The 56,513-nt window shown below is 67.3% G+C and carries 50 protein-coding genes and 2 tRNA genes (1 of these 52 running past the window's edge); 22 read left to right on the forward strand and 30 right to left on the reverse strand.

Going from position 1 to position 56,513, the window contains the following annotated elements:
* Window positions 1-96: 96 nt before the first annotated feature.
* Window positions 97-1,770 (reverse strand): thiol reductant ABC exporter subunit CydC, encoded by a 1,674-nt coding sequence (cydC, locus tag V3B46_RS03340; protein ID WP_329891128.1) that lies wholly within the window; start codon window positions 1,768-1,770, stop codon window positions 97-99.
* A complete protein-coding gene (gene cydD, locus V3B46_RS03345; RefSeq protein WP_329891129.1) occupies window positions 1,767-3,512 on the reverse strand; it encodes a thiol reductant ABC exporter subunit CydD in 1,746 nt (581 codons plus the stop codon). Before cydD ends, cydC begins: the two co-directional genes overlap by 4 nt.
* A gap of 227 nt (window positions 3,513-3,739) precedes the next feature.
* Here cydD and V3B46_RS03350 point away from each other — a divergent pair, with 227 nt between their 5' ends.
* The 10 genes from V3B46_RS03350 to pgaD all read left to right on the forward strand — a co-directional run bounded on the left by V3B46_RS03350 (window position 3,740) and on the right by pgaD (window position 14,430).
* Window positions 3,740-5,329: a cytochrome ubiquinol oxidase subunit I gene (locus tag V3B46_RS03350; protein ID WP_049423960.1), complete on the forward strand. Its 1,590-nt coding sequence runs from the start codon at window positions 3,740-3,742 to the stop codon at window positions 5,327-5,329.
* 15 nt (window positions 5,330-5,344) lie between these two features.
* A complete protein-coding gene (cydB, locus tag V3B46_RS03355; protein WP_329891130.1) occupies window positions 5,345-6,496 on the forward strand; it encodes a cytochrome d ubiquinol oxidase subunit II in 1,152 nt (383 codons plus the stop codon).
* Between the two features lie 58 nt (window positions 6,497-6,554).
* Window positions 6,555-6,671: a cytochrome bd-I oxidase subunit CydX gene (cydX, locus tag V3B46_RS03360; protein ID WP_005410354.1), complete on the forward strand. Its 117-nt coding sequence runs from the start codon at window positions 6,555-6,557 to the stop codon at window positions 6,669-6,671.
* A gap of 55 nt (window positions 6,672-6,726) precedes the next feature.
* Window positions 6,727-6,803: transfer RNA gene (locus tag V3B46_RS03365), tRNA-Pro, on the forward strand.
* Window positions 6,804-6,943: 140 nt separating this feature from the next.
* A tRNA-Pro gene (locus V3B46_RS03370) sits at window positions 6,944-7,020 on the forward strand.
* A gap of 221 nt (window positions 7,021-7,241) precedes the next feature.
* Window positions 7,242-8,447: a CynX/NimT family MFS transporter gene (locus V3B46_RS03375; protein ID WP_329891131.1), complete on the forward strand. Its 1,206-nt coding sequence runs from the start codon at window positions 7,242-7,244 to the stop codon at window positions 8,445-8,447.
* A gap of 342 nt (window positions 8,448-8,789) precedes the next feature.
* Window positions 8,790-10,817 carry a poly-beta-1,6 N-acetyl-D-glucosamine export porin PgaA gene (gene pgaA, locus V3B46_RS03380; protein ID WP_329891132.1) on the forward strand — a complete coding sequence of 676 codons (2,028 nt, stop codon included), beginning with the start codon at window positions 8,790-8,792 and terminating at the stop codon, window positions 10,815-10,817.
* A gap of 1 nt (window position 10,818) precedes the next feature.
* The gene (gene pgaB, locus V3B46_RS03385) at window positions 10,819-12,705 is read left to right on the forward strand and encodes a poly-beta-1,6-N-acetyl-D-glucosamine N-deacetylase PgaB (RefSeq protein WP_164171373.1); all 1,887 of its coding nucleotides are present in this window, start codon (window positions 10,819-10,821) and stop codon (window positions 12,703-12,705) included.
* A 1-nt stretch (window position 12,706) separates the two neighbouring features.
* Window positions 12,707-13,963 (forward strand): poly-beta-1,6-N-acetyl-D-glucosamine synthase, encoded by a 1,257-nt coding sequence (gene pgaC / locus V3B46_RS03390; protein WP_049435080.1) that lies wholly within the window; start codon window positions 12,707-12,709, stop codon window positions 13,961-13,963.
* Window positions 13,960-14,430 carry a poly-beta-1,6-N-acetyl-D-glucosamine biosynthesis protein PgaD gene (pgaD, locus tag V3B46_RS03395; protein ID WP_154352994.1) on the forward strand — a complete coding sequence of 157 codons (471 nt, stop codon included), beginning with the start codon at window positions 13,960-13,962 and terminating at the stop codon, window positions 14,428-14,430. Before pgaC ends, pgaD begins: the two co-directional genes overlap by 4 nt.
* 175 nt (window positions 14,431-14,605) lie before the next feature.
* On the opposite strand, the gene V3B46_RS03400 is transcribed toward pgaD, so the two are convergent.
* The 12 genes from V3B46_RS03400 to V3B46_RS03455 form a co-directional block, all read right to left on the reverse strand.
* Window positions 14,606-15,877, reverse strand: coding sequence for a glutamate-5-semialdehyde dehydrogenase (locus tag V3B46_RS03400; protein ID WP_329891133.1), 1,272 nt, complete (start codon window positions 15,875-15,877; stop codon window positions 14,606-14,608).
* Window positions 15,874-17,031: a glutamate 5-kinase gene (proB, locus tag V3B46_RS03405; RefSeq protein WP_329891134.1), complete on the reverse strand. Its 1,158-nt coding sequence runs from the start codon at window positions 17,029-17,031 to the stop codon at window positions 15,874-15,876. Before proB ends, V3B46_RS03400 begins: the two co-directional genes overlap by 4 nt.
* An 11-nt stretch (window positions 17,032-17,042) precedes the next feature.
* The gene (locus V3B46_RS03410; RefSeq protein WP_154352996.1) at window positions 17,043-17,306 is read right to left on the reverse strand and encodes a YciI family protein; all 264 of its coding nucleotides are present in this window, start codon (window positions 17,304-17,306) and stop codon (window positions 17,043-17,045) included.
* Window positions 17,306-18,601, reverse strand: a complete 1,296-nt coding sequence (gene argH / locus V3B46_RS03415) for an argininosuccinate lyase (protein WP_329891135.1) — start codon at window positions 18,599-18,601, stop codon at window positions 17,306-17,308. The genes V3B46_RS03410 and argH overlap by 1 nt, the downstream gene beginning before the upstream one ends.
* A 20-nt stretch (window positions 18,602-18,621) precedes the next feature.
* Window positions 18,622-19,575, reverse strand: a complete 954-nt coding sequence (gene argC, locus V3B46_RS03420) for an N-acetyl-gamma-glutamyl-phosphate reductase (RefSeq protein ID WP_329891136.1) — start codon at window positions 19,573-19,575, stop codon at window positions 18,622-18,624.
* A complete protein-coding gene (locus V3B46_RS03425) occupies window positions 19,572-20,174 on the reverse strand; it encodes a GNAT family N-acetyltransferase (protein ID WP_106468662.1) in 603 nt (200 codons plus the stop codon). The genes argC and V3B46_RS03425 overlap by 4 nt, the downstream gene beginning before the upstream one ends.
* A gap of 3 nt (window positions 20,175-20,177) precedes the next feature.
* On the reverse strand, window positions 20,178-21,506 hold the full coding sequence (locus V3B46_RS03430) for an acetylglutamate kinase (RefSeq protein ID WP_106468663.1): 1,329 nt from the start codon (window positions 21,504-21,506) through the stop codon (window positions 20,178-20,180).
* 25 nt (window positions 21,507-21,531) lie between these two features.
* A complete protein-coding gene (locus V3B46_RS03435; RefSeq protein WP_329891137.1) occupies window positions 21,532-22,629 on the reverse strand; it encodes an acetylornithine deacetylase in 1,098 nt (365 codons plus the stop codon).
* A 5-nt stretch (window positions 22,630-22,634) separates the two neighbouring features.
* Window positions 22,635-23,087, reverse strand: a complete 453-nt coding sequence (locus tag V3B46_RS03440) for a GNAT family N-acetyltransferase (RefSeq protein WP_329891138.1) — start codon at window positions 23,085-23,087, stop codon at window positions 22,635-22,637.
* Between the two features lie 55 nt (window positions 23,088-23,142).
* The gene (locus V3B46_RS03445; RefSeq protein ID WP_329891139.1) at window positions 23,143-24,336 is read right to left on the reverse strand and encodes an argininosuccinate synthase; all 1,194 of its coding nucleotides are present in this window, start codon (window positions 24,334-24,336) and stop codon (window positions 23,143-23,145) included.
* A gap of 117 nt (window positions 24,337-24,453) precedes the next feature.
* Window positions 24,454-25,464: an N-acetylornithine carbamoyltransferase gene (locus V3B46_RS03450; protein ID WP_049412647.1), complete on the reverse strand. Its 1,011-nt coding sequence runs from the start codon at window positions 25,462-25,464 to the stop codon at window positions 24,454-24,456.
* 318 nt (window positions 25,465-25,782) lie between these two features.
* Window positions 25,783-26,352 (reverse strand): hypothetical protein, encoded by a 570-nt coding sequence (locus V3B46_RS03455; protein WP_329891140.1) that lies wholly within the window; start codon window positions 26,350-26,352, stop codon window positions 25,783-25,785.
* 188 nt (window positions 26,353-26,540) lie between these two features.
* Here V3B46_RS03455 and cysS point away from each other — a divergent pair, with 188 nt between their 5' ends.
* The 3 genes from cysS to V3B46_RS03470 are packed head-to-tail and all read left to right on the forward strand — an operon-like array spanning window position 26,541 to window position 29,667.
* Window positions 26,541-27,917: a cysteine--tRNA ligase gene (gene cysS / locus V3B46_RS03460; RefSeq protein WP_329891141.1), complete on the forward strand. Its 1,377-nt coding sequence runs from the start codon at window positions 26,541-26,543 to the stop codon at window positions 27,915-27,917.
* Between the two features lie 53 nt (window positions 27,918-27,970).
* The gene (locus tag V3B46_RS03465; protein WP_329891142.1) at window positions 27,971-28,423 is read left to right on the forward strand and encodes a SufE family protein; all 453 of its coding nucleotides are present in this window, start codon (window positions 27,971-27,973) and stop codon (window positions 28,421-28,423) included.
* Complete coding sequence (locus V3B46_RS03470; RefSeq protein WP_164171368.1) at window positions 28,420-29,667, forward strand: MFS transporter; 1,248 nt, start codon at window positions 28,420-28,422, stop codon at window positions 29,665-29,667. The genes V3B46_RS03465 and V3B46_RS03470 overlap by 4 nt, the downstream gene beginning before the upstream one ends.
* Window positions 29,668-30,320: 653 nt before the next feature.
* On the opposite strand, the gene dksA is transcribed toward V3B46_RS03470, so the two are convergent.
* A complete protein-coding gene (gene dksA / locus V3B46_RS03475; RefSeq protein WP_329891143.1) occupies window positions 30,321-31,550 on the reverse strand; it encodes an RNA polymerase-binding protein DksA in 1,230 nt (409 codons plus the stop codon).
* Between the two features lie 272 nt (window positions 31,551-31,822).
* On the opposite strand from dksA, the gene yidD reads away from it, so the two are divergent.
* The 3 genes from yidD to V3B46_RS03490 are packed head-to-tail and all read left to right on the forward strand — an operon-like array spanning window position 31,823 to window position 34,273.
* Window positions 31,823-32,077, forward strand: a complete 255-nt coding sequence (gene yidD, locus V3B46_RS03480; protein WP_014037867.1) for a membrane protein insertion efficiency factor YidD — start codon at window positions 31,823-31,825, stop codon at window positions 32,075-32,077.
* Window position 32,078: 1 nt separating this feature from the next.
* Window positions 32,079-33,425: a dihydroorotase gene (locus V3B46_RS03485; protein ID WP_046988151.1), complete on the forward strand. Its 1,347-nt coding sequence runs from the start codon at window positions 32,079-32,081 to the stop codon at window positions 33,423-33,425.
* Complete coding sequence (locus tag V3B46_RS03490; protein ID WP_329891144.1) at window positions 33,425-34,273, forward strand: M23 family metallopeptidase; 849 nt, start codon at window positions 33,425-33,427, stop codon at window positions 34,271-34,273. The genes V3B46_RS03485 and V3B46_RS03490 overlap by 1 nt, the downstream gene beginning before the upstream one ends.
* Before the next feature lie 89 nt (window positions 34,274-34,362).
* Here the strand turns inward: V3B46_RS03490 and V3B46_RS03495 are convergent, their stop codons facing one another.
* The 5 genes from V3B46_RS03495 to efp form a co-directional block, all read right to left on the reverse strand.
* Window positions 34,363-35,067 (reverse strand): squalene/phytoene synthase family protein, encoded by a 705-nt coding sequence (locus tag V3B46_RS03495; RefSeq protein WP_329891145.1) that lies wholly within the window; start codon window positions 35,065-35,067, stop codon window positions 34,363-34,365.
* A gap of 11 nt (window positions 35,068-35,078) precedes the next feature.
* Window positions 35,079-35,774 (reverse strand): phosphoglycolate phosphatase, encoded by a 696-nt coding sequence (locus V3B46_RS03500; protein WP_106468672.1) that lies wholly within the window; start codon window positions 35,772-35,774, stop codon window positions 35,079-35,081.
* Window positions 35,771-36,490, reverse strand: coding sequence for a bifunctional 2-polyprenyl-6-hydroxyphenol methylase/3-demethylubiquinol 3-O-methyltransferase UbiG (gene ubiG, locus V3B46_RS03505; RefSeq protein WP_329891146.1), 720 nt, complete (start codon window positions 36,488-36,490; stop codon window positions 35,771-35,773). Before ubiG ends, V3B46_RS03500 begins: the two co-directional genes overlap by 4 nt.
* 24 nt (window positions 36,491-36,514) lie before the next feature.
* A complete protein-coding gene (locus V3B46_RS03510) occupies window positions 36,515-37,858 on the reverse strand; it encodes a TRZ/ATZ family hydrolase (protein ID WP_014037873.1) in 1,344 nt (447 codons plus the stop codon).
* 201 nt (window positions 37,859-38,059) lie between these two features.
* Window positions 38,060-38,626, reverse strand: coding sequence for an elongation factor P (gene efp / locus V3B46_RS03515; protein WP_005410381.1), 567 nt, complete (start codon window positions 38,624-38,626; stop codon window positions 38,060-38,062).
* A gap of 96 nt (window positions 38,627-38,722) precedes the next feature.
* On the opposite strand from efp, the gene epmB reads away from it, so the two are divergent.
* The gene (gene epmB / locus V3B46_RS03520; protein WP_106469704.1) at window positions 38,723-39,763 is read left to right on the forward strand and encodes an EF-P beta-lysylation protein EpmB; all 1,041 of its coding nucleotides are present in this window, start codon (window positions 38,723-38,725) and stop codon (window positions 39,761-39,763) included.
* A gap of 69 nt (window positions 39,764-39,832) precedes the next feature.
* Here the strand turns inward: epmB and V3B46_RS03525 are convergent, their stop codons facing one another.
* From V3B46_RS03525 to V3B46_RS03535, 3 genes are all read right to left on the reverse strand, one after another.
* On the reverse strand, window positions 39,833-41,959 hold the full coding sequence (locus V3B46_RS03525) for a putative bifunctional diguanylate cyclase/phosphodiesterase (protein WP_329891147.1): 2,127 nt from the start codon (window positions 41,957-41,959) through the stop codon (window positions 39,833-39,835).
* A complete protein-coding gene (locus tag V3B46_RS03530) occupies window positions 41,956-42,858 on the reverse strand; it encodes a phosphate/phosphite/phosphonate ABC transporter substrate-binding protein (RefSeq protein ID WP_032952775.1) in 903 nt (300 codons plus the stop codon). Before V3B46_RS03530 ends, V3B46_RS03525 begins: the two co-directional genes overlap by 4 nt.
* A gap of 76 nt (window positions 42,859-42,934) precedes the next feature.
* Window positions 42,935-43,705 carry an RNA methyltransferase gene (locus tag V3B46_RS03535; protein WP_164171730.1) on the reverse strand — a complete coding sequence of 257 codons (771 nt, stop codon included), beginning with the start codon at window positions 43,703-43,705 and terminating at the stop codon, window positions 42,935-42,937.
* A 119-nt stretch (window positions 43,706-43,824) separates the two neighbouring features.
* Here V3B46_RS03535 and V3B46_RS03540 point away from each other — a divergent pair, with 119 nt between their 5' ends.
* Entirely contained in the window at window positions 43,825-44,652 is an 828-nt protein-coding gene (locus V3B46_RS03540; RefSeq protein ID WP_088026605.1) for an inositol monophosphatase family protein, read from the forward strand.
* 250 nt (window positions 44,653-44,902) lie between these two features.
* On the opposite strand, the gene htpX is transcribed toward V3B46_RS03540, so the two are convergent.
* Window positions 44,903-45,769 (reverse strand): protease HtpX, encoded by an 867-nt coding sequence (gene htpX / locus V3B46_RS03545; RefSeq protein ID WP_154353015.1) that lies wholly within the window; start codon window positions 45,767-45,769, stop codon window positions 44,903-44,905.
* 93 nt (window positions 45,770-45,862) lie between these two features.
* Here htpX and gluQRS point away from each other — a divergent pair, with 93 nt between their 5' ends.
* The 3 genes from gluQRS (at window position 45,863) to phaR (ending at window position 48,264) form a co-directional block, all read left to right on the forward strand.
* Window positions 45,863-46,783 carry a tRNA glutamyl-Q(34) synthetase GluQRS gene (gene gluQRS, locus V3B46_RS03550; RefSeq protein WP_329891148.1) on the forward strand — a complete coding sequence of 307 codons (921 nt, stop codon included), beginning with the start codon at window positions 45,863-45,865 and terminating at the stop codon, window positions 46,781-46,783.
* A gap of 17 nt (window positions 46,784-46,800) precedes the next feature.
* A complete protein-coding gene (gene phbB / locus V3B46_RS03555; protein WP_049423910.1) occupies window positions 46,801-47,541 on the forward strand; it encodes an acetoacetyl-CoA reductase in 741 nt (246 codons plus the stop codon).
* A gap of 183 nt (window positions 47,542-47,724) precedes the next feature.
* Complete coding sequence (gene phaR / locus V3B46_RS03560; protein ID WP_106469705.1) at window positions 47,725-48,264, forward strand: polyhydroxyalkanoate synthesis repressor PhaR; 540 nt, start codon at window positions 47,725-47,727, stop codon at window positions 48,262-48,264.
* A gap of 74 nt (window positions 48,265-48,338) precedes the next feature.
* On the opposite strand, the gene V3B46_RS03565 is transcribed toward phaR, so the two are convergent.
* The 6 genes from V3B46_RS03565 to V3B46_RS03590 form a co-directional block, all read right to left on the reverse strand.
* Window positions 48,339-49,292, reverse strand: a complete 954-nt coding sequence (locus tag V3B46_RS03565; protein ID WP_329891149.1) for a TraB/GumN family protein — start codon at window positions 49,290-49,292, stop codon at window positions 48,339-48,341.
* A 1-nt stretch (window position 49,293) separates the two neighbouring features.
* Entirely contained in the window at window positions 49,294-50,226 is a 933-nt protein-coding gene (locus V3B46_RS03570) for a DUF1684 domain-containing protein (RefSeq protein WP_329891150.1), read from the reverse strand.
* A gap of 11 nt (window positions 50,227-50,237) precedes the next feature.
* Window positions 50,238-52,142, reverse strand: coding sequence for a DNA mismatch repair endonuclease MutL (gene mutL / locus V3B46_RS03575; protein WP_164171735.1), 1,905 nt, complete (start codon window positions 52,140-52,142; stop codon window positions 50,238-50,240).
* 158 nt (window positions 52,143-52,300) lie between these two features.
* Window positions 52,301-53,869: an N-acetylmuramoyl-L-alanine amidase gene (locus tag V3B46_RS03580; RefSeq protein ID WP_154353021.1), complete on the reverse strand. Its 1,569-nt coding sequence runs from the start codon at window positions 53,867-53,869 to the stop codon at window positions 52,301-52,303.
* An 82-nt stretch (window positions 53,870-53,951) separates the two neighbouring features.
* On the reverse strand, window positions 53,952-54,434 hold the full coding sequence (gene tsaE, locus V3B46_RS03585; protein WP_032130506.1) for a tRNA (adenosine(37)-N6)-threonylcarbamoyltransferase complex ATPase subunit type 1 TsaE: 483 nt from the start codon (window positions 54,432-54,434) through the stop codon (window positions 53,952-53,954).
* On the reverse strand, window positions 54,431-55,915 hold the full coding sequence (locus V3B46_RS03590) for an NAD(P)H-hydrate dehydratase (RefSeq protein ID WP_329891151.1): 1,485 nt from the start codon (window positions 55,913-55,915) through the stop codon (window positions 54,431-54,433). The genes tsaE and V3B46_RS03590 overlap by 4 nt, the downstream gene beginning before the upstream one ends.
* Window positions 55,916-55,938: 23 nt before the next feature.
* Between V3B46_RS03590 and queG the strand changes: the two genes are divergently transcribed.
* Window positions 55,939-56,513, forward strand: partial view of a tRNA epoxyqueuosine(34) reductase QueG gene (gene queG / locus V3B46_RS03595; protein ID WP_329891152.1) — the 5' portion only. The gene runs 496 nt beyond the window's last position; only the first 575 of its 1,071 coding nucleotides appear in the window; its start codon is at window positions 55,939-55,941; the stop codon falls past the right edge of the window.

Here is a 56,513-nt window from a genome sequence, read left to right on the forward strand (position 1 = left end):
TTTTGCCTGGGGCTGGGCCGCCCCCGGGCCGCAAATTCGCGCACCCCACCCCCCCCCCCCCCCGCCCCCGCCCCCCCCCCGCCACTACCACCGCGATTACGCTTCGCGCACCACCACCCCATCACGCAACCGGTACTGCGCATCCACCACGCCGTCGGGCAGGTCGTCGTGGGTGATCATCAGCAGGCTGCGTCCGTCCAGCAACCCGGAAAGGTCCTGCAGCAATGCACGTGCGGTATCCACATCCAGGCCTTCGGTCGGTTCGTCCAGCAGCAGGATCGGCGCATTGCGCAGCAGGGCGCGCGCCAGCGCCAGACGTCGTGCCTGGCCGGCCGACATCGTCGCGCCGTTCTCGCCCACCCAGGTCTGCAGGCCACCGTTGCGCTCGGCCCACTCGCCCAGGCGCACGCGATGCAGCACCGCCCACAACGCTGCGTCACTGGCATCGGGATCACCCAATCGCAGGTTCTCGGCCACGCTGCCGGCAAATACCGGCGCGTTCTGCGGCAGCCACGCCAGTTGCCGGTGCCAGTGGGCCTGGGCGAAATCACGCAGGTCGCGGCCGCCGTAGGTCAATCGTCCCTGTTGCGGATCCCATAGCCGCAGCAGCAGGCTCGACAGGGTGGTCTTGCCACTGCCGCTGTCGCCGCGAATCGCGATCCGCTCGCCCGGCGCCAGGGTCAGCTGCAGGCCGGACAACACCGGCCGCGCCGCGCCGGGCCACTGGAAGTGCACGTCATCCCAATGCACGCGCGCCGCCTGCGGCACCGGCTGCGGCGCCTGCGGATCCTCCACCGTCGGCGGTTGTTCGACGATGGCCTGCAGGCGATCGGCAGCAATGCGTCCGGACTGCAGCGACTGCCAGGCCAGGCCCATGCCGGCCCACAGTTCGATCAGCGCCACGGTCAGGAACACGAGGCCTGCGGCCATTTCCGGCGCGATGCGCTGCTGTTCGGCCGCATGCAGGGCCAATGCCAGCATCGCCACCAGGCCCAGCCCGGCGACCAGACCATGCAGGGTCGAGGCCGCGATCAGGCGCCAACGCCGACGACGATCCCGCGAGGCCAGCTGCTTGGCAGCCACGCGCACCTTCAGCTGCCAGGCCGCATCGGCATGCAGCGCAGCCAGATCACCGGCACCTTCCAGCCCTTCGAACGCGGCGGTACGCAGTGCGGCGCGATGCGCGGCACGGTCCGCCTCTTCATCGTCGTGGCCACGCACGCCCAGCCACGGCACGCCGAAGGCGATCAGCAAGGCCAGCACCGCCAGCAGCACCGCTGCCGAGGGCAGGATCAGCGCTGCCGAGGCGACCGCCACCAGTGACAGCGCACCCAGCGCCACCAGCGGCCCGATCGCACGCACCAGCAGTCCATCGACTTCGCCGATGTCCCCCAGCAGCCGCGCCAGCAGCTCGCCGGTGCGCGTGGCCCCCAACCGTGCCGGGGCAAGTGGCAGCGCGCGGCGGAAGAACCACACGCGCAGGTCGCGGGCGATGCGCAGCGTGGCATCGTGGCCGACCAGCTTTTCGAAGTAGCGCGACACGATCCGCGCCATGGTCAGGCCACGGATGCCGGCCGAGGGTGAGAAGAAATTGAAGCCCTGGCCGAGGCCGGCCGCACCGGCCAGCGCGGCCGCTGTGAGGAAACCACCGGACAGGCCGAGAAGCGCCGTGCCGGCCAGCATCGTGGTCCACAGCAGCAGCATGGTCAGCAACAGGCGCGGCCGGTGGCGCAGGAACACCGCGCGCAGCGAATCAGGCGAACGGCTCATGCGCGCACCGCCTGTGCCGGCTCGACCAGGCGGCCTTCCGGCAACAGCAGGCAACGGTCAGCCCACGCGATCACCGCCGGGCTGTGGGTGGCGACCACCACGCTGCGCCCGCGTGCATACGCGGCCAGGCTGCGCAGCAGGGCCGCTTCGGTATCGGCATCGAGGAATGCGGTGGGCTCGTCCAGCAGCAGCACCTGCGGATCATGCAGCAACAGGCGGGCCAGGCCGATGCGGCGGGCTTCGCCACCGGACAGGCCGAAGCCGCGCTCGCCGATCACCGTGTCCAGCCCCTGCGGCAGGCGCTGGGCAAACTGCAGCACCTGCGAGGCCTCGGCCACCGCGCGCAGCCGTGCATCGCTGGCACCGGGATCGGCCAGGCGCAGGTTGTCGGCGATGCTGCCGTGGAACAGGTACGGCCGCTGGCTGGCGTAGGCCACCTGCACGCCAGGCCGCAGCTGCAGCTTGCCGGCACGCGGTGGCAACCAGCCGGCCAGCGCCTCCAGCAGCGTGCTTTTGCCGGATCCGCTGGGACCGACCAGGGCCAGGCGCTGGCCCGGCTCCAGCAGCAGGTCCAGATCCTGCAGCACATCCTGCGGCGCGCCCAGCGGGCGCAACACCAGCCCTTGTGCCTGCAGTGGCGGCAAGGCGGCCTCGGCCGGTTCCACCGCCAGCGGCGCAACCTCGTTCTCGATCAGGCCCTGCTCATCGGGCAGCGACTGCAGCAGGCGCTCCACTTCGGCGGCGGCGGCCAGTGCATTGGCGCGATCGTGGTAGTGCGCGGCCAGCCGTCGCAGCGGCGCATAGAACTCCGGCGCCAGCAGCAGGCAGAACAGGCCCGCACCCAGCGTCGGCACCGCTGCGTGCAGCGACATCATGCCCAGATAGCTGAGGCCCAGGTACAGCGCGACCATCGCCACGCTGACCGAGGCGAAGAATTCCAGCACCGTGGACGACAGGAACGCGATGCGCAGCACCTTCAGCGTACGCACGCGCACGCCTTCGGCGGCGGCCTCGATGCCCTCCAGTTCGGCGTCACCGCGTCCATACAGGCGCAGCAGGCCCAGGCCCTTGATCCGGTCGGCGAAATGGCCGCTCATGCGCGCCAGTTCACCCAGCTGCGCGCGCCCGGCGGCTTCGGCGCCCCAGCCCACCAGCATCATGAAGAACGGCACCAGCGGCGCGGTGAACAGCAGGATCAGCGCCACCACCCAGTCCACCCAGGCCACCGCGGCCAGGATCAGCAGCGGCACCACCACCACTTCGGTGCGCACCGGCAGGAAGCCACTGTAATAACTCTCGATCGCATCACCGTGATGCAGCATCAGTTCGCCCAGTTCACCGGTGCGGCGCTGCCGCAGCCACAGCGGGCCATGGCCCAGCAGGCGTGCGAACACGCGTTCGCGCAGTGCCAGGCGGGCGGCGTCGGCCACGTCACCGGCCGCAGCCTGGGTGGCGCTGCCCAGCAAGGTGCGCAGCACCAGGATCACGGCCAGGCCCGCCAGCACCGGCAGCGCCGAGGCCAGCGGCGCGCGCTCCACCAGTACCTGCTGCACCAGCCAGGCGATGGCGGCAGCCTGGCCGATCAACAGCGTGCCAGACAGGCTGATGCACAGTGCCGCCAGCCGCTGGCGGCCCCGGGCGGAGCGTGCCAGATCGGCCAGCCAGGCCGTGCGGACACGCCGCTGGCGGGCAGTTTCAGCTTCCGGGGACAGGCCGTCGGGGGTCGTTTCGGCAGCGCTCAAGGGGTCTTCACGGGCAACGGGGGAGACACGGCATTGTAGGCGCAGGCAACAGCCCGCCTCTGCGGCCAGCGGTCGCAGTCTTCATCAGGTTGGCATACGATCAACCGGGGCACCTGTTCATACATTGATCTGGATCAAGGCTGTTTGAAGTAGTCGGTCACATCATTCACGTCGTAGACCACCCTTCCCGCCACCTGCAACGGCACTATCCACGAGGTAGCCAGGCCATGATTGATCAGACAGTCGTAGAACTGTCGCGGCTGCAATTCGCGCTGACCGCGATGTACCACTTCCTATTCGTACCGCTCACTCTCGGCCTGTCCTTCATGGTGGCCATCATGGAGAGCGTGTACGTGATGACCGGCAAGGAGATCTGGCGCAGGATGACCCTGTTCTGGGGCGTCCTGTTCGGCATCAACTTCGCCATGGGCGTCGCCACCGGCATCGTCATGGAATTCCAGTTCGGCATGAACTGGTCCTATTACAGCCACTACGTGGGTGACATCTTCGGTGCGCCGCTGGCCATCGAAGGCCTGATGGCGTTCTTCCTGGAAGCCACCTTCGTCGGCCTGTTCTTCTTCGGCTGGAACCGCCTGACCAAGGTCAAGCACCTGATGGTGACCTGGCTGATGGCGCTGGGCACCAACCTGTCGGCGATCTGGATCCTGATCGCCAACGGCTGGATGCAGAACCCGACCGGTGCGGTGTTCAACCCGGAAACCATGCGCATGGAAGTCGTCGACTTCATGGCCGTGGTGTTCAACCCGGTGGCGCAGGCCAAGTTCGTGCACACCGTCAGTGCCGGTTACGTGACCGGTGCGGTGTTCGTGATGGCGATCAGCGCCCTGTTCCTGCTGCGCAACAAGCACAAGGACCTGGCCCGCCGTTCGTTCGCGGTGGCCGCGGCCTTCGGCCTGCTGTCGTCGCTGTCGGTGGTGGTGCTGGGCGACGAGAGCGGTTACGCCGCCAGCGAACACCAGAAGATGAAGCTGGCCGCGATCGAAGCGATGTGGGAGACCGAGCGTGCACCGGCCGACTTCACCGCCTTTGGCATCCCAAACCAGGAAACCCACCAGAACGACTACGCGGTGAAGATCCCGTACCTGATGGGCCTGATCGCCACCCGTTCGTTGAACCAGCCGATTCCGGGCATCCTGGAACTGGTCGAGCGTGCCGAACACCGTGTGCGCGGCGGCCAGCTGGCCTACGGTGCGCTGGAACGCCTGCGCGCGAACAAGAACGACGTTGAAGCGCGCGAGATGTTCGACCGCCATTGGCAGGACCTGGGCCATGGTCTGCTGCTCAAGCGCTATCGCGATGACATCCTCAACGCCACCCCGCAGGAAATCTCGCAGGCGGCGATGGACACCGTGCCGCGCGTGATGCCGCTGTTCTGGACCTTCCGCGTGATGGCCGGCCTGGGCTTCTACCTGATCGCCTTCTTCGCGCTGGCCTTCTACTACTCCTGCCGCAACAACTTCCAGGACAAGCGCTGGTTCCTCAAGCTGGCCCTGTGGACGCTGCCGGCACCGTGGATCGCGATCGAATGTGGCTGGTTCGTGGCCGAATACGGTCGCCAGCCGTGGGCGGTCGACGGCGTGCTGCCGACCTTCTATGCAGCATCGGGCCTGGCCCTGCATGAAATCGTGCTGACCCTGGCCGGCTTCACCGCGATCTACACCGCGCTGATCGTGGTCGAGATCAAGCTGATGCTCAAGGCGATCCGCAAGGGTCCGGACGAGGTGCTGCCGTCGCTGCAGTCGCCCCAGCCGCATGCTTCCCACAATGCCTCGGCGCCGGCCGCCGGCCAGGCCTGAGGCAGGAGAACCAAGATGGATTTCATTCTTCTGGACTACACCACGCTGCGCGTGATCTGGTGGTTGCTGCTCGGCATCCTGCTGATCGGCTTCGCCGTGATGGATGGTTTCGACCTGGGCGTAGGCACCCTGCTGCCCTTCGTCGCCCGCAACGATGCCGAGCGCCGGCTGGTGATCAACACCATCGGCCCGGTCTGGGAAGGCAACCAGGTCTGGCTGGTGCTCGGTGGCGGTGCGATCTTCGCCGCCTGGCCGCCGCTGTATGCGGTCAGCTTCTCCGGCTTCTACCTGGCGATGTTCGTGATCCTGTTCGCCCTGATCCTGCGTCCGGTCGGCTTCAAGTTCCGCAGCAAGATGCCCAGCGAGCGCTGGCGCAACACCTGGGACTGGGCGCTGTTCATCGGCGGCTTCATCCCGGCGCTGATCATGGGCGTGGCAGTGGGCAACGTGGTGCTGGGCGTGCCGTTCCACTTCGATGACAGCATGCGCATCTTCTACACCGGCTCGTTCTTCGGCCTGCTGATGCCCTTCGCGCTGCTGGCCGGCCTGCTCAGCGTGTCGATGCTGGTCGCCCACGGTGCCGCCATGCTGGTGCTGAAGACCGATGGCCCGGTGGCCGAGCGTGCGGCCCGCTTGGGCAGCATCGCCGCGATCATCGCCTTCGTGCTGTTCGCCGTCGGTGGCGCCTGGGTAGCCTTCGGCCTGCCGGGTTACCAGATCACCTCGCAGGTGGTCACCGATGGCGCCACCAATCCGCTGCTGAAGACTGCCGAACTCGGCGCCGCCGGTGGCTGGATGCGCAACTACAGCACGATGCCGGCCACGATCCTGGCCCCGCTGCTCGGCCTGGCCGGCCTGCTGGCCAGTGCGGTGCTGCTGCGTGCCCGTCGCGGCGGCCTGGCCTTCATCGCCTCCGGTGCGGCCATCGCCGGCATCATCCTGACCGTCGGCTTTGCCATCTTCCCGTTCCTGCTGCCGTCCTCGAGCCAGCCCACCTCCAGCCTGACCGTGTGGGATGCCTCGTCCAGCCACCTGACCCTGTGGATCATGCTGCTGGCCACGGCGGTGTTCCTGCCGATCATCATCGGTTACACCACCTGGGTGTACCGCGTGCTGAAGGGCAAGACCACCACCGAAGAAATGGGCAACAACCCGAACGCTTACTGATCGCTTGCACGTGTGCCGATCAACGGTCGGCACCTACCCGGAATGAAGGAGACTGATCATGTGGTATTTCGCCTGGATTCTCGGCGCCGGCCTCGCCTCGACGGTGGCCATCCTCAATGGCATGTGGTTCGAAGCCCGCGAGCAGAACCGTATCGAGAAAGAAAATCGTCGCTGAGCTGTAAAAAAACCTTGCCGCCTTGGCCTTCACACGGTATCTTAGGCGGCTCCTTCGGGGTGTAGCTCAGTCTGGTAGAGCGCTACGTTCGGGACGTAGAGGTCGCAGGTTCGAATCCTGTCTCCCCGACCACTCAAGTGGTCGCATTGAAGCCTGGTGAAGTCGTCCAGGCTTTTTTGTTCCCTGAAGTGGCACTGCTTCGGCAGTGTGAAGAAAACAGCATTCACCCCTTGCCGCCATCGGGGTGAACCGCTAGAATAGGCGGCTCCCTTCGGGGTGTAGCTCAGTCTGGTAGAGCGCTACGTTCGGGACGTAGAGGTCGCAGGTTCGAATCCTGTCTCCCCGACCACTTCGGTGGTCACCAAGAAGCCTGGAAGACATCACTGTCCTCCGGGTTTTTTTGTATCAAGTGCCAGGCCGCCCGCATGACGGGACCTTGCCGCACAGCGCACGTACAATGGCCGCGCTGCCGGCCCTCCTGCAGCCCCTCCCCCACCTGCCGCTTCGGCGTAGACCGATGCCGGCGCTGCATGCCGTTGCTGCGGCGTGCGACACCTGCAAGGACCACCGATGAGTTCCTCCCCTTCCGATTCGCCGTCGCTGCTGCACGGTCGTGTCCTGGCGTTTGCCGCGATCCTGCTGGCAGCGGTCAACCTGCGCACTGCGGTCACTTCGATCACCCCGCTGCTGGACGTGCTCGGCCAGCAGTTCGGCTTCGGCACCACCATGACCGGCGTGCTGGGCATGCTGCCGACCGCCTCGTTCGCGCTGTTCGGCGTGGCTACGCCGGCATTGGCGCGGCGCCTGGGCCTGGAACGCACCACGCTGCTGGCGATGGTGATGGCGATGGCCGGCCTGCTGCTGCGTTCCAGCGCCAGCAACGTCGGCACGCTGCTGCTCGGTTCGGTGGTTGCACTGGCCGGCATGGGCATCGGCAACGTGGTGGTGCCGCCGCTGGTGAAGCGCTATTTCGCCAACAAGGTTGGCACCATGAGCACGCTGTACATCAGCGTGCTGCAGTTGGGCACGATGCTGCCGGCGCTGCTGGCAGTGCCGGTGGCGAATGCTGCGGGCTGGCGCGTGTCGCTGGGCATGTGGGCGCTGCTGGCGCTGGCCGCCGCCCTGCCGTGGCTGCTGCTGGCCCGGCGCGCACCGAAGCCGCAGGCCGACGCCACCGATCCCACCGCACAGCCGCACGGCAAGGTCTGGCGCACGTCACTGGGCTGGAGCATGACGCTCATGTTCGGCATGACCTCGCTGATGACCTATTCGATGTTCACCTGGCTGCCGCGCATCGTGGTCGAGGCCGGTGGCACGCCCGCGTTCGGCGGCGTGATGGTCGCCGTGTTCTCGGCACTGGGCCTGCTGCCGTCGCTGGTCATTCCGTCGATGGCGGTGCGCCTGCAGAACCCGTTCCCGCTGGTGCTGATCGGCTTCTTCTCGTTCGTGATCGCCTTCACCGGCCTGCTTGTGGCCCCGATGAAGGCGCCGCTGCTGTGGGCCTGCCTGCTCGGCGTCGGTCCGTCCACCTTCCCGCTGGCGCTGACCCTGATCAACCTGCGCACCCGCACCCCCACCGGCTCGGCCGCGCTGTCCGGGTTCATGCAGGGCGTGGGCTACAGCTTCAGCTGCCTGGGGCCTTTCCTGGTCGGCTGGCTGCACACCGTCAGCGACGGCTGGACGATCCCATTCAGCTTCCTGTTCGGCTGCGCCACCCTGATGCTGTGCGCCTCCTGGGTGGCCTGCAAGCCGCGCAAGCTGGAAGATCTCTGGTAAGCCGCGTGGGGCCCCACAACCCGCCCACCTACCGCTCGTCTGCCCTTCTGCGCATTTTGACGCCGGGCTGACAATTCCGGGCGGATAGTGCCCACGAATGCCCATCCTTGCCGCGTGCCGGCATCGGGCATGGGGGCGGCCGCGCCGCCCAGGCCACCACTCGGTGTGCGGGGGACTCTCGTTTCAGACAAGACATTGCAGGTCGCTGTCCTGGTTTCGCCCATCCCTGCTGGATGGGAGTTCGCGAGGGGAGTGACGCAGGCCACGGCCATCCCAAAATCTGGCATGTGATGTGCGTCACATTTTTCAGGTTGTCTGGTTCGGAAGCCAAGGGGGTCCCCAATGGTTGTCCACCGCCGGCTGGCGCTCTGCGTCGGCCTTGCCTGTACCGCCCTGGCCTGGGCCAGCAGCGCTGCCCCGCCTGACCGCGAGGCGGCCCTGGCCGAGATCGGCCGCTACCGCGACCAGGCCCGTTGGCTGGAAGCGCTCGGCGCGATCGAGCGCGCCAGCCAGCAGCAGCCCAATGACGACCTGCTGTTCAAGCTGCGCGTCCTGACCCTGGGCGACATCGGCAATGCCTGGCGCGCCTGGGAGCTGTACCAGCAGCGCCCGCAACTGTTCGACGCTGCACAGAAGCAACGCATCGAAGGCGACTACCTGGCCAAGCTGGTGGTCTGGAGCCTGGCCTACAGCAGCAGCGAAGACAGCCGGCTGGAAGAAGCCGAATCGACCCTGGCGCGCATGCAGCGCTACCTGAGCAGCGAAGGCACCCCGCCTGTGCAGGCGCCACTGCGCATCCGCATGGACCGGCTGATCCTGCTCAACCGGCTGGGCCGCCATGCGCAGGTGCGAGAGGAAGCCCGCGCACTGCAGGCTGAAGGCCATGCCCTGCCCGACTATGTTCTGCCTGCGGTCGGCGATTCGCTGATGGGCACCCTGCATCCGGAAGAAGCCATTCCGGTGCTGCAGGCGGCCGTCGCCGGCGATCCGACGCGCGACGCCTCGCATTCGGAACTGGCTTACGCCTACCTGGAAAGCGAGCAGCAGGAAAAGGCCGTCGACCTGCTGCAGACGTGGCGCGACAAGGAACCTGCCTGGCGCTGGAGCAACGGCAAGTCGCCGTATCCAAACTGGTCGCGCTACGAAGCCGACCTCAACCTGGCAATGGTGCGCGCCTACAGCGGTGACCTGCCCACCGCACAGCGCGATCTGGAATCGATGGTCGACATCGCACCGGGCAACGGCGGCCTGCAGAGCGCGCTGGGCAGCGTATACATGATGCGCGGCTGGCCACGCAGGGCGCTGCAACGGCAACAGATGGCGCATGCGCTGGACCCGCGCGACATCGAGCCACGGCTGGGCATGCAGGAAGCCTACGTCGCCCTGCAGCGCGATGACCTGGCGCGACCGCTGCACGACGATCTGGTCGCGCGCTACCCCACCCAGCCCGCCGTCGAACGCATGGACCAGGCCTGGCGCGCGCACCGCGGTTGGCAGCTGAAGGCATGGACCGACATCGGGCGCAGCTCCGGTGGTGGAGGCACCTCGCCACTGGGCAACGACGACCGCCGCTATGGCATGGAAGTGCAGACACCCGTACTCGACGATCGCTGGCGGCTGTTCGCCTTCGCCGACCGGCGCTCGGTCGATTTCCAGGACGAGCGCATCGACCCGCTGTGGCTGGGCGCGGGCGTACGCTACCGCTTCGGCCGTCTGGATGCGGAAGCTGCAGTGCTGCGCGCCAACGACCACATCGGTGATACCGGCCTGCGCGTCGGCGTGGGCTGGCAGTTCAACGACTACTGGCATGCCGGACTGACCGCCGCACGCAATGATCCGGAGGCATCAATGCAGGCGCGCGTGGCCGGCATCACTGCCGACAGTGTCGGCGCGCAGGTCGACTATCGGCGCAGCGAGCGCACGCACTGGATGTTCGGCGCCAGCCGCTTCCGTTACGACGATGGCAACCATCGCGAACTGTTCAGCACCCGCGTCGAGCAGCGGCTGCTGACACGCCCACGGTGGCTGATCGATGGCCTGGCCAGTGCCTACACCAGTCGAGGCAGCCGCGATGATGCTCCCTACTTCAACCCGAAGCGGGATCGCATGGTCGAGATCGGCCTGCGCATCGACCAGCAACTGTGGCGCCACTACGAACGCCACTTCCGGCACCGGCTGACCATCTCGCTGGGCGACTACTGGCAGGACGGCTTCGGCAGTGCACTGGTGCCGTCGGTGTTGTACATGCACGAGTGGCAGCTGGGCCAGGGACGCGTGTTCGAGTATGGCGCGCGCTGGTCGCGGCCGGTCTACGACGGCCATCGCGAACGTCATATCGGCTTCGAAGCCGCACTGCGCTGGGGAGACTGACATGACCCGCATCCTGCGCCTGATCGTGCTCCTGCTGCTGTCGGCTGCGCCGCCGGCCTTCGCGCAGCAGGCCCTGCATCTCGATGCGATCGACAACGGCCTGCTGATCCTCAGCTACCACGACATCCGCGACCAGGTCGCAGCCAAGGGAGATGCCGATGCCTATGCGGTGAGCACGCAGAACTTCGCCGCCCATCTGGACTGGCTGGGGGCACACGGTTACCACCCGGTGTCGCTGTCGCAGGTGATCGACGCCTCCCAGGGACGCGCCACGCTGCCACCGAAACCGGTACTGCTGACCTTCGATGACGGCCTGCGCAGTGTCTACGACAAGGCCTTCCCGTTGCTGCAGGCTTACCGCTATCCGGCGTTGGTGGCGGTGATCACCGACTACGTGGACATGGCACCTGGCCGCACCATCGACTATGGCTACCGGCCGTTCGGCCGCGACGACTTCATCACCTGGGCACAGCTGAAACAGATGCACGACAGCGGCCTGATCGAAGTGGCCAGCCATACCGACGACCTGCACCACGGGGTGCTCGCCAACCCACAGGGGAACTCCACCCCGGCTGTCGTGACCCGAGTTTACAACCCCTCCACGCGCAGCTATGAGAGCGAGGCGCAGTACGCGCAACGCCTGCGCGCCGATCTCTCGCGCAGCGTGCAGCGCATCGAGCAGCACCTGGGCGTGCGCCCGCGCGCCATCGTCTGGCCATACGCGGCCTACAACCAGTTGAGCAACGACATCGCCGAGCAGTTGGGCATGCCGGTGTCCTTCGATCTGGAGGGCCGCAGCACGCCGGTGGCCAGCGACCTGCATGGCCTGGCGCGCTTCCTGGTCAGCGACAACCCGACCGTGGAAGGGCTGGCCTACGAGCTGCGTCGCGACGTCGCGCTCGATGGCATCCGTGCCCTGCAGATCGACCTGGATGATGTCTACGACCCCGAGCCCGCACAGCAGGCGCGCAATCTGGATGCACTGATCGAGCGGGTCAAGCGCATCGCACCGACGCACGTCTACCTGCAGGCGTTCGCCGATCCGGACGGCAACAACACCGCCGATGCACTGTACTTCCCCAACCGCCACATGCCGATGCGCGCGGACCTGTTCAGTCGCGTCGCCTGGCAGCTGAAATCGCGCGCGGGGGTGAAGGTCTACGCATGGCTGCCGGTACTCGGCTTCGAGCTGCCCGACCCGGTGCAGCGCAAGGCGCTGGCAATCCGCAACGGCGATGCCGATGGCATGTACCGGCTGGACTTCACCAATCCCCAGGCGCGCCAGGTCATGCTCGACATCTACGAGGATCTGGCGGTCAACTCCTACTTCGAGGGCCTGCTGTTCCATGACGATGGCTATCTGCGCGACACCGAGCTGCCCACGCTGGCGGCCGGCGATGGGGGCAGCGCACGCACGCAGGCGCTGATCGACTTCACCCTGGCGCTGCGCAACAGCGCGCAGCGCTGGCGGCCGAAGCTGGCCACGGTGCGCAACCTGTACGCGGAGCCGGTGCTGCGCCCGCAGAGCGAAGCCTGGTTCGCGCAGCGCCTGGACCTGTTCAACAAGGCCTACGACCAGACTGCACTGATGGCGATGCCGTGGATGGAAGGCAGCAAGCATCCGGAACGCTGGCTCGACCAGCTGCTGGCCGCGGTGCGTGCACATGACCCACAGTTGCAGCACACCCTGTTCGAACTGCAGACCGTCGATTGGCGCAGCGGGCAACCGATTCCCGCCGAGCGCCTGCGCGCGCAGATCCGCCAGCTGCAGGCGCAGGGCGTGCACCACTTCGCCTGGTACCCGGACGACTTCATCGCCGACCAGCCCTCCACCCGCGATGCCCGCGCGGCAATGTCCGCCGGCAACTTCCCGTACCCGGAGAAGTGACATGGACATGCATCCGTTGCTGCAGGTCCTGTTCCAGTTCGCCTTCTACTACCCGATGGTGATGGCATTCTTCTGGATGTCGGGCGGCCTGTACTACTACTTCCGGCGCGAACGCCATTCGCGCCCACGCAACGACCCGCCGCTGATGGTCGATCCACCGTTCGCGAGCCTGCTGATTCCCTGCCACAACGAGTCGGCGAACCTCGACGACACACTCGGCGCGGCGCTGGCACAGCGCTACCCGGCCGACTATGAAGTGATCGCCATCGACGACGGCAGCAGCGACGACACCGGTGCCCGGCTGGACGTGTTGGCGGCGAAGCACCCACGCCTGCGCGTGCTGCACCTGGACCGCAACCTCGGCAAGGCCAATGCGCTGCGCATGGGGGCGCTCGCCGCACGCTCGGAATACCTGGTGTGCATCGACGGCGACGCGATGCTGGAAGAACACGCGCTGCACTGGATGATCTGGCACCTGGTCAGCGGCAACCGGGTCGGCGCGGTCACCGGCAACCCGCGCATCCGCAACCGCTCCACCCTGCTCGGACGCCTGCAGGTGGCCGAGTTCTCCTCGATCATCGGCATGATCAAGCGCGCGCAGCGGGTATACGGGCGCATCTTCACCATCTCCGGGGTGATCGCCGGTTTCCGCCGTACCGCCCTGCACCAGGTCGGCTGGTGGTCCGATGACATGGTGACCGAAGACATCGACATCAGCTGGCGCCTGCAGCGCGCGCACTGGGACATCCGCTACGAGCCCAACGCACTGTGCTTTATCCTGATGCCGGAAACCCTGAAGGGACTGTGGCGGCAGCGGCTGCGCTGGGCTCAGGGCGGCGTGGAGGTGATGCTGCGCCATGCCCGCTCGCTGCTGCACTGGAAGGAGCGGCGCATGTGGGGCGTACTGCTGGAGTACGTGCTCAGCGTGATCTGGGCTTACACCATGTTGTTCATCGTGGTGCTGTGGGCGCTGGGCAAGTTCATCGAACTGCCCCCGCAACTGCATATCGCCAGCCTGCTGCCGGAGTGGCATGGCGTGATCCTGGCCCTGGTCTGCCTGCTGCAGTTCGCCAGCAGCCTGATCATCGACCGTCGTTACGAAACACAGATTGGACGCAACTACTTCTGGGTCATCTGGTACCCGATGGCGTACTGGTTGATCAGCCTTTCCACCACCCTGGTGGCGTTGCCGAAAACCCTGCTGCGCCGTCGCAGCAAGCGCGCCACCTGGACCAGCCCTGATCGGGGGATCCGATGAACGCACAACGCCCGTCCAACCGCTTCGACTCGCGGATGATCCGCAAGCCGCATCGCCAACCACGCTTCCAGCGCACCGCCTGGGGCTTCGTCACCCTGGCGTTCTGGGGGTTCTACTTCTACCTGTGGGCGCCACTGGTCACACTGGTGTCGTGGCTGGTCGGAGGCCAGCTGGCCTGGCAGCAGCTGTACGAACGGCAAAGCCAGTTCGACCCCTATGTGCTGGTGGCGTTGCCGCTGATGCTGCTGTGCGCCAGCGTACTGCTGATCGGCTGGGCCGAGTACAACCGCGCGCGCTTCCGCGGCCGAGACCGGCGCCTGCCGCGGCCGCTGGCCAGCCTCAACGAAGTGGCCGCCGACCTGGGGGCCAGCACCGGGCTGGCCGAGCGTCTGCTGGGCTGCAAGGCCGCTACGCTGCACATGGACGATCACGCGCGACCGATCGGCATCCGCCGCGAGGTGGTGTAGCCCTGCTGCCCGGTAGCTGCCGACCTTGGTCGGCGCTTGCTTGGGTAGATGCCGACCTTGGTCGGCGCTTGCTTGGGTAGATGCCGACCTTGGTCGGCGTTCTCTCCAGTGGGTGCCGACCTTGGTCGGCACCGATGTCCGCCACGAGGAGCATCCCCGCATGGCGTGGACCTACTTACGTGCGGGTCTGCCCTTCACCGCGCACGACAAATCGTTCGACGGTGAGTGCCTCCAGCCCCATCGGGCCGTACGCGTGCAGGCGCGTGGTGGAGATGCCGATCTCGCTGCCCAGGCCCAGCTGGCCGCCGTCGGAGAAACGCGAGGACGCATTGACCATCACCACTGCCGAGCGCAGCGCAGTCACGAAGCGCTCGGCGTTGCCCGCGTCTTCGGTGACGATCACTTCGGTATGGTCGGAGGTGTAGGCACGGATGTGCGCGATGGCAGCGTCGAGATCGTCAACCACGCGCACCGCCAGCACCAGATCAAGGAACTCGGCGGCATAGTCGTCTTCGGTGGCCAACGTGCTGCCCGGCAGCAGCGGCTGCGCCAGTGCATCGGCGCGCAGCTGCACGCCGCGCTCGCCGAGCGCCTGCGCCACGCGCGGCAGGAACGCTTCGGCCACCTCGCGGTGCACCAGCAGCGTTTCCAGCGAGTTGCAGGCTGCAGGGCGGCTGCACTTGCCATCCAACAGCAGGTCAATGGCCTTGCCGAGGTCGGCGCTGGCATCCACGAACAGATGGCACACGCCCTTGTAATGCTTGATCACCGGCACCCGCGCATGCTCGGCAACGAAGCGGATCAGGCCTTCACCGCCACGCGGAATGGCCAGGTCGATCAGCGCATGCAACTGCAGCAGTTCCAGCATCGCTTCGCGGCGTAGGTCGGTCAGTACGGTCACCGCAGCCGGCGGTACGCCGTTGGCCTTCAATGCGCCTGACAGCGCCTGGGCGATGGCGGTGTTGGAGTGGATCGCCTCGGAACCTCCGCGCAGGATCACGCCATTGCCGGCCTTCAGGCACAGGGCGGCCGCTTCGGCGGTCACATTCGGGCGGGCTTCGTAGATCATCGCGATCACTCCCAGCGGAACGCGCACCTTCTGCACACGGATGCCGTTCGGACGCACATCGTCGCGGGTGACCTGGCCGACCGGATCGGGAAGCGCAGCGACCTCACGCACGGCTTCGGCCATGGCGAACAGGCGTGCCTGGTCCAGCGCCAGGCGGTCGAGCATGGCACTGCCAACGCCCTTGTCGCGCGCCGCGGCGAGGTCACGTGCATTACCGGCCAGGATCAGCCCGGCATTCACTTCCAGCGCCTGTGCCATCGCCAGCAGCAGCGTGCGGCGGGCCGCACTGTCGAGGCCGGCAACGATCTGGGCCGCGTCACGGCAGGCACGCGCCTGCGCTTCGATTTCGCTCATCGGGGTGTCCTTCAAACCGGTCATGGCAGCACCAGATCGTCGCGATGGACGACACTGCCACCGTAGTTGTAGCCCAGCACGGCCTCGATGTCGCGCGAATGGCGACCGGCGATCCGGCGCACATCATCGGCGGCGTACTGGCTGACACCGCGGGCGATGCAGACGCGGCCCTGTGGTGCATTCCAGCACACCTGCACCATATCGCCACGCCGGAACGCGCCCTCCGCACCGGTGATGCCACCGGGCAGCAGCGAGGCGCCCTTCTCGCGCATGGCCTGTGCCGCACCGGCATCGATCACGATCGCGCCTTCGGTCAGCGGTGCATGCCGCAGCCAGTGCTTGCGGGCCGCCTCGCGGCAGCGCGCGGCGTGGATGCGGGTGCCGAACAGGCGGTCCTGCGCCAGTGCACGCACCACGTCGCTGCTACGGCCGTTGAAAAGGTAGGTCTCGATGCCGAGACGACCCGCCTTGGCCGCCGCTTCCAGCTTGGTGCGCATGCCGCCGGTACCGGCGCGCGAACCTGCGCCGCCGGCCATCGCCAGCACCTCGTCACTCAGTTCCGGCACGTCGTGCAGTGGCCGCGCATCGGCCACGGTGCGCGGGTCCGCGCTGTACAGGCCGTCGATGTCGGTGGCGATGAACAGCGCATCGGCATCGACCAGCGCGGCCACGGTGGCGGCCAGGTTGTCGTTGTCGCCGAGCTTGAGTTCGTCCACCGACACGGTGTCGTTCTCGTTGACCACCGGCAACGCGCCCAGCCGCAGCAACTCATTGAGCGTGGCGCGTGCGTTGAGGTAGCGGCGGCGGTTGCGCAGGTCGTCGTGGGTCAGCAGCACCTGCGCCACCGGGCGCTCGAAGAAGCGCTGCCAGAGCCCGATCAGCTGGGCCTGACCGAGCGCAGCCAGCGCCTGCCGCGCTGCCATCGCTGCGCCCGGCTCATCGGCCCGCGGCAGGATCGCGCGACCGGCAGCGACCGCGCCGGAAGACACGATCACCACCTCACGCCCGGCCAGTACATTGGCCGACACGAACTGTGCCAAGCCCAGCGCGTGGCGAGGTGACAGGCCGCCGCCATCGGCGGCCAGCAGGCTGCTGCCGACCTTCAGCACCGCACGCCGCCACGGCGGCAGCGCTTGTTCGGGGAACGGCGAGGCGACGTGGGCAGCGTGCTGGATCATCGGTCAGGCTCTCAGCGGGTGTTCCATTCGTGCACGGTCAGCTCGGAGGCCTGCATCGTCACCAGCGGATCGGTGGCGACGATGGCCTGCGCCTGCGCCAGGCTGTCCACGTTGCACAGCACATAGGCGCCACCGCTGCCATCGGCAAAACCGCCGGTCAGCTGCAGCTTGCCCTGTGCCTGCAACGCATCGAGAAAGTCACGGTGCGGCTGCACGGCGGCGGCGTTGAAATCGGGCCGGCGCATGGCCAGCACCAGGTAGACGGTGCCGGCCATCAGGACAGCGCCTGCCAGCGCGCGTGCAGTTCGTCCAGGCGCAGGTCGGCGGCCGAACCCGGCGATACGCGTGCGGCCAGGCTGCCTTCCGGGGTACGCCCCTGCCCTGCGCTGTCGGCACCGGCGGCAGCAGCCTTGTAGGCCTCGCGGAACGGCACACCGGCCACGGCCGCTTCCACGGCGACGTCGGTGGCATACATGCCCGAGTCGATCGCTGCGCGCAGCCGGTCGTCACGCCATTCCAGGTTGGCCAGCAGCGCCGGCAGCAGCTCCAGCGCGGCCAGGCCACGGCCGAAGCCGTGGAAGATGGCGCCCTTGGACGACTGCAGGTCGCGGTGGTAGCCCGACGGCAGCGACAGCAGCTGCTCGATCTCGGTGCGCGCGGCTGCGACACTGGCGTGGGTGGCGCGCATCAGCTCGATCACGTCCGGGTTGCGTTTGTTGGGCATGATCGAACTGCCGGTGGTGTACTGCGCCGGCAGCGCGACGAAGCCGAACTCGGCGCTGGTGAACAACGACAGGTCCCAGGCAATGCGACGCAGGTCCAGCGTGGCACCACCCAGTGCTTCCAGTGCGGCCAGCTCGAACTTGCCGCGCGACAGCTGCGCGTAGATCGGCGAGATCTGCATGCGCGCGAAACCGAGCGCGGCCGTGGTGTGCTCACGGTCCAGCGGCAGGTTCACACCGTAGCCGGCAGCCGTGCCAAGCGGATTGGCGTCGACCAGCGCATGGGTGTCGCGCGCGCGGATGGCGTTGTCGATGAAGGCCTCGGCCCAGCCGGCCCACCACATGCCGGCCGAGGACACCACGGCACGCTGGATGTGGGTGTATCCGGGAATCGGCAGATCCTTCTCGGCCTGCGCACGGTCCAGCGCGACCTTGGCAACTTCGGCGCTGAGTTGGGCCACACGCAGCAGCTTCTCTTTCAGCCAGAGCCGGGTGGCGACCAGGATCTGGTCATTGCGGCTGCGGCCGGTGTGGATCTTGCGGCCGGCATCGCCGAGACGTTCGGTCAGGCGCGCTTCAATCGCCGAGTGACCATCTTCGTACTGCGTATCCAGCACGAAACGGCCTTCGCGGAAGTCCTGCGCCAGCACCTCCAGTTCGCGCAGCAGGCCTTCCAGCTCGTCGGCGCTGAGGATGCCGATGTGCTGCAGGCCTTGTGCATGCGCGGCGCTGGCGGCGATGTCGTGCAGGAAGAATTCGCGATCGAGGATCACGTCATCGCCGGCGAGGAAGGTCTGGATCTGGGCGTCGACAGCGACGCCGGGCTTCTGCCAAAGAAGGTCTGCCATGGGGGCTCCGGAATACGTGTTCAGTGCGGGATCGACGTCAGTTCGTCGATGCCCAGCGCGAGGTTGAGGTTCTGCATGGCCTGGGTGGCCGCACCCTTCAGCAGGTTGTCCAGGGTCGCCACCACCACCACTCGCTTGCCGCCCGGGGCCAGCGTGAAGCCACCGACCTGGGCACCGTGGCGGCCGGCGATGCGGCTGACCCAGGGCGCTTCATCCAGCACCTCGATCAGCGGTTCGCCGGCATAGGCCTGCTGGAAGCGCTCGACGATCTGCTCGCGGGTCTGCACCCGGTTCAGCCACAGGTTGGCGGTAAGCGTGATGCCACGGAAATGCGGCGCGACATGCGGCATGAACTCGACAGCCACGCCCAGCTGCACCGACACCTCGCGCTCATGCACGTGGTTGGTCAGCGCATATGGCATCAGGTTGTCTGCCAGCAGTTCGACGTTGTTCTTGTCCGACGGCGTGGTACCGGCACCGGAGTAGCCGGAGACACCGAAGCACTGCGGCGGGCCAGCCAGCAGGCCCAGTAGCGGATGCACCGCCAGCTGCATCGCGGTGGCATAACAGCCCGGGTTGCTGATGTGTTTCTGTCCGTTGTAGCGGCCTCGGGTCAGCTCCGGCAGGCCGTAGTACCAGCTGTTGTCGAAACGGTAGTCGGCGGAGAGGTCGACGATGACGGTGTCCGGTTTCGCGGTTTCAAGCGCGGCCACGAACGGTGCGGCCAGGCCATTGGGCAGGGCCAGGATCACCGCATCCACGCCCTTGGCCGCCACCGCGTCGGCATCCAGGTTTTCGTACTGCAGGTCACCCTGGAATTCCGGATGGTGGTCGGACAGGCGCTGCCCGGCGCGCTCGCGTGAGGAGACGAAAGCCAGTTTCAGCCGCGGGTGGGCGGCCACCAGCTTGATCAGCTCAGCGCCGGTATGGCCGCGGGCACCGACGATGCCCAGGGTGAAAGTCGAATCGTTCATGCGTGACTGTCCAGGCGGTACTGCAGGTGGCGCTTCACGCCCTGCCATTCCGCATCGATGATGGAGAAGATGACGGTGTCGCGCGGCGTGCCGTCGGCATGCCGCTTGTGGTTGCGCAGCACGCCATCCTGCTTGGCGCCGAGGCGGGCGATGGCGGTGCGCGAGGTGAAGTTGAACCAGCTGGTTTCCAGCACCACGCTGATGCAGCCCATGGCCTCGAAGGCGTGCTGCAGCAGCAACAGCTTGGCTTCGGTGTTGGCGCCGGTGCGCTGCACGCGCGGCGCATACCAGGTGTAGCCGAGGCTGAGCTTGGGCACGCCGGCATCCATGTCGTAGAAGCGCGTGCTGCCGATGATCTCACCCGCCGCATCGCGGATCACGAAGGGCAGCACCTTGCCTTCGGCCTGCGCCTGCAGCGCGGCCTGCACATAGGCCTCGGCCCGGTCCGGTGACGGCACCTGGGTGTACCAGAGCCGGTCCAGGCCGCTGCCTTCCAGCACATCGCGCAGACCCGGCACGTGCTCCATCTGCAGCGGCTGCAGGGTTACGTGCTGGCCGCGCAGGGTGGGAACCGTGTTCCAGGCATCGAGGTTGTTCATCGCTCAGCCCTGCAGGCTTGGGGTGCGCTGCGCGCAATGATCGACATAGGTCCTGATGCGGTCGATGCCATCGGCGCCGTACCAGAACACCTTCCAATGGTCCTGCTTGTAGCAGCCATCGGATTCGGCGTAGTAGAAGTGATTGATCGGGTTGCCATGGCGCGAACGCCAGAACAGCTGCGGCGTTTCTTCCAGCATCACGTTCCAGACCGCACGGCCCAGGCCTTCGCCCTGTGCATCATCGAGCACGGCGAACTTGTCCAGGTACACGCCCTCGGCTTCGTCAGTGAGGATGACCGCGGTGCGGTAGTTCTCGCTGACATAGGCGCGCAGCAGCTTGGTCTTCTGGAAATAGTCAGGCACCAGGGTGCGGCCGAAGCTGGATTCGATCAGGCCCTTCAGGCGCGGCAGGTCCAGCTCGTTCCAGGCAGTGGCGCGCAGCACCTTTTCGCCCTTGCGCACCAGCGTGCCCGACCCCTTGTGGGTGAACAGTTCCTTGGCCAGGTCGGCCGGGCGCGTGATCGACACCGACGATTCCAGCGGCAGGCGGTCGAGCAGATCCTTGATCTGTTCAATCTTCACCTTCATGCCGCCGTGGATCCACGGCTGCGCGATCAGGTGGTCGTATTCGGTGGACAGGTTGATCGAATCGATCACGTTGCCCTGCTCGTCCAGCAGGCCGCCGGTGCCGGTCAGGAAGATGATCTTGTACGGCTGCAGTTCCTGCACCAGCTCGTTGGCGGCGAAGTCGGCGTTGACGTTGAGGATCTGGCCGCCAGCAGTCTCGCCCAGGCTGGTGATGACCGGGATCGACCCGGCGCGCAGGCTGGCCTCGATCGGTGCCAGGTTGACCTTCTTCACCTCGCCGACCAGGCCGTAGGTGTCCACGTCCAGGTACTCGGCCTCGAATACGCCACCGGTGATCGAGGTGGCGCGCGCGCCGTTCTGCTGCAGCGCCTCGACCAGGCGCAGGTTGGACTGCTGGAACACGCGGCGCACGATCGCCAGCGCTTCCGGCGAGGTCACACGCAGGCCGTTGACGGTCTGCTTCTCGATGCCGGCGGCCGACAGTTCGGCATCCAGCTGCGGGCCGGCGCCGTGCAGCACGATCGGGGTCAGCCCGACTTCCTGCAGGAACGACAGCGAGGAGGTCAGCGCGTCGAGATCGTCGCGCAGCACCGCGCCGCCGACCTTGACCACGGCGAAGCGCTTGGCGTCCAGCTGCGAGAAGCGCTTGAGGTACTGGCTGATCTCCTTCGCGCTGGCCATGCTGGAAAGCAGGCGCACGATGGTCTGGCGGGTCTGGCGATGGGGCTGGAGGGCAGGAGACATTTCGGTTTCGTCGGAAAGGGAAGAATCAGGCGCCGGCGGCGATGATGCGGTGCACGGCGTCGGTGTAGCGCTGCAGCTGGTCCAGCGTCACGAACTCATCGGCGGTGTGGGCCTGGGCGATGTCGCCCGGGCCGAACACCAGGGTGGTGTAACCGGCGGCGGAGAACAGCGAGGCCTCGGTCCAGAAGTCCACCGCGTTGCCGATCGGCAGCTCCAGCGCATCAGCCACGTCGCGCGCCAGCAGGCGGCGGTTCTCGGCCTCGGCGATGTCGCCGGCCGGCAGGCTGGGACCACGGAAGGTTTCGGAGAACACGGCCGCTTCCGGTTCGGCGAAACCGGCGAAGGTCGCCAGCAGTGCGTCGATATCCATCGACGGCAGCGGGCGGAACCCGAACCGCACTTCGGCAGCCGGCGCAATCATGTTGGCCTTGATGCCACCTTCCACGCGGCCGATGTTGAAGCGCAACCCGGTCAGGCCGCCGAAGCGCGCCGAGGCCAGCGATTCGACATGGTCCAGCGCGCGGTTGCCCCAGCGCATGGCCTGGTGCAGCGCACTGGCGGCCGCATCCTGCTTGCCCGAGGCATGGCCGGCACGCCCGGCGAACTGCATCAGCACCGAGCTGATGCCCCGGTGCGCCAGCACCGCTTCGCTCATGGTCGGCTCCGCCACCAACACCGCTTCGTACGGCAGGCCACGTGCCAGGAACGCGGCGATGCAGCGCGGATCGTTGGCTTCCTCGTCGCTGGAGAACAGGAACGCGGCGTTGCCGTCGCTGGCATTGGCCGCAGCCACCAGCGCGGCGGCGGCACCCTTGATGTCGCACACGCCAAGGCCGACCACGCGGTCGTCCATGCGCCGCATCACGTGCGGGTCGGCACTCCAGTGCGGCGAATCGGGCACCGTATCCAGATGCACGTTGAACAGGTACTTCGGGGTCCCGCGCACGGCGTACAGGCTGACCGCACCAGCGCCATGATCAATCACCTCGACGTTGAAGCCGGGCAGGTTCGCGCGCAGGTAATCGAAGATGCCACCGGTGGTGATCGCACGCGGCGGGTTGCGGGTGTCGAAGGACACCAGGGCATGCAGGTGCTGCAGGGTGGAAGCAAGCAGGTCGGTCATGGGAATCAACAAGGTGTTTGCTCGGGCGTAGCCGGGGCATAGAGGTTCTGGCGCACAATTTCCATCAGCAACTCTGGCCGTGCCGGCGCGCCGAAGCCGAAGGGGGCGTAGAGCCGATGTGCATCGCTGGTGGCCAGCATGAAGCGGCGCAGGCTCTGCAGCTGCGGATGGGCCATGATCGCCTGCAGCAGCTGCTTGCTGTAGCCCTGGCCGCGGTGCTGCGGCAGCACGAACACGTCAGCCAGATAAGCAAAGGTGGCACCGTCGGTGATGACGCGCGCAAACGCAACCTGGCCGGACGCGTCCAGATAGGCGCCAAAACACAGCGAACCGGCAATGGCCCGTTCCACCAGCTCGCGCCCGATGCCCAGGCTCCAATGGGCCTGGGTAGACAGGAACTGGTGGATCAGGGCAACGTCCAAGTGCTGCGGATCGGTGCTGATGCGGAGCGCGCTCATCGATTCATCCGTTTGCTGCGCACCCTGGCCCACAGCGGGCCAGGGCACCAGGGTCTCAGCGGTTCACCTGCGCATAGAGCGTGGAACTCATGCCGAACAGCTTGATGAAGCCCTCCGCCTCTTCCACGCCCCAGTCGGCCGACTGCGCGTAGGTGGCACCCTTGGTGTTGAGCAGGTGCGGCGACTTCACGGCCACCGCGTCGACGCGGCCACCCCGGGTTTCCAGCACCACTTCGCCGTTGACCTTGGCCTGCGAGGACTTCAGGAACGCCTCGATGTCGGTCTTCAGCGGGTCGTGGTAGAAGCCTTCGTACACCAGCTCCACCCACTTGCGCGCCACGTCCGGCTTGAAGCGGTTCTGCTGCTTGGTCAGCACGGCATCTTCCAGCGCGCGGTGCGCGACCAGCAGCGAGACCAGGCCCGGGGCCTCGAACACGATGCGGCCCTTCAGACCGATCACGGTGTCGCCGGTGTAGACACCGCGGCCAACGCCGTACGGGGCGAACAGCTTGTTGAGCTGGGCCAGGATCTGGTCACCCGGCAGCGCCTTGCCGTTCAGTTCGACGGCTTCGCCCTCGACGAACTTCAGGGTCACGTTCAGCGCCTGCTCCGGCCACTCGCTGCGCGGTGCGCACCAGCCGCGGGCGCCCTCGCCCGGGGCTTCCCAACGGTCGATCTCGCCGCCGGACATGGTCAGGCCCAGCAGGTTCTCGTTGATGGTGTAGGCCTGCTGCTTGGCACGCACGCCGAAGCCGCGCTCCTCCAGGTACTTCTGCTCGTAGGCGCGGGTCTGGGTGTGTTCCTTCTGGATCTCGCGGATCGGCGCGATGATCTGGTAGTCACCCAGGGCCTTCACCGCCAGGTCGAAGCGGACCTGGTCGTTGCCCATGCCGGTGCAGCCGTGGGCGATGATGTTGGTGCCCAGCTCGGCAGCACGCTTCAGCGCGGCATCGACGATCAGGTAGCGGTCCGAGACCAGCAGCGGGTACTGGCCCTGGTAGCCTTCGCCGGCCCACACGAACGGCTTGACGAAGCCTTCCCAGATGGCCGGGCCACCGTTGACGGTCTGGTGACTGGCCACGCCCAGCTCGGCGGCGCGCTTCTCGATGAAATCGCGCTCTTCATCATCCACGCCGCCGGTATCGGCGAACACGGTGTGCACGTTGTAGCCGCGCTCCTGCAGGTACGGCACGCAGAAGCTGGTATCCAGGCCGCCGGAGAAGGCGAGAACGACGTCTTTGTTGCTCATGGGGGGTATGTCCAATCAGGTTATGTAGAGTCGAGCCATGCTCGACTTCGTCTATGTAGAGTCGAGCCATGCTCGACTTCGTCTATGTAGAGTCGAGCCATGCTCGACTGATCCTTCTTAGCGCCCGGCAACCGCAGCCATGATCGCCTTCTGCACGTGCAGGCGGTTCTCGGCTTCGTTGATGGCGATGCACTGCGGCGAATCCATCACCGCATCGGTGGCCTTCACGTTGCGGCGCAGCGGCAGGCAGTGGCTGAACACACCGTTGTTGGTCAGCGCCATCTTCCGTTCGTCCACGATGAAGTGCTTGAACTGGTCGCGGATCGGCTTTTCCGGTTCCCAGTTGCCGAAGAACGGCAGCGCGCCCCAGCTCTTGGCATAGACCACGTCGGCGCCGGCGTAGGCGCTGTCGATGTCATGGCTGATCTTCAACGAACCACCGCTCTCGGCCACGTTCTGCTCGGCCCAGCCCATGTAGCGGTCGTCGAGGATGTAGTCGGCGGTCGGGCACAGCAGGGTCACGTCCATGCCCATGCGGGTGGCGATGGTCAGCGCCGAATTGGCGACTGCGGTGTTCAGCGGCTTGGGGTGGTAGGTCCAGGTCAGCACGTACTTCTTGCCGCGCAGGTCCTGGGTGCCGAAGTGCTCCTGCAGGGCCATGATGTGGGCCAGCTCCTGGCACGGATGGGTGATGGTCTCCATGTTGATGACCGGCACCGGCGAGTACCTGGCGAAACTGTTGAGGACGATGTCCTGGCGGTCGTAGGCCCAGTCGATGAACTTGGGGAACGCGCGCACGGCGATGATGTCGCAGTAACGGCCCAGCACCTTGGCCACTTCAGCGATGTGCTCTTCGGTATCGCCGTCCATCACCGTGCCGAGGTTGAACTCGATCGGCCACGCATCCTTGCCCGGCTGCAGCACCACCGCGTGGGCGCCGAGCTGGAACGCGCCCAGTTCGAAGCTGGTGCGGGTGCGCATGGACGGGTTGAAGAACACCAGCGCGATCGACTTGCCCTTGAGCTGGTCGCCGAGCTTGTTGCGCTTGAACAGCGCGGCCTGGGTCAGCAGCGCATCGAGATCGCTGCGGCTCCAGTCCTGGGTGTTCAGGAAGTGCTTGGGGGACATCATCTTTCCTTGCGTGGCGGCGCCGGCTTCGACGCGGTGGAAGGGAAAACAGGAACCAAAGGTGGAACGAAAAGGTTGCAGTTGCAGCTTTCAGAACGCGGAAACGAAAAAACCCAGCCGGCGGGCTGGGTTTTTTTCGGACGAACAGCAAAAAGCTCCGGTTACCCAGCGAGGATGTGGGGTTCCGGTCGACGCGCACGCGAGGTCATGCCCGACGCCTGTCGGGCTGCGCTGCTGTCGTGCTGGAAGTCGGTGAGCTTCATGGTCGACCATCTTTGCATGCGACCGGGGCCTGCGCAAGGGGCCGGGGTCTCAGAATCAGGGATTGCTGGCAGTGCCCTGCTCGGGGCCGACCCAGGGGGTGATCGAAACCCGGATCTTGAGCCGGTTGCCGGGGTCTTCCGGCAGCCGCGAGCGGTACTTGGTGCCCTTGTAGACGTAATCCACGTCGTAGGCGATGGGCCGGCGGAACTCACGCCCCACCGGCACGATGCGGCAGTCGCGGGTCAGCATCGGGCCATTGTTGGCCGGTGCCGGCGCCGGGGCCGGTGACTCGGCGGCGGTGTCCTCGGAGACCTCTTCATCGCTGCGCTTGAACATCGAGCGCACCGAGTCCCAGAAGCGGCTGATCCGGCCCTTGTCCTCGACCGGCTCCTCGCCGGTGACATTGACCGGCGCCAGGGTCCGGGTCGAGACCGGCTCGCAGTGTTCTTCGGTGCGGGTCGCGCGCAGGGTCTGGAACACGGGCTCGACATTCAGGACCTGCGCGTAGTCGAACTTCACGTTCTCCACGATCACCACCCGGTTGCGGGGCTCGACCTCCTGCGCCTGGGCCACGGCGGGCAGCGCCGACAGGCAGGCCAGGGTCAGCAACGCGGTGGATTTCATTGGCGACGGGAGCAAGGACACGGCAATAGTGTAGGCAGTGGCGAGCGCAAGGGGCTGAACATTACCCGTCCACGCCGCTCCTGCCCACCCCACCTTGGGTGGACCCGGCGTCCACCGGTGGCAACGGGTGCCCCCAAAGGGGGTCGACACGTTCTAAAATCACAGGCTTGTCCCCCAGCCACAGCCCCATGACCCTGCGCCTGCACAACAACCTGACTCGCCAGCTCGAACCGTTCGCCCCGCTCGATCCGGCCTGTCCGACCCTGTATGTGTGCGGCCCGACGGTCTACAACTACGTGCACATCGGCAACGCTCGTGGCCCGGTGGTGTTCGGGGTGCTGGCCGACCTGCTGCGCCGCCGCTTCGGCGCCCTGCGCTACGCCCGCAACATCACCGACGTGGACGACAAGATCAACACCGCCGCGCGTGAGCAGGGCGTGCCGATCAGCACCATCACCGACAAGTTCGCCGCCGCCTACCGTGAAGACATGGCCGCGCTGGGCGTCGTGCCGCCGGACATCGAGCCGGAAGTGACCGCGCACATGCCGCAGATCATCACCATGATCGAGCAGCTGATCGCCAACGGACATGCCTATGCGGCCGAAGGCCACGTGCTGTTCGCGGTGGCCAGCTTCGACGGCTACGGCAAGCTCTCGCGCCGCGACCCGGACGAGATGCTGGCCGGTGCCCGCGTCGACGTGGCCCCGTACAAGCGCGACCCGGGCGATTTCGTGCTGTGGAAACCTTCCGGCGACGACCTGCCCGGCTGGGAATCGCCGTGGGGTCGTGGCCGCCCCGGCTGGCACATCGAATGCTCGGCGATGGCTGCTGCCCACCTGGGCGAGACCATCGACATCCACGCCGGCGGCGTCGACCTGCAGTTCCCGCACCACGAGAACGAGATCGCGCAGAGCGAATGCGCCCACGGCGGCAAGGTCTTCGCCCGCTTCTGGCTGCACAACGGCATGCTCAACTTCGGTGGCGCCAAGATGAGCAAGTCGCTGGGCAACATCGAGCGCGTGCACGATCTGGTGCGCCAGCACCCGCCGGAAGCGCTGCGCCTGGCCCTGCTGTCGGCCCACTACCGGCAGCCGCTGGACTGGTCCGATGGCCTGATCGAACAGTCGGTGCGCACCCTGGACCGCCTGTACGGCACCCTGCGCGAACTGGCATCGGTCGAGGCGGTCGTGGCCATCCCGGCTACGGTCGAGGCGACCCTGGACGACGACCTGAACACTCCGCAGGCTCTGGCCGAAGTGGCCCGCATCGCCGCCGACGCGCGTCGTGCCACCGACCCGGCCGAGCAGGCACGCCTGAAGGGTGAACTCCTTGGCGCCGGCCAAGCGCTGGGCCTGCTGCAGGCCGATCCGGCGCAGTGGTTCGGCACCGCGGCCGGTGATGACGGTGACGATGCCCGCATCCAGGGCCTGATCGACGAGCGTGCCGCCGCCAAGCAGGCCCGCGATTTCGCCCGTTCCGACGCCATCCGCGATCAACTGGCCGCCGAAGGCATCGTGCTGGAAGATACTCCGCAGGGCGTGCGCTGGTCGCGCAAGCGCGGCTGACCCGCCCTGCCCCGTGGCCGGTGCGCCGGCCACGCCCCACCGTAGAGACTGCTGTGACCGACTCCCCGTTCCCGCTTGAACCCACCGCCGCCGAGGCCCAGACCGCCATCGCCGAGGAATTCGGCTTCTTCGGCGACTGGTCCGAGCGCTACCAGTACCTGATCGACCTCGGCCGCAAGCTGCCGGCCTTCCCGGACGAATGGAAGACCGAAGAGCATCGCCTGCTCGGTTGTCAGTCGATGGTCTGGATCGTGCCCGAAGGCAACGCGCAGTCGCTGCGCTTCCACGCCATCAGTGATTCGACCATCGTCTCCGGACTGATCTTCCTGGCCCTGCGTGTGTACTCCGGGCGCTCGGCGCAGGAGATCCTGGCCACCGAACCAAGCTACATCCAGGACATCGGCCTGGCCCGCCACCTCTCGCCGACCCGCAGCAACGGTGTGGCCGCGATGCTGGCCTTCATCCGCGAGACCGCGCAGGCCCAGCTGCAGCGCGATCCGTCGTGAGCGAGCCTGCCACGGCGGAAGACACCGCGCTGGGCCTGCTGTCCCGGCCGGGCTTCGCCAAGCTGCTGGCATACCGCATCTTCGCGATGCTGTCCTACCAGGTGGTGGCGGTCACCGTCGGCTGGCACATCTACGAAGTCACCCGTAATCCGTTCTCGCTGGGCCTGATCGGCCTGGCCGAGGTGCTGCCGTTCTTCTGCGTGGCGCCGTTCGCCGGATACCTGGTGGATCATCTGCCGCGCCGCCGGCTCGGCATGGTTGCCTGCTCCGGCTTGATCGCCACCGCGCTGGTGTTGACCGGCGTGGCCACGGGCTGGCTGCCGTTTGAAGGGGTGTGGCCCATCTATGCGGCCATCGCGTTGACCGGCATGGTCCGTGCCTTCCTGTCGCCGATCTACAACGCCTTGTTCGCCCGCGTGCTGGCCCGTGACCAGTTCGCGCGCGGCGCCGGCCTCGGCGCGGTGGTGTTCCAGGCCGGCATGGTGGCTGGTCCGGCGCTGGGTGGCGTGCTGGTCGGCTTCGGCGGCAAGGGCCTGTCCTACGCGGTGGCCACGGGCTTCGCGCTGGTGGCGATGGCCTGCCTGGCTACGTTGAAAGTGGAAGAACCGGTGCACAGCGGTCCTGCCGCGCCGATCTTCAAGAGCATCGCTGAAGGCGCGCGCTTCGTGGTCGGCAACCGGATCATGGTCGGGGCGATGGCGCTGGACATGTTCTCGGTCCTGCTGGGCGGCGTGGTGGCGATGCTGCCGGCGTTCCTGCACGAGATCCTGCACCACGGCCCGGAAGGCCTGGGCATCCTGCGCGCAATGCCGGCGCTGGGCTCGGTCTGCGTGGGCCTGTGGCTGGCGCGCCACCCGCTGCATCGCAATGCCGGCCGCGTGCTGCTGTTCGCGGTGGCCGGCTTCGGCCTGTGCGTGATCGGCTTCGGCCTGTCGCAGCACTTCTGGCTGTCGGCGCTGATCCTGCTGTTCTACGGCGCCTTCGATGGCGTCTCGGTGGTGATCCGCTCGACCATCCTGCAGCTGGCCACGCCGGAAGAAATGCGCGGACGGGTGTCGTCGATCAACGGTATTTTCATCAGCTCCTCCAACGAGCTGGGCGCGTTCTATGCCGGCACGATGGCGAAGCTGCTCGGCCTGGTGCCGGCAGTGGTGCTGGGTGGATTCGCGGTGCTGAGCGTGGCCGGGATCACCGCGTGGAAGAACCCCACGCTGCGGAAACTGAATCTTCGCGACCTGCAGTGAGCCTGTAGAGCCGAGCCCATGCTCGGCTGCGTATTTCCGTGCGCCCGCACGCCGGTAGCGACGGGCTCTTTCCGCGACCGCGGTGGGGTGTCACTTTTCTTTTCGCGCGAAAAGAAAAAGTTACCAAAAGAAAAGCGCCGCCATCCGCGAGCCGGCGCTGCGCGCCGGTGCCCTGTGCTCCTCGGTGAATCAGGGGACGGCGCGGAGAGCCAGCCGACTAGCAGTCGGCTCTACAGGATAGAGCCGCCTCTTCGCCCCTGATTCCCCTGTGGTGCTCGGCTCGCTACAAGGCGGACCCAACAGCCGCGAGCGCACGCATGACCGCCCCTGGTAGAGCCAAGCCATGCTTGGCTGCTTTTGCTTTTGCTCTTCCTTGCCCTCCGCCTTCGGCCCGAGCCGAGCATGGGCTCGGCTTTACAGCAACCGCGCACGCAGGAAACCTTCGAGAGCCTGCGGGTGGGTCCGGGCAGGACCGTCCGCGGCATGGATGCCGCGGCCGAGCTTACAGGGATGTACTTGCAGCGTGTCCTACCCGGCCCCACCCGCAGGCTCCCCCCGATACCCAAAAGGCGCCGCTCTATGCCGCCAACCGCCACCCAACAAAAAACCCGGCCGAAGCCGGGCTTTTCGCATGACATCACAACGAACCGGAATCAGTCGCCCTGCTGCTTCTGCAGGTGCTCCCAACGCTCCTGCGCGTCGATGGTGCGCTCGGCGGTCAGGCGCGCTTCCAGGCGCTCCAGGCCGATTTCTTCGCCGGTGTCGACGCAGTAACCGTAGTCGCCCGCTTCCAGGCGCTTCAGGGTGCTGTCGATCTTGCCGATCAGCTTGCGGTAGCGGTCGCGGGTACGCAGTTCCAGCGAGTTCTCGGTCTCGCGGGTCGCACGCTCGGCTTCGTCGCCGATGTCACGCACTTCCTCGCGAAGATTCTCGATGGTCTGCTTGGACTCTTCGACCAGGTCCGCGCGCCAGTTCTGCAGGCGCTGACGGAAATATTCCTGCTGCAGCGGGCTCATGTATTCCTCTTCCGAGGACGGCTTGTAGCCAGCCGGCAGGATCGGGCGGCCAGTGGCCTCGTCGGTCTTGTATTCGACCACCTTGTACTTGCTGCGCGGGGCCGGTGCCGCCGAGCGGGCGGCGACGGCCACGGCAACCTTGCCGACAGGGCGCGACACGGTCTTCGGGGCGGAATCGGATTTCACGGCGGTTTTGGCAGGCGATTTCGAAACGGGCACGGGATTCTTGGATTGCGGGGCCTTCGAGGCGGCAGGAGCGGCGGCCGGGGCCGGCTTGGAGGCCGGTTGGGCTGCTGCCACTGCCACGGTCTTGGCCGGGACAGGCTTGGCCGGAGCCGGCTTGGCAGCAGGCTTCGGTGCGGACTTCACTACTGGGGCCGGCGTCGGCTTGACGGCCGGCGCGGCAACATTCTTGGCAACCTTCTTTACAGCGGCAGGCGTGGCAACCGGTTTAGCTGCAGCGACCTTCTTTGCCGCGGGCTTGGCGACCGGCTTGGCTGCGGCCTTCTTCACCACCGCCTTCGGCGCCGGCTTGGCTGCTGCCTTCTTCGCTACCGGCTTGGCGGCGGCCTTCTTCACCGGCGCGGCCTTGCTGGCAGACTTCTTCACCACCGGCGCCTTCTTGCTGGCGGCGGCAGGCTTGGCCTTGGCGGGCGCAGCGGCCTTCTTCGCCACCGGTTTGGTTGCCTTCACCGGCGTTTTCTTTGCGGTGGCCTTCCTGGCCGCCGGTTGCGAGGACGCTGCCTTGGTCGCCGGCTTGCTGGCCGGTTTCCTGGCAACGGGCTTTGCCGCCAACTTCTTCACAACAGGCTTGGCGGTTTTCTTGGCGGCCGTTGCGGCCTTCTTTGCAGTTTTTTTAGCAGCCACGAAACGCTCTTCCTTGGATTCCCCGGGGCCCGGGAAAGCGGGCCTTTATAGCCTACCCGACCCGCAGCAGCAACCTCGACCCCCTGCTCCATTCAGTCATGGAGTCAAGGCGCCCTTGGAGGCAGTCCGACGAACACGGACCGCCTTGCGCGGTACGGAACCTGGCCAGCACCCGAAGGTGCTGGTACCGGTCGCAGGCCATCGGCGACATGCGACCAACGGCCCATCCTGCACAAATGCGGCCTTCATGCCAACTGGCATAAGATGACTGGGTGATCTCGCGCCTGCTCATTGCCCTGCTGCGCTTCTACAAGCGCTTCATCAGCCCCTTGCTGGGGCCACGCTGCCGTTTCGTGCCGAGCTGTTCTGAATACGCGATGGACGCTATCTCGCGGCACGGCCCGCTGCGCGGAAGCTGGCTGGCTGCGCGCCGGCTGGGCCGCTGCCACCCGTTCCATCCCGGCGGCTTCGACCCCGTGCCCGAGTCTCCCAACGCCCCCTCTTGCCGTTGCACAGGAAAACACTGACATGTCCTCCACCCTCATCACCAACGCCCGCATGGTCAACGAAGGCCGCACCTTCGACGGCGACCTGCGCATCGAGAACGGCCGCATCGCGCAGATCGGCAGTGGGCTGGCGCCGCGCGACGGCGAGCAGGTGGTGGACGCAGCCGGACGCTGGTTGCTGCCTGGCATGATCGACGACCAGGTGCACTTCCGCGAACCGGGCCTGACCCACAAGGGCGACATCGCCAGCGAATCGGCGGCTGCGGTGGCCGGTGGCCTGACCAGCTTCATGGACATGCCGAACACCAATCCGCCCACGCTGGATTCGACCATCCTGGAAGCCAAGTACGAGCTCGCGCGCGGCCGCGCCTGGGCCAACTACGGCTTCTACCACGGCGCCAGCAATGACAACCTGGAAGCGATCCGTGCGCTGGACCCGAAGAAGGCGCCCGGCGTGAAGGTGTTCATGGGTGCTTCGACCGGCAACATGCTGGTCGACAACCCGGAAACGCTGGACGCGATCTTCCGCGAATGCCCGACCCCGATCATCACGCACTGCGAAGACACGCCGATGATCGATGCCAACCTGAAGGCCTTCCAGGAGAAGTACGGCGACGCGCTGACCCCGGACATGCACCCGGACATCCGTTCGCGCGAGGCCTGCATCAAGTCCACCCGCCTGGCGATGTCGCTGGCGCGCAAGCACGGCACCCGCCTGCACGTGCTGCACATCTCCACCGCCGACGAACTGGCGCTGTTCGAGAAGGGCCCGCTGATCCGCGCCGACGGCAGCCGCAAGCAGATCACCGCCGAAACCTGCGTGCACTTCCTGCACTTCGCGCGCCCGGACTATGCGACCAAGGGCAACCTGATCAAGTGCAACCCGGCGATCAAGGAAGTGTCCGACCGCGAAGCGATCACCGCTGCGCTGGCCGACGACGTGCTGGACGTGCTGGCCACCGACCATGCGCCGCACACCTGGGAAGAGAAGCAGAAGCCCTACGCGCAGGCACCGTCGGGCCTGCCGCTGGTGCAGTACGCGCTGGTGGCCGCGCTGGAGCGCGTGCACGAAGGCAAGCTGACCCGCGAGCAGGTGGTGCAGAAGTTCGCCCATGCTCCGGCGCAGCTGTTCGACGTCGAGGAGCGCGGCTTCCTGCGCGAGGGTTACTTCGCCGATCTTGTCCTGGTCGAAGACGTGCCGTTCACGGTCAAGCGCGAGGACGTGCTGTCCAAGTGCGGCTGGTCTCCGTTTGAAGGCACCACCTTCCGTTCGCGCATCGCCTCCACCTGGGTCAACGGCCAGCTGGTGTGGGATGGCAGCAAGCTGGTGGGTGAACCCGCCGGCCAGCGCATGACCTACGACCGCTGATGCGTTCGGCACTTCTGATCGGGGCGCTGCTGCTGGCCGCGCCCCTGTTTTCCTCATCCCCAGCGCAGGCGCAGGACGGCATCGGCAGCCTGATCGACAGCCGCGTGGTGTTACCGGCCAGCGCGTCGCAGGGCGCGCTGGTGATCGGCAAGGTACCCGCCGGCAGCCGCGTGCAGTACGCCGGCCGCCAACTGCGGGTGAGCGGCTATGGCAGCGTGGCGTTCGGCATCGGCCGTGACGAGAAGGGCCCGCTGCGCGTGCAGGTGCAGCGCCCCGATGGTGGCAGCGAGACCGCGACCATTGCGGTGACGCCGCGCGACTGGCCGACCGAGCGGGTCAATGGCGTGCCGCCGAAGACGGTCAATCCGCCGCCGGCGATTGCCGAGCGGATCAAGCGCGAACAGGCGCAGGTGACTGCCGCGCGTGCCCGCGATGATGACCGTACCGATTTCACGCAGACCTTCATCTGGCCGGTGCAGGGCCGCATCAGCGGTCGCTTCGGCAATGCGCGCGTGTACAACGGGCAGCCCGGTGCCGGTCATTCCGGCATGGACATCGCGGTGCCGACCGGCACGCCGGTCAAGGCACCGGCCGCCGGCATCGTCACCTTCGCTGGTCCGGACCTGTACCTGACCGGCGGCACATTGCTGCTCGACCACGGCTTCGGGGTCAGCTCCAACTTCCTGCACCTGTCACGCATCAACGTAAAGGTCGGCGACCGGGTCGAACAGGGCCAGGTGATCGCCGCGGTCGGCGCCACCGGCCGTGCCACCGGCCCGCACCTGCACTGGGGAATGAACTGGTTCGATACCCGTATCGACCCGCTGCTGGTGCTGGAACGCAAATAGCGCGCGCAATGCGCCTTGGTGGGTGCCGACCTTGGTCGGCACAATCTCATGGAGCGTGCGGACCCAGGTCCGCCCCCCACCAGAATCGATCAGCCGCGCGCAGCCCACCACACGCGCAGCAGGGTGCGCACCGGCGTGGCCTCGATCGGCTTGCCTGCGGCCTGTGCCGCCACCCGTGCACGCGCCAGGCTGGACCACACGCGGCGCGGGCGCGGGCCGGGCACGCGGCTGCCCCACCCCTTCAACAGATGCTGCGCCCAGCGCTGCGCAGCGGTGCTGGCATCACCGTCCAGCAGGCTGCGCGGCACACCGGCCACGCCCGCATCCTGCAGGCGCTGGGCCAGGGTCTGCAGCTGCACCGCACGCCCGGCGCCGGTGCGCGGCTTGTCCGCGAACAAGGCCGCCTCCACCGCAGCCACGGCCTCGGCGTAGTTAGCCAGCGCACGCTCGGCACCGGCCGCATCCAGTGCCACGGTGCGCGCTTCAACCAGATCCGGCAGCGCCTCGGCCAGCTGCGCCCACGGCGCACGCACCGGCTCCAGCAGGCGGCCCAGCGGATGACGCGAACGATGCACGGCCCAGCTGCGCAGCTCCTCGCCCCACCACGCCAGCTTGGCGTCGGCCGGCAGCGGATCGCCGCTGGTGTTGAGCATGTCGTCGAATTCCTGCAGCAGCGCGAACCACGCTACCGCAAGCTCGCGTTGCGATTCGGCCACGAACGGGGCGGCCACCGACCATTCCGGCCAACGGCTGCGCCACTTGTCGAGGAAACTGTCCAGCGCGGTACTGCTCACTACGTGATTCCTTACGGCTGGGCCGGGGCTGCCGGCCGGGTCGGCCAGAGACTGGCCAGTTGCAGAAGTTCGGCGTTCTCGACCAGCACGTCGGCCTGCCAGGCCAGCGGATCGTCGCTGTGCAGGCGGTAGCCCCACAGTGCCGCCACCGACGGCATCGCCGCGGCACGTGCCGCGATGATGTCGCGCTCGTCGTCGCCCACGTACACACAGTCTTCGGCGGCGATGCCGATCGCCTGTGCGGCGTGCAGCAGCGGCAGCGGATGCGGCTTGCGTTCGGCCAGGCTGTCACCACCGACCAGTACCGCACATCGCTGCTGCCAGCCGTGCTGCGGCAGGATCAAGCGCGCCAGGTATTCAGGCTTGTTGGTGACAATGCCCCACACCGTACCGGCATCGTCCAACGTGGCGAGCATGCCGGCCACGCCATCGAACAGCACTGCGTGCTGGCCGATCAATGCTTCGTAGCGCTGCAGGAATTCCGGGATCAGCGCGTCACGTGCGGCAACGTCCAGTTCCGGGAAGGCAGCCGAGACCATCGCCCGCGAGCCCTTCGACACCACCGGGCGCAGCGCGGCCGGATCGATGGGTGCGCGTCCACGCTCGGCCAGCATCGCGTCGCAGGTGGCGACGAAGTCCGGCGCGCTGTCCAGCAGCGTGCCGTCCAGATCGAACAGCACCGCGCGCGGGAAGCGGGCAGAGGTCATGCCGGCTTGACCGCGTAGGCCAGGTAGTTGATGTCGGTGCGGCTGCTCAGGCGGGCGTGGTTGCGCCACGGCTCGTAGGCCATGCCACTGACATCCACCAGCTGCATGTCGGCCTCGCGCAGCCAGCGTGCCAGCTCGGCCGGCTTGATGAATTCCTGGTAGTGGTGCGTGCCCTTGGGCAGCAGCCGCGCCACGTACTCGGCGCCGACAATCGCCACTGCGAACGCGGCGGCGGTGCGGTTGATGGTCGACAGGAACAGGTGGCCGCCCGGCTTCAGCAGGCGCTTGCAGGCTTCGATGATTGCGCCGGGATCGGGCACGTGCTCGAGCATTTCCATGCAGGTAACCACGTCGAAACTGCCCGGCTGCTCGGCGGCCAGGTCCTCGGCGGCCTGCACCCGGTAGTCGACCTTGGCACCGCTTTCCAGCGCATGCAGGCGCGCGACCTTGACCAGTTCCGGGGCCAGGTCGATGGCGGTGACGTCAGCACCGGCCTGCGCCAGTGCTTCACTCAACAGGCCGCCACCGCAACCGATGTCGAGCACGCGCGCACCGCGCAGCGGCACGCGATCAGCCACGTACTGCAGACGCACCGGATTCAATGCATGCAGCGGCTTCTGCGGGCCGTCAGCGTCCCACCAGCGGTTGGCCAGTGCGGCGAACTTGTCCAGCTCGGCCTGATCGAAATTGGAGGAAGCGTGGGGGGCAGTAGTCATGAGGGATCCTTGCGGCGCCAGGGATCAGGCGCGGATATGACGGATGCGCTCGCGCCACTGGCGCGCGTTGGCGATGATGCCCGGCAGGTCCATGCCGACCAGCTCGCGCTGCACCAGCTTCGGCTTGCCGGCGATCCAGACGTCGCTGACCTGCTGGCGGCCGGTGGCGTACACCAGCTGCGAAAGCACGTTGTGCAGCGGCTGGGTTTCCAGCGCGGACAGGTCGACGCAGACCAGGTCGGCCTGCTTGCCGACCTCGATCGAGCCGATGCGGTCGCCGAAGCCCAGCGCGCGTGCGCCACCCAGGGTGGACGCGCGCAGCGTGGTCGCCGCGTCGAGTGCGGTGGCATCGTCGGCCACGGCCTTGGCCAGGATCGCCGCGGTGCGGTTCTCGCTGAACATATCCAGGTCGTTGTTGCTGGCACAGCCATCGGTGCCGATGGCCAGGTTGACGCCGGCGCGCTGCAGGGCGCAGGCCGGGCAGAAACCGGAGGCCAGCTTCAGGTTCGATTCCGGACAGTGCACCACGCTGACGCCGCGCTCGGCGCACAGGTGGATTTCCGCATCGGTCAGCTGGGTCATGTGCACCGCGATCAGGCGGTCGTTGACCAGGCCGAGCCGATCCAGCCGCGCCAGCGGGCGCTGGCCGTGCAGCTTGATCGAATCGTTGATCTCCTGCGCGGTCTCGTGGGTGTGCAGGTGGACCTGCATGTCGAGCTGGTCGGACAGCATCCGCACCCGCTCGAAGTTGGCATCGTTGACGGTGTACGGCGCATGCGGCGCGAACGCGGTGCCGATCAGCGGGTCGGTGCGCCACTGGTCGTGCAGTTCACCGGCCTTGGCGAAGTACTCGTCGTCGGTCTTGGCCCAGGCGGTGGGGAAATCGATGATGACCGCGCCCACCAGCGCGCGGAAACCGTGCTTCTTGTAGACCGCCGCCTGTACGTCGCCGAAGAAGTAGTTCTCGTTGGCACAGGTGGTGCCACCGCGCAGCATCTCGGCGATGGCCAGGGTGGTGCCGTCGGCAACGAATTCGGGGCCGATCACCGCCGCTTCCACCGGCCAGATGTGCTGCTGCAGCCAGGTCATCAGCGGCAGGTCGTCGGCGACGCCGCGCAGGAGGGTCATCGGGTTGTGCGTGTGCGCGTTGACCAGGCCCGGCATCAGCGCCGCCTCGGGGCGGCTCACCACCTGGGTGGCGCGGAACCGTGCGCGCGCCTCGGCACGCGGCAGGATGGCCACGATCTCGCTGCCACGCACGGCAACGGCATGGTCTTCCAGCACCACCGCATGCGGCTCGATCGGGACGACGTAACCGGCTTCGATGAGCAGGTCGCAGGCTTCGGGGAGGTGCGGGCTATCGCTCATGCGGGCTCACTGGCTGGGGGGCGGCGAGATACTTCTGGGGGACACGCCCCTGAGTCAGGGGCTGCCGCAAAGCGGCGGGGGCTGGAGACCCGTGAAGCGGGGCCCATGATCTGCCGAAGCAGATCATGGGAGCGCCAGCGCGAATGCGATGGCGCGTACCCGAGCATGGCTCGGCTCTACAGGTAATCCGGCTGCGCCGGATTACTTGACGCGTGCGGAGTATTCGCCCGAACGGGTGTCGACGCGGATCACTTCGTCCTGGTTGACGAACAGCGGCACGCGGACCACGGCACCGGTTTCCAGGGTGGCCGGCTTGCCGCCGCCGCCCGAGGTGTCGCCACGGACGCCCGGATCGGTTTCGGTGATCTTCAGTTCAACGAAGTTCGGCGGCTGCACGAAGATCGGCTCACCGTTCCACAGGGTGACCACGCAGGACTCTTCGCCCTTCAGCCACTTCTCGGCGCCGCCCATGCCGGCCTTGGTGGCCTGGACCTGCTCGAAGGATTCCGGGTCCATGAAGTGCCAGTACTCGCCGTCGCTGTACATGAAGTTCATGTCGGTATCGACGACGTCGGCTGCATCCAGCGAGTCGGTCGACTTCATGGTGACTTCCTGGGTACGGCCGTCCTTGATCAGGCGGTACTTCACGCGGGTGAAGGCCTGGCCCTTGCCCGGCTTGACGTATTCGGTGTCGATGATGACGGCCGGTTGGTTGTTGACCAGGATCTTCATCCCGTTCTTGACGTCGTTCATGCCGTAGCTGGCCATGCGTAAACTCCTGAGTGGCAAAAACGCCGCGGGTGCGGCGAGCCGTTAGAATGGAAAGCCCACCGGATGCCGGTGGGCGACTGTTTTTCTGCCCCCATGATAACCGCAGGCCCCCTCTCCATGCAGCTTTCCGCCTTCCCCCGGCCCCAGTCGCCAGGCGCGCCCGCGCGCTGGCAGCAGCTCTGGCGCCAGGCGCTGCGCGACCCGCACGCGCTGCTGGCCCGGCTGCAGCTGGACCCGGCCGCGCTGGGTGTCTCGGAGGCGGCCATGGCCCAGTTCGCGCTGCGCGTACCCGAGGGCTTCGTGGCCCGCATGCGCCCTGGCGATGCGGCCGACCCGCTGCTGCGCCAGGTGCTGCCGATCGACGCGGAAATGCGCCCGGCGCCCGGGTTCAGCTTCGATGCGGTGGGCGATGGCGCCGCCAAGAAGGCCACCGGCGTCATCCAGAAGTACCGTGGCCGTGCCCTGCTGGTCGCCACCGGCAGCTGCGCGATCAATTGCCGCTACTGTTTCCGCCGCCACTTCGACTATGGCACGGAGAACGCCGCCAAGGGTGGATGGCAGGAGGCCGTAGCCGCCATCGCGGCCGACCCGGACATCGACGAGGTGATCCTGTCCGGCGGTGACCCGCTGTCGCTGGCCACGCACAAGCTGGTGGAACTGACCGACGCCCTGCGCCAGATACCGCACATCCGCCGCCTGCGCATTCACACCCGCCTCCCGATCGTGCTGCCCGAGCGCGTGGACGATGAACTGGTCTCCTGGCTGGGCAGCCTGCCGTGGCCGCTGGCGATCGTGGTCCACGCCAACCATGCCAATGAATTCGACGCCAGCGTGGACGCGGCAATGGCCCGCCTGCGCGGTACCGGCGCCCAGCTGCTGAACCAGGCGGTGTTGCTGCGCGGGGTCAACGACAGCGTGCAGGCCCTGCAGGACCTGAGCGAGCGCAGCTTCGCCGCCGGCGTACTGCCCTACTACCTGCACCAGCTGGACCGGGTTGAAGGCGTGGCCCACTTCGAAGTGGACGATGCCCAGGCCAAGGCGCTGATTGCCGGCCTGACCGCACGCCTGTCCGGTTATCTGATTCCGAAACTGGTGCGCGAACTGCCCGGCGACCCGAGCAAGCGGCCGCTGTAACAGTAGATCCACGCCATGCGTGGATGAATCGGCCAGAAAAGCCCATCCACGCGTGGCGTGGATCTACCGTCAGACACCCGATTCGATCATCCGCACCACTTCGGTGGCGGTGACCGGGTGGCTCAGCCAGTAGCCCTGCCCAAGATCGCAGCCACGCTGCACCAGCAGCTCGAACTGCGCCTGCTGCTCGATGCCCTCGGCCACCACCGTGATGCCCAGCGCGTGGGCCATGGCGATGATCGCCGTGGTCAGCGCCAGATCGTCCGGATCGCGCTGCATGTCGGCCACGAAGCTCTTGTCGATCTTCACCCCGTCCACCGGCACCTGGCGCAGATGGCTCAGGCCGGAGAAGCCGGTGCCGAAATCATCCAGCCACACCTTCACGCCGGTGCGGTGCAGCTTGTCCAGCAGCTGCGCGGCGACCATCTCGTCGCCGATCACGGCGGTTTCGGTCAGCTCCAGATGCAGGCGCGAGGCGGGCAGCCCGGACTCGTGCAGGCACTGCGCAACCAGTGCCGGCAGCTCGCCGCCGCGCAGCTGACGCGGCGACACGTTGACCGAAACGAACAGATCATCGCCGCTCGCGCCACGTGGCCACTGCGAGGCCTCCATGCAGGCCGCACGCAGCACCTTCGGGCCGATGATCTCGATCAACCCACTCTGCTCGGCCACTTCGATGAACACCGACGGCGGAATCGTGCCCAGGGTCGGATGCTGCCAGCGCAGCAGCACTTCGACGCCAACCATGCGGCGGTCGCGCATGCGGAAGATCGGCTGGTAGGCCAGGCGCAGTTCGCCGCGCTCCCAGGCACCGCGCAGCTCCTGTTCCATATGCACGCGACGCTCGACCGCGTGGTCCATCGCCCGGCTGTAATAGCGATAGCAGTTCTTGCCGGCCATCTTCGCCTGGTACATGGCGATGTCGCCGTTCTTCAGCAGCGTAGTCGCATCGGCAGCATCGTCGGGGAACAGGGTCACGCCGATCGAGGTGCCCAGGAACAGTTCCCTGCCCTGCACCACCAGCGGCTTGCCCAGCTCGCGCACCAGCACTTCGGCCAGCAGCCGCGCGTTGGCGGCCACATCACCGTCGCCCACCAGGATCACGAACTCGTCGCCGCCGAAGCGGGCCAGCAGGGCTTCATCGCCCCCGGCCTCGGTGACCGCGCGGCCAATACGCTGGGCGAACTGCAGCAATGCCTCATCGCCGGCTTCGTGGCCAAGGGTGTCATTGACCCGCTTGAAATCGTCGATATCGGCGAACAACAGGCCCAACCGGTGATTGGCGGCACGGGCAGCCATCAGCCGATGATCAAGCGCCTCGCGGAATGCCAGCCGGTTGGTCAGCCCGGTCAGCGCGTCGGTATAGGCCATGCGCCGCACTTCGCGGTCATGGCGGGCGATCGCATCACGCATCCGGGCGAAACCGCGCACCAGTTCGCCGACCTCGTCGTCGCGGGTATTCTCGGCCAGGGGCGTCTGGTAGTCACCGGCTTCGATGCGACGGGCAGCGATGGCAAGATCACGAATCGGTGCGACCAGGGTGCGCTGCACGTACAGGATCACCACGACGCCGATCACCACCAGCAGGCCCAGCATCAGCAGCAGCCAGCCCAGGTGACGGCTGCCGACCTGCTGCAGGCGCTCGCCCAGGGTGGCATTGGCCGCCTGCTCGCGCTGCTGCACCTCGTCCAGCGCCATGCCAACCCGGACGCCACCAATGCGCTGATTGCCGATCATGATCGGCATCGCGTTGTCGAGCACCTTCGGCGATTCCTGCACGACCAACGCCTGCGCGGCGGCAGCCCTGGGTGCCAGTGGATCGGCCATCGGCTGACCGAATCCAGATACCTCGATCGAACCGTCATGCACCAGCCGGCCACGTTCGTCGAACACCAGCACATAGCGCACCAACGGTAGCCGCGCGGTGCCGCGTAGCAGTGCGCCGACCTGGTCCAGATCGCGGTAGTACAGGGGATTGGCCAGTGAATCGGACAACTCGCGCGCCATCGCTTCGCCGCGGCTGCGCACGCTGCGGTCGAACAATTCATGGATGACGCCACCGCTGAGGGTGCGCACCTCGCCCTGCATCGCCGCCTGCCGCCCCAACAACACCGCAAGGATCGCGATCACCACGACCATCGCCCCGCCCATCGCGAGCAGGAACCGGGCCTGCATCCCCGAGCCAAGCCACTTCATTCCACTTCCATCCGCACGCGCGTCAATCCTTGTTTCAATTCATCCAACCGCTGCTGCGCATGCGCATCGACGCGGTGGAACCCGGAAGTGCCAAAAAACCGATGCAGCGCCCCCTGTGCCTGCGGGTCGCTGGCTGCCTGCAGCAGCACTTCCTGCAGGCGATCGCGCACGCGCGGATCAAGGTCGGCGCGGACCATCTCCACCGCACGCGGGTAGGGTTCGGTGCGCAACAGCTCGCGGAAGTCGCGCCGGAACGCTGCCGGCATCCGCCGCTCGTCGTTCCAGTCCACGCTGCTCACCGCCCCCACGTCAACCACCCCCTTGTGCACGAACGTCGCGATGTTCAGCTCGCTGCGTGCAAATACGTAACCCACACTGTCCCGGCCCGGCATGTCCCATGCACCGGCCAGGATCTGGGGCGACAGGCCCTCCTGCAGCAATGTCATCACCGGCACCAGATAGGCACTGGTGGACGCCGTGTTCTGCAGGGCCAGGCGATGGCCCCGCAGATCCTGCACGCGCTGGATCGGGCTGTCGCGGCGCACGAAGAACACCGTCTGGTAATCACGCACGCCGTTGCGCTCGGTCAGCAGCAGTGGACGGGCGCCACTGCGCTGGCCCAGCGCCACCGCCGTACCGGAGGTTTCCGTGACCCAGTCGACCCTGCCCCGCCGCAGATAGCTGGCCATCTGCTGCGGGTCGCGCGCCATCAGGATCCTCCCCTCCTTGATGCCAACGTCGTGCATGCGCGCCACCACGTAGTCCAGCAATGGTTGCAGCTGCTCGTAATGGGCCTTGGGATCATCGCTGATCCGGCCCAGCACCAGCACCGGGTCCGGTGCTGCACGCACCGTCCCGGCCAGCAGGACCATGGCCAGGCTCAGCAGTCCCCCCTGCATTGCCTTTCGCAGACCCGACACAGGCTTCATCCCCCCTGGGTATCCAGACAGACTACCCGAAAAAATGAGAACGTCGTCAGCTGTCCTTGTCGCCTGCCTGGGCCAGTCGCGCCATGCGCTGGGTGTCGGCGAGGATGCCGCGCAGCAGGCGCACTTCCTGCTCGCTGGGCTCACTGCGTAGGAACAGGCGGCGCAGCTTGCGCATCGCCGATTCCGGGGCGCGGCCCTTGTGGAAATCGATCTCGTCCAGCGTGTCAGCCAGCTGGGCGAAGAAGCTCTCCATCTGCTCGTGGCTGGCCGCCTGTTCGCGGAAACCGGGCTCGGCATCGGTGGCCGGCTGCGCGCCCAGCAGCTGCATGCGCGTTTCGTAGGCCAGCACCTGCACGGCGGCAGCCAGGTTGAGCGAGCTGAACTCCGGGTCGGACGGGATGTGCACCGCCGCATGGCAGAGCTGCAGTTCCTCGTTGGTCAGGCCGGTGCGCTCACGGCCGAACACCAGCGCCACCTCGGCGCCCTCGCCGGCCTTGGCCACCGCGCGGGCAGCGGCATCGGCGGGCAGGTACTCCTCCAGCTGGACGCGGCGGGCACGGGCGGTGCAGCCCAGCACCAGGCGGCAATCGGCCACCGCCTCTGCAAGGGTGGCCACCACCGGGGCATCCCCCAGCACGTCTTCGGCACCGGCCGAGCGGCGGAAGGCCTCCTCGTCCAGCGGTTTTTCGGGGGCAACCAGCACCAGGCGGGCCAGGCCCATGGTCTTCAGGGCGCGGGCGGCAGCGCCCATGTTGCCGGGGTGCTGGGTACCGACCAGGACGAATCGGAGGCGGGTGGCGGCAGGAAACTGGGACATGAACAGGGAAAGGTCGAGCTGGACGATGACCAATGGTAAACTGTGCGGCCGGCCACTGCGCCGGACCCGCTCTTTTCCCCCGCCAGTCCATCTCTTCTGCCTTTCCGGGAGCCCACGCCATGCAGAAACCCGCCGTAACCGTCATGGTCAAGGCCGCCCGCCTCGCCGGCAACGTCCTGTTGCGCAACATCAACAAGCTCGAGGCACTGAACGTGGTGCAGAAGGGCCGGATGGACTACGCCAGCGAAGTGGATGCGGACGCGGAAAAGGTCATCGTCAAGGAACTCAAGCGCGCCTACCCGGACTACGGCATCTTCGGTGAAGAAGGTGGCGTGCAGGGCGAGCGCCGCCAGATGTGGGTCATCGACCCGCTGGACGGCACCAGCAACTACCTGCGCGGCGTGCCGCATTACTGCGTGTCGATCGCCCTGGTCGAAAACGGCGAGCCGACCGATGCGGTCATCTTCGACCCGCTGCGCAATGAACTGTTCACCGCCAGCCGTGGCGCTGGTGCCGTGCTGAACGATCGCCGCATCCGCGTGGCCGACCGCAAGGATCTGGAAGGCACCATGATCCACACCGGCTTTGCGCCGCGCGAGCGCAACCGCGCCAGCGCCCAGCTGAAGGCGGTCGACGCCCTGCTGGTGCACGGCGAGGACATCCGCCGCACCGGCTCGGCCGCGCTGGACCTGGCCTACGTGGCCTGCGGCCGCGCCGACGCCTACTTCGAAGCCGGCGTGAAGGCATGGGACATCGCTGCCGGCCTGCTGCTGGTCCGCGAGGCGGGCGGCAAGGTCTGCGACTTCAAGGGCGCCACCCTGGGCCGCATGGATAACCGTGGCCCGGAGACCCACCAGATCGTGGCCGGCAACCTGAAGGTGGCCGAGTCGCTGCAGAAGGTGCTGGTGAACACTGGCTACGCGGCGGAGTTCGACGCGAAGTTCTGAGATTCCGTGTAAAGCGGTTCATGGAGACGGCACCTGCGAGGGTGCCGTTTTCGTTTGCGCGCCGGGAGATTCGTTTCCGCGACCGCGGAGGGGTGTCGCTTTCTTTGCACGAGCAAAGAAAGCGACACCCCTCCGCGGTCGCGGAAATGACTCTCGCCGGGTCCTGCCCGGCGCCACCCATGCGCGGGCGCACAAACAAAAACGCCCGGCGCGGGGCCAGGCGTTCCTGCACTGCTTTACAAGTGGACGCTTATGCCACCGTCGACGCCCGCAGCGCGGCAATGCGCTCTTCCAGCGGCGGGTGGCTCATGAACAGCTTCTTCGCCGTCGAACCCGCAATACCGAACGCCGCGATCTGCGTCGGCAGCGTGCTCTGGCCGTGGTTGAGCTGCAGGCGTTCCAGCGCGGCGATCATCTTCTGGCGGCCGGCCAGCGAGGCACCACCCGCGTCGGCGCGGAATTCGCGATGGCGCGAGAACCACATCGCGATCATGGTGGCGAACAGGCCGAACACCATCTCCAGCACGAACACGATGATGTAGTAGGCGAAGCCGCGGCCACCACCTTCGCGGTTGCCCGACAGCGCGCTGTCGATGATGCCGCCGACCACGCGGGCCAGCACGATCACGAAAGTGTTCAGCACACCCTGCAACAGCGCCATGGTGATCATGTCACCGTTGGCGACGTGGGCGATCTCGTGGCCCAGCACCGCTTCGGCCTCGTCTTCGCTCATGTTGTGCAGCAGCCCGGTGGACACCGCCACCAGCGCATTGTTGCGGTTGGCACCGGTGGCGAAGGCATTGATCTCCGGGCCTTCATACACGGCCACTTCGGGCATGCCGATGCCGGCCGCCTTGGCCTGGCGCTCGACGGTGGCCAGCAGCCAGCGCTCGGTCTGGTTGCGCGGCTCGGTGATCACCATCGCGCCGGTGGAGCGCTTGGCCATCCACTTGGACAGCAGCAGCGAGATGAAGGAGCCACCGAAACCGAAGATGCCGGCCATGATCAGCAGGCCGCTCATCTTGCTGGGGTCGGTTCCCAACAGCGACATCACGATGCTGGCCAGGATCAGCACGGCAAAGTTCGTGGCCAGGAAGAGGGCAATACGGGTGAACATGGGAAATTCCGGCTCGGAAGGGGTCGATATCGATCAATTTGCGGTGCGGTCAGCTTGAATTCAAGCGCCAACCTGACCGACGATTCAGCCAGCATGACCTCCCCCATTCCCTGCGGCCGCTTCGCCCCTTCGCCGACCGGCCTGCTCCACCCCGGATCCCTGCTCGCCGCCTTCGGCAGCTGGCTGCTCGCCCGCCATCACGGCGGCCTGTGGCGGCTGCGCGTCGAAGACATCGACCCGCCGCGCACCGTGCCCGGTGCAGCGGATTCGCAACTCCAGGCACTGTCCGCGTTCGGCCTGGCCCACGATGGCCCGGTGCTCTGGCAGAGCACGCGCGGCGAGGCCTACCAGGCCGCGCTGGATGTACTGCTCGCCAACGACCAGGCCTTTGTCTGCCACTGCAGCCGCAGCGACCTTGCCGCCAGCGGCGGCATCCATCATCGCTGCGTCGCCCGGCAACCACGACCGGACCCGGCCGTCCGATTCCGCGTGCCGCCCGGTAGCCTTGTGCACTTCGACGATGGCCTGCGCGGCCCGCAGCAGCAGGACGTGCATGCCGAGGTCGGCGACTTCGTGCTGCGCCGCGCCGATGGCTGCTGGGCCTACCAGCTGGCGGTGGTGGTCGATGACGCCGCGCAGGGGGTGACCGAAGTGGTGCGCGGTGCCGACCTGCTCGATTCCACCGCGCGGCAGATCCTGCTGCAGCAGGCGTTGGGCCTGGCGGTACCGCGCTACTGGCACCTGCCGCTGCTGCTCGATGCGCCGGGCCACAAACTGTCCAAGTCGCTGGCGTCGCTGCCGGTGGACAGCGCACGCCCGCTGCCGGTGCTGCGCCAGCTTTGGCAGCTGCTCGGCCAAGCCCCTGAGGCGCTGGCGCAGGTACACGATCTGGACGCGCTGCTGGCCGCCGCTCGGCGGACCTTCGACCCGGCGCGGCTGCCGCGTAGCGACATCCTGTTGCCGGCCGGCGCACTTTCCGCGCCGATGTTGCAGAATCACCCTTCCCCCACCTGATACCCGGACAGCACTCCATGACATCTCGCGTCGCACTGGTCACCGGCGGAACCGGCGGCATCGGTACCGCCATCTGCCAACGCCTGGCCGACCAGGGCCACCGGGTCGCCACCAACTACCGCGACGAGGCCAAGGCCCGCGCCTGGCAGCAGGCGATGACCGAACGCGGCTACAGCGTGTCGATCTTCCCGGGCGATGTCTCCGATCCGGACAGCGCCGAAGCGCTGGTGCGCGCCGTCGAGGCCGAACTGGGTCCGGTCGAGATCCTGGTCAACAACGCCGGCATCACCCGCGACACCACGTTCCATCGCATGCGCGCGGACCAGTGGCACGATGTGATCAACACCAACCTCAATTCGGTGTTCAACGTCACCCGTCCGGTCATCGAGGGCATGCGCCGCCGCGGCTGGGGCCGGGTCATCCAGATCAGCTCGATCAACGGCCTGAAGGGCCAGTACGGCCAGGCCAACTACGCGGCGGCCAAGGCCGGCATGCACGGCTTCACCATCTCGCTGGCCCGCGAGAATGCTGGTTTCGGCATCACCGTCAACACCATTTCGCCCGGCTACGTCGCTACCGACATGGTGATGGCGGTGCCGGAGGAGGTGCGTGCCAAGATCATCGCCGACATCCCCACCGGACGCCTGGGCAAGCCGGAGGAAATCGCCTACGGCGTCTCGTTCCTGGTCGCCGACGAAGCCTCGTGGATCACCGGTAGCAACCTGGACATCAACGGCGGCCACCATATGGGTTGGTAAGGCGCGCAGCGGGCCATCGCGGCGAACGCCGCCGGCCCCTGCCAAGAGTCATGCTGCGCAACACGCAAACCCTTGTTGCGCAACACGATGGCCGCCGAAAGCCAAGCCTGGCGGGGGCTGAGGCGGTTGCAACGGCTGCTGCACTGCGCCATGCTGCGCGTCTACTGTGACGAGTACCGCTTCATGGCTGCGACCCGCATCATCAAGAAGTATCCGAACCGCCGTCTCTACGACACCGAGATCTCCAGCTACATCACCATCGAGGACGTGCGCCAGCTGATCCTGGACGGTGAAGACTTCGAAGTCCGCGACGCCAAGAGCGGCGACGACCTCACGCGATCGGTCCTGCTGCAGATCATCGCCGACCAGGAACAGGACGGCGAACCGATGCTGTCCACCCAGCTGCTGAGCCAGCTGATCCGCTTCTACGGCGATTCCCTGCAGGGCTTCATGGGCAACTACCTGGAGCGCAGCATGCAGGTCTTCCTCGACCAGCAGCAGCAGTTCCGCCAGCAGATGGGCAACCTGCTGGGCCAGACCCCGTGGGCGATGATGAACCAGCTGACCGAGCGCAACCTGGAGTTGTGGCAGGAATTCCAGCGCAACATGGGCACAGGCTTCGGTGGCCCGCGTCCGGGCGGCACCGGAACGGGAACCGGCGCAGGTACCGGCAACAAGCCGAACGAACCGGGCACCGGCAGCGGCGGCAAGACCCGCCGCTGAGCTGCAGCATCGGCTGATACGAAAACGGCGCGCCCCTGGCGCGCCGTTTTGTTTGGCATCGCGCCAACGATACGTCAGCGTTTCGCCTTGCACCCCGTGCATACACGCTCGACCTTGTAACCCTTCGCCTTCAGCTTCTCGACCACGCCGTCGTTGCCCAGCAGGTGCAGCGTGCCCACCACCACCAGCGTACCGCCCTGCCCTGCCTGCAGGTACGACAGCAGCTTCGGCACCCAGGCATCATTGCGGCCGGTATTGATGCGCTGATACAGCTGCGGATACTGCTGGCGCATTTCCGCCGCCATCCGGGTCCACAGCACGCGCTCGTCACCGCGGCGCCAGGCGTCGTGCAGCTGGCGTGCCTGCTCGTCGGCCTTGCCGGCCTGGTCCAGCGCTTCGGCCAGCATCTGCCGCTGTTCCTGCAGCGTCATTCCGTCGAGCATGCCGATCTGGGTGTCGATGTCTTCCAGTCCCGCAGTCTTGCGCCCGGTCTTCTGCGCGCGCTCCATGAAGTGACGGTCCAGGCCCAGTGCCGGGTCCAGGCCCAGCTTCTGCATCTGCCCGACCGAAATGCTCAGGCCGACAAACCACGGCTTCATCCCCTGCATCTGCGCCAGCGGCAGCTTGTTTTCGGTGGCAAACACCTGCAGCTTCTGCCAGGTCGCGGCATCCAGATCGCGCTTGAGCTCGCTGCCATCGGTGCGGACCGCCGCCTGCACCATGCGGCTGGCCAGCTGTGGTGACTGCATGTCTTCCGGCGACAGTTCGAACACGACCCGCTGCGATGCCTCGAACGCCTGTTCGACATCGGGCGACAACGGGTAATCCTGCGGCTTCAGCAGGTGGAAGGAACCCAGCAGGTAGACACGCGAGTCGCCCGGGCCGGTCACTTTCCACAGCAACGGCACCGGCGGCTTGGCCGCCGCTGCGCCAGCGGTGTCGGCTTGCACGGTACGCGCTGCAACCAGCGGTGCCAGCGCACAGGCCGCCAACAGAACGGTGGCACGCAACAGGGATCTGATCGGCATATCAGCCGTCTCCTTCAGGCAGGTGGTACGCCTTCTCGCCCGCTTCCACACGCAGGTCCAACCGGTTTTCCGGTGGCGCCAACGGGCAGGTCGCGTAGGCGGTGAACGCACACGGTGGGTTGTAGGCATGGTTGAAATCGATGCGCACCGTGCCATCGGCGCCCGGCGCGTCGGTGTCCAGGTAACGCCCGGCCGGATAGCTGCCGCGGCCACTGGTGCGGTCGGCAAAGATCAGGAACAGCGGTTGGCCGGGGGCACCAATCGCCTCCAGCCGCCAGCTGCGGCCATCGCGCTGGAACTCGACCGCGCCTGCGTTCGGCATCTCGGTGGTCAGGCCGGTGATGTCGACGATGGGCAGGGTCTTGCCCGGCGGGTGCGCGATGAAGCGCGCCTGCACCTGCCAGTCCGGACCACCCGGCCAGTACTCCAGCCCACCAAAATCGCGACGTGCCGGCGCATCGGCGTGCTTGACCCGCAGCGCATCGCGCGGACCGCGGCGGATGATGCTGAGCTGGCCTTTGCCGCCATCGAAGGCCAGCAGCGTCGGCTGCGGATCCTTGTCGGTGTCGATGCGGATGCGGCCGCGCACCGGCTGGCCATCATGGCTGACATCCACACCGGCTTCGGGCGTGAACCACCATTGGCTGCCTTCACGGCGCAGCAGGCCCAGCTTGTCCGGCCCAACCGCCAGGCGGATGCCATTGGTCGCGCCGCTGCCGACGAAGTGGGATTTGTTCTGCAGCCAGTGCAGGCCGACCAGCGCGGTCCAGCCATCGGGCCGGGTCAGGTCCTGATAGCGTGCCACCCGCCACTGCTGCTGCTCGGCGGCATAGGACGGATCCTCCGCGGCCGAGGCCGGTGCCGGCGGCGTCGCCGGGCTGCAGGCGGCCAACACCAAAGCGGCCAGCAGGCCGCCCATTCCCCGATAACGCATCGATGCTCCCCTCAACGTCCGCGCAGGAACCAGCGGTCAATCTCCGCCAGCGAAAAACGGGCCCAGGTCGGTCGGCCGTGGTTGCACTGGCCGGACCGCTCGGTGATTTCCATGTCGCGCAGCAGCGCGTTCATTTCCGGCACGGTCAGGCGCCGGTTGGCGCGCACCGCGCCATGGCAGGCCATGGTCGACAGCAGTTCGTCGCGTGCACTGGCCACGCGCCGGCTCTGGCCGTGTTCGCGCAGGTCGGTCAGCACATCGCGCAGCAGGCCTTCCGGTTCGGCATGCGCCAGCAGCGCTGGAATGCTGCGCACGTGCAGCGCACCGGGGCCGGCACGGGTCACCTCGAAGCCGAGTGCGGCCAAGGTTTCACTTTCATTCTCGGCGGTGTCGGCTTCGCGCTCGCCCACTGCGAGCGTGATCGGCACCAGCAGCGGCTGCGACTGCAGGCCGATGCCATCGTGCGCGTTCTTCAGCCGCTCGTAACCGATGCGTTCGTGTGCCGCATGCATGTCGACCACGATCAGGCCTTCGGCGTTCTCAGCCAGAATGTAGATGCCATGCAGCTGCGCGATCGCGTAGCCCAGCGGTGGCACGCCTGCGTCGGCACTGGTGACCGGCAGCCCGTTCTCGGTCGGCATCGGCGGCAGCGCAGCATCGCGTTCGGCGCCGGCCGGTGCGGCATACAACGCGGCATAGGCCGCCGGTGCATCGGCTACCTGCAGCCCCAGCGGCTGCTGCGGTCGCCAGCCCGAGAACCCACCACCGCCGCCACTCGAACCGGCCCCCGGTGCGGCACCGCGGACCAGACCGAAACCGGAGGCGCCCGCACTGGAGGCCATCGGTGCCGCGCCTGCATCCACCGGATGCGCGGAGCCGGCACCGATGTCCTGCGCCGACATGCCGGCACGGGTGTCGGCCAGCGCATCCTTCAGGGTGCGGTAGACGAAATCATGGACCAGCCGCGAGTCGCGGAAGCGCACCTCGTGCTTGGCCGGGTGCACGTTGACGTCGACGCGGGTCGGGTCAAGCTCCAGGAACAGCACGTAGGCCGGTTGACGGCCGTGATACAGCACATCGCCATAGGCCATCTTCACCGCATGGGCGACGCTGCGGTCGCGCACCGAGCGGCCGTTGACGTACAGGTACTGCTGGTCGGCGCTGGCGCGCGAATAATGCGGCTGCGCGATCCAGCCGTGCAGGCGCAGGCCGGCACCGCTGTGGTCGACGCGAACGGCCTGGTTGGCGAAATCCTCGCCCAACGTTTCGGCCAATCGCGCATCGGAATACAGATCGCCGGGCTTGTAGCGACGCGAGGCCTTGCCGTTGTGGGAGACGCGCAGTTCGACATCCGGCCGCGCCAGCGCCAGCGAACGCAGCCATTCTTCGATATGGCCCAGCTCGGTGCGCTCGGCGCGCAGGAACTTGCGCCGCGCCGGTACGTTGTAGAACAGCTCGCGCACTTCCACCGTGGTGCCCGGCGCATGCGCGCGCGGCGTCACTTCGCCGATCTTGCCGCCTTCGATCTGCAGCGCCGAACCGTGTTCGTCATGTGCGCGACGCGAGGACAGGGTGAAGCGGCTGACCGAGGCGATCGACGGCAGCGCTTCCCCCCGGAAACCGAGCGTGGCCACCGATTCAAGATCGTCCAGATCGGCGATCTTGCTGGTGGCGTGGCGTGAGACCGCCAGCGGCAGCTGTTCCGGTGCGATGCCACTGCCGTTGTCGCGGATGCGGATCAGGCGGACACCGCCCTCCTCAAGGTCGATATCAACGCGGCTGGCGCCGGCATCGATCGCGTTCTCGACCAGCTCCTTGACCACCGACGCGGGACGTTCAACCACTTCGCCGGCGGCGATCTGGTTGATGAGGATCTCCGGCAACGGCCGGATCGGGCGCGGGCCGGGCGCACTCATGGGAGAGGATGGGCAGCAGACTTCATGGGTCGATGATAGCGGAGCCGCCCCGTGTAGAGTCGACTGTCAGTCGACTGCCCTTCGCCGGGCACCGAAACCCCCGCGCTACGCGCGTAGCCGACTAACAGTCGACTCTACCGCACCCTACAGGAAGCGGATTATTTGCTGCCGCCGGCCATGGTGCCGGCGGCGTCGATCTCGGCCTGGGCCCGGGCGGCATACAACGTGCCCGGCGGCGGCTGGCGGCTGAAGAACGTGTGCACGCCGTCCAGCACCGCACCGGCGATCTTGCGCTGGTAGGCCGGGTCGATCAGGCGGCGCTCTTCATCCGGATTGGAGATGAACGCGGTTTCCACCAGCATCGCCGGCATGTCCGAAGTACGCAGCACCGCGAAGTTGGCGCGCTCGATGTTCGGCTTGTGGTTGTTGCCGATCCGCTTCAGGCCGCCCAGCACATGGCCGGCCGCGTCCTCGGACGCCTTCATGTAGCCGCTCTGGGCCAGGTCCAGCAGCACGTTGGCGAGCGTGCCTTCGGTCTGCTGCAGGCGCACGCCACCGACCAGGTCGGCCGCGTTTTCCTTGTCCGCCAGCCAGCGGGCGCGCTGCGAAGAGGCGCCCTTGGTCGACAGCACATAGACCGACGAGCCTGTGGCCGAACGGTTTTCCGCCGCATCGGCATGGATCGAAATGAAGATGTCGGCCTTGTTCGCACGCGCCTTCTGCGCGCGCATCGGCAGCGGAATGAACACGTCGCTGTCGCGGGTCAGGTAGGCCTTCAGGCCCGGCGTCGCGTTGACCTGACGGGCCAGCTCACGCGCTACGGCCAGGGTCACATCCTTCTCGCGCTTGCCGGTCGGGCCGATCGCACCGGGGTCCTGGCCGCCGTGGCCTGGATCGATGGCCACCACCAGGTGGCGCATACCAGCCTGCATGCGGATGCGCGAGGCATCGCTGGGCATGGCCGGACGCGGTGGCACCACCGTGGTCGGAACCGGTGCAGGCGCTGTGGCCGGCGGCGTGGTTACCACGGCGGCGGTACGCTGGCCGGCAAGGATCGCAGCCGGCGATGCGGACGGCGTGCTGCTGGCAGCCGTGCCCGCTGCCGCGACCTGGGCCGGTGCAGTGGACGGGGCCGGGGTCGGTGTGGCCGGTGTGGCAGCTGCGGCGCTGGCCTGCTGCTGTACCTGCGCGGTCAGCAGTGCGGTGGCGCGCGCGGCGTCGTTGCGCGACTGCGCGCTCTCGGCCGGCGTCGGCGTCGGTGCGGGCGTGTTGACCGGTGCCTGCGGCTGCACCGCCGGCGTCGCCGGCGGGCGGCTGGCGGCCACGGCCGGGCCATCGCCCGGCCATTCGATCACCAGCTTGGATTCATTGCCTTCGCGCTGCATCTGCGGGCGGAACGGCGCCACCGATTCAGCGAGGTCGAAAACGACACGGAAAGTTCCCGGCACAGGCTGTCCGGTACGCACCGCCGTGACCACGCCCTGCGCGGCCGGCATTTTCAGGTTGCGTACGGCGCTGGAGTCCGGGAAATCGACCACCAGACGGTTCGGTCCGGCCAGCGACAAGGTCTTGTAGCCGCCACTGCCGACCAGCGAGATCTCGGCACGGGTGCCGGTGGCGCCGGTATTCAGCAGCACCTGACGGACTTCACCGGCCCACGCACTGACGCTCGCCAGACTCAGTCCGACGGCGGCACAGATGGCAATGAGACGGTTCCCCGGGCGCATGGCTCAGGATTCAATCACCGCGCTGAACGGAATGCAACACCTTTTTCCTTAATAATCCGTAACCTGCCGGTGTTTGTTCTCGTCAGCCGACAGAAATGGCCTGCAAGTCGCCCCCTTGGGGGAGCCGTTCCAGCCATTCATGTCCGACGTCGCTGGCTCCAGTGAGACGGACGCGACGCCCCTGCCCCTCGATCTCCAGCGCCACCACCAGGTCGGTCGGCGGCAGCGCGCCAGCGCCGCGTTCCGGCCATTCCACCAGCCACAACACCGCGCTGCCCTCGTCCAGCCCGAGAAAATCGAGCTCGCCGGCCTGGCCGATCCGGTACAGATCCAGATGCCAGGCCTCGCCACCGCTGGCCAGCGGATAGCGCTCGACCAGGGTGTAGGTCGGGCTGCGGATCGCCCCCTGCACGCCCAGTGCGCGCAGCAGTGCGCGGGCGGTGGTGGATTTGCCGGCGCCCAGGTCGCCGCGCAGTTCGACCAGCGCCTGCGGCGGTCGGGTGGCGGCCAGCCACTGCCCGAGCAGTTCGGTGGCATCGCTGTCGGCAAGGAAGAAATCGATCATCGGGAAAGTTCCGGGTTGGCCAGTCGCCGCAGCGGCGACAGCAGATCAGTAGGAAGCAGGCCGCGCGCACCGTCGGCGGCAGCGACGTCGCCGGCAAGCGCATGCAGCAGCGCACCAGTGGCGGCGGCATCGAAGGCGGCCAAGCCTTGCCCACGCAGGCTGGCGATGATGCCTGTCAGCAGGTCTCCCATGCCACCCACGGCCATGCCGGGATTGCCAGCCGCAATCAGTCGTGGCCGTTGCCCCGGCGCTGCGACGATGCTGCCGGCGCCCTTCAGCACCACCACGGCGTGGAAGCGCTCGGCCAGTGCCTGCGCGCAGGCGTAGCGGTCGGCCTGGATGTCAGCGGTGCTGCAGCCGAGCAGGCGCGCGGCCTCGCCCGGGTGCGGCGTAAGGATGGCGTCGGGCAGCGCGCGCGGATCCTGCGCCAGCAGGTTCAGTGCATCGGCATCGACCACCAGTGGCCTGGCGCTGGCCAGCACCCGCGCAAACAGTGCGCGCGCCCATTCGTCCTGGCCCAGACCGGGGCCGATCGCCACCACCCTGGCCTTGTCCAGCAGTGCCGGCAGCGCGTCACCATCTTCCAGTGCATGGGTCATGGCCTCGGGCAGCCGAGCCAGCAACGGGCCAACGTGGTCGCGGCGGGTGCCCAGGCTCAGCAATCCAGCACCCGCGCGCAACGCCGCTTCGGCCGCCATGGCGATGGCGCCGCCACTGCCATGGTTGCCGCCGACGCACAGCACGTGCCCGGATTCGCCCTTGTGGGAATTGGCGCGGCGCGGCGGCAGCAGGGCTGGCAGGCGCACCTGCGTCCAGAGCTGCGCAGCGGGTGACACATCCTGCCATGCGGCCGCAGGTAGCTGCAGCGGCGCCAGCGCCTTCCGCCCGCAATGGTCCAGCGCATCGCCGGTGTACAGCCCGCGATGCGGCACGATGAACTGCACGGTCAGCGCCGCCCTCACCGCCTCGCCCGGTACGGCGCCGCGGTCGGCATCCACGCCACTGGGGACGTCCAGCGCCAGAACCGGTGCCGCCTGCGCGTTGAGCGCGACAATCAGCGCCTGCGCCGCGCCTTCCGGCGCGCGATCGAAGCCCAGCCCGGACAGAGCATCAACCCAGATATCGGCCTCGGGCAGCGCGCCGTCGAAATCGGTGATGGTGCCGCCGTCCGACTTGAACTCCGATGCTGCACGCTGTGCCAGCACGGTTGACGGCGACTTCCCCGGCAAGGCGATCACCATCACCTCGCGCCCGGCCTGCAGCGCGTGACGGGCCAGCACATGGCCATCGCCGCCGTTGTTGCCCGCACCGACCACCACGCCGATCCGCTGCGCCTGCGGCCAATGCTGCAGCAGGCACTGCCAGGCGGCCTGGCCGGCCTGTGCCATCAGGCCCCAACCGCCCTCGGCGGCCAGCGCCGAGGCCTGCGCATCAAGCGCACGCGCGGCAGCGGAATCGAACAGATCGGCAAGGTTGGCCATGCGGGGATTTTATACTGGTGCACATGTCCCCCGTCCCCGCCCCTGTCGATCCGGCCCAGGCCGTGCAGCGCATCCGCGAACTCGCCCGTGCGCATGGCTTCCAGCGCTGCGGCATCGCCGGCATCGAGCTGGGCGAGGATGAAGCGCACCTGGCCGACTGGCTGGGCCAGGGCCTGTACGGCACGATGGACTGGATGGCGCGCCACGGCACCCTGCGCGCGCGCCCGGCCGAACTGCTGCCCGGCACCGTGCGGGTGATCTCGGTAGGCATGGACTACAGCCACAAGGACGACACCGAAGCCTGGGCAACCCTGGCCGACCCGGGCCGCGCCTACGTGGCCCGTTACGCCTTGGGTCGTGACTACCACAAGCTGATGCGCAACCGCCTGCAGAAGCTGGCCACGCAGATCAACGATGAAGTGGCACCGCTGGGCTACCGCGTATTCGTCGATTCGGCCCCCGTGCTGGAACGCGCACTGGCGCGCAATGCCGGCCTGGGCTGGATCGGCAAGCACACCTGCCTGATCGACCGCCATGGCGGCTCCTGGTTCTTCATCGGCGAGATCTACATCGATATCCCGCTGCCGATCGATGCACC

The organism is Stenotrophomonas sp. SMYL11 (genome assembly GCF_036320005.1).
In the GTDB taxonomy this organism is placed as follows: domain Bacteria; phylum Pseudomonadota; class Gammaproteobacteria; order Xanthomonadales; family Xanthomonadaceae; genus Stenotrophomonas; species Stenotrophomonas maltophilia_A.

Coding starts and splice junctions, on each gene's coding strand:
- cydC (WP_329891128.1), bottom strand. CDS start 1,770: ATGAGCCGTTCGCCTGATTCGCTGCGCGCGGTGTTCCTGCGCCACCGG.
- V3B46_RS03350 (WP_049423960.1), top strand. CDS start 3,740: ATGATTGATCAGACAGTCGTAGAACTGTCGCGGCTGCAATTCGCGCTG.
- cydB (WP_329891130.1), top strand. CDS start 5,345: ATGGATTTCATTCTTCTGGACTACACCACGCTGCGCGTGATCTGGTGG.
- cydX (WP_005410354.1), top strand. CDS start 6,555: ATGTGGTATTTCGCCTGGATTCTCGGCGCCGGCCTCGCCTCGACGGTG.
- V3B46_RS03375 (WP_329891131.1), top strand. CDS start 7,242: ATGAGTTCCTCCCCTTCCGATTCGCCGTCGCTGCTGCACGGTCGTGTC.
- pgaA (WP_329891132.1), top strand. CDS start 8,790: ATGGTTGTCCACCGCCGGCTGGCGCTCTGCGTCGGCCTTGCCTGTACC.
- pgaB (WP_164171373.1), top strand. CDS start 10,819: ATGACCCGCATCCTGCGCCTGATCGTGCTCCTGCTGCTGTCGGCTGCG.
- pgaC (WP_049435080.1), top strand. CDS start 12,707: ATGGACATGCATCCGTTGCTGCAGGTCCTGTTCCAGTTCGCCTTCTAC.
- pgaD (WP_154352994.1), top strand. CDS start 13,960: ATGAACGCACAACGCCCGTCCAACCGCTTCGACTCGCGGATGATCCGC.
- V3B46_RS03400 (WP_329891133.1), bottom strand. CDS start 15,877: ATGACCGGTTTGAAGGACACCCCGATGAGCGAAATCGAAGCGCAGGCG.
- proB (WP_329891134.1), bottom strand. CDS start 17,031: ATGATCCAGCACGCTGCCCACGTCGCCTCGCCGTTCCCCGAACAAGCG.
- V3B46_RS03410 (WP_154352996.1), bottom strand. CDS start 17,306: ATGGCCGGCACCGTCTACCTGGTGCTGGCCATGCGCCGGCCCGATTTC.
- argH (WP_329891135.1), bottom strand. CDS start 18,601: ATGGCAGACCTTCTTTGGCAGAAGCCCGGCGTCGCTGTCGACGCCCAG.
- argC (WP_329891136.1), bottom strand. CDS start 19,575: ATGAACGATTCGACTTTCACCCTGGGCATCGTCGGTGCCCGCGGCCAT.
- V3B46_RS03425 (WP_106468662.1), bottom strand. CDS start 20,174: ATGAACAACCTCGATGCCTGGAACACGGTTCCCACCCTGCGCGGCCAG.
- V3B46_RS03430 (WP_106468663.1), bottom strand. CDS start 21,506: ATGTCTCCTGCCCTCCAGCCCCATCGCCAGACCCGCCAGACCATCGTG.
- V3B46_RS03435 (WP_329891137.1), bottom strand. CDS start 22,629: ATGACCGACCTGCTTGCTTCCACCCTGCAGCACCTGCATGCCCTGGTG.
- V3B46_RS03440 (WP_329891138.1), bottom strand. CDS start 23,087: ATGAGCGCGCTCCGCATCAGCACCGATCCGCAGCACTTGGACGTTGCC.
- V3B46_RS03445 (WP_329891139.1), bottom strand. CDS start 24,336: ATGAGCAACAAAGACGTCGTTCTCGCCTTCTCCGGCGGCCTGGATACC.
- V3B46_RS03450 (WP_049412647.1), bottom strand. CDS start 25,464: ATGTCCCCCAAGCACTTCCTGAACACCCAGGACTGGAGCCGCAGCGAT.
- V3B46_RS03455 (WP_329891140.1), bottom strand. CDS start 26,352: ATGAAATCCACCGCGTTGCTGACCCTGGCCTGCCTGTCGGCGCTGCCC.
- cysS (WP_329891141.1), top strand. CDS start 26,541: ATGACCCTGCGCCTGCACAACAACCTGACTCGCCAGCTCGAACCGTTC.
- V3B46_RS03485 (WP_046988151.1), top strand. CDS start 32,079: ATGTCCTCCACCCTCATCACCAACGCCCGCATGGTCAACGAAGGCCGC.
- V3B46_RS03490 (WP_329891144.1), top strand. CDS start 33,425: ATGCGTTCGGCACTTCTGATCGGGGCGCTGCTGCTGGCCGCGCCCCTG.
- V3B46_RS03500 (WP_106468672.1), bottom strand. CDS start 35,774: ATGACCTCTGCCCGCTTCCCGCGCGCGGTGCTGTTCGATCTGGACGGC.
- ubiG (WP_329891146.1), bottom strand. CDS start 36,490: ATGACTACTGCCCCCCACGCTTCCTCCAATTTCGATCAGGCCGAGCTG.
- V3B46_RS03510 (WP_014037873.1), bottom strand. CDS start 37,858: ATGAGCGATAGCCCGCACCTCCCCGAAGCCTGCGACCTGCTCATCGAA.
- efp (WP_005410381.1), bottom strand. CDS start 38,626: ATGGCCAGCTACGGCATGAACGACGTCAAGAACGGGATGAAGATCCTG.
- epmB (WP_106469704.1), top strand. CDS start 38,723: ATGATAACCGCAGGCCCCCTCTCCATGCAGCTTTCCGCCTTCCCCCGG.
- V3B46_RS03525 (WP_329891147.1), bottom strand. CDS start 41,959: ATGAAGTGGCTTGGCTCGGGGATGCAGGCCCGGTTCCTGCTCGCGATG.
- V3B46_RS03530 (WP_032952775.1), bottom strand. CDS start 42,858: ATGCAGGGGGGACTGCTGAGCCTGGCCATGGTCCTGCTGGCCGGGACG.
- V3B46_RS03535 (WP_164171730.1), bottom strand. CDS start 43,705: ATGTCCCAGTTTCCTGCCGCCACCCGCCTCCGATTCGTCCTGGTCGGT.
- V3B46_RS03540 (WP_088026605.1), top strand. CDS start 43,825: ATGCAGAAACCCGCCGTAACCGTCATGGTCAAGGCCGCCCGCCTCGCC.
- htpX (WP_154353015.1), bottom strand. CDS start 45,769: ATGTTCACCCGTATTGCCCTCTTCCTGGCCACGAACTTTGCCGTGCTG.
- gluQRS (WP_329891148.1), top strand. CDS start 45,863: ATGACCTCCCCCATTCCCTGCGGCCGCTTCGCCCCTTCGCCGACCGGC.
- phbB (WP_049423910.1), top strand. CDS start 46,801: ATGACATCTCGCGTCGCACTGGTCACCGGCGGAACCGGCGGCATCGGT.
- phaR (WP_106469705.1), top strand. CDS start 47,725: ATGGCTGCGACCCGCATCATCAAGAAGTATCCGAACCGCCGTCTCTAC.
- V3B46_RS03565 (WP_329891149.1), bottom strand. CDS start 49,292: ATGCCGATCAGATCCCTGTTGCGTGCCACCGTTCTGTTGGCGGCCTGT.
- V3B46_RS03570 (WP_329891150.1), bottom strand. CDS start 50,226: ATGCGTTATCGGGGAATGGGCGGCCTGCTGGCCGCTTTGGTGTTGGCC.
- mutL (WP_164171735.1), bottom strand. CDS start 52,142: ATGAGTGCGCCCGGCCCGCGCCCGATCCGGCCGTTGCCGGAGATCCTC.
- V3B46_RS03580 (WP_154353021.1), bottom strand. CDS start 53,869: ATGCGCCCGGGGAACCGTCTCATTGCCATCTGTGCCGCCGTCGGACTG.
- tsaE (WP_032130506.1), bottom strand. CDS start 54,434: ATGATCGATTTCTTCCTTGCCGACAGCGATGCCACCGAACTGCTCGGG.
- V3B46_RS03590 (WP_329891151.1), bottom strand. CDS start 55,915: ATGGCCAACCTTGCCGATCTGTTCGATTCCGCTGCCGCGCGTGCGCTT.